This is a genomic window from Pantoea sp. BAV 3049 (assembly GCF_009765445.1).
Taxonomy (GTDB): domain Bacteria; phylum Pseudomonadota; class Gammaproteobacteria; order Enterobacterales; family Enterobacteriaceae; genus Erwinia.
In genome coordinates this window covers 4,723,782-4,781,452 of the sequence record NZ_WHOY01000031.1, presented here as the reverse complement: position 1 = coordinate 4,781,452, position 57,671 = coordinate 4,723,782, and the positions used below count along the sequence as shown (strand labels likewise).

Genomic DNA, 57,671 nt, shown 5'->3' with positions numbered 1-57,671 from the left:
ACCTTATTGGTAGTTCACCATCACTTCGTTACTGAGCACCCGCAGTGCTCGCGGCAGCTTTCCCTTCCCCTGTACGCCATACACAAAATGCAGATTCTCCGCTGCGTTAACGTTAGTCAGCCCGCGCGTACTGCCGCTGGCTCCCTCAAGAACCACACAACGGCTCTGCGCGCAGAGGTGAACAATCAGTCCGGAAGGTGCCGGACCGGTCAGCGTGTAACGCCAGGAGATCTGCGTCATTGCCCCCTGCACCGCTTCCGGTGCGCTGAGTGCCGGAGAGAACGCCTGCATGCCCCGATTCTGTAATCCCGGGCCGGGGCCGCTGGCCTGCCAGGCTCCTCCGGCCATTGCCAGACCGGGCAGACAAAGCAGGAACAGCAGTGCCTGCCTCATCAGTTTCCACCAATAGTTGACGTCATGCGGATTTGACGGTTATCGGTCAGTTCCAGATTAGAGATCACCATCAGCTGCGGCAGGTTGCGACGCAGGAAGCGGGCCAGCAGCGCACGAAGCGGATGGTTAACCAGCAGCACCGGCGGCGCGCCCAGCGACTCCTGATGAGCCAGTGCGCCCTGAGTCTGTGCCAGCAGGCGGTCTGCCAGGCCAGGTTCCAGACCGCCACCACCCTGCAGAGCCTGCAGCAGCAGACGTTCCAGCGTGGTATCCAGCCCGATAACCTGCACTTCGCCGTTGCCAGGGAACCACTGCTGAGTGATCGCACGCCCCAGCGCCACACGCACTACCGCTGTCAGTTCCTGTGGGTCAGTCTGTACGGAAGCGTGTTCCGCCAGCGTTTCGATAATGGTACGCATATCACGGATAGAAACGCGCTCCGACAGCAGGTTCTGCAAGACTTTGTGCAGCGTGGTCAGGGTAATCACGCCGGGGATCAAATCTTCGGTCAGCTTCGGCATCTCCTGGGTCACTCGATCCAGCAGCTGCTGTGCCTCCTGACGACCAAACAAATCGCTGGCGTACTGACCAATCAGGTGGTTGAGGTGAGTAGCCACCACGGTACTGGCTTCCACCACGGTGAAGCCCTGAATTTGTGCCTGCTCTTTCAGCGCGCTGTCGATCCAGATAGCAGCCAGTCCAAAGGCCGGATCAATGGTCGCCTCGCCAGGCAGAGTTCCGGCGGCCGTGCCCGGATTGATCGCCATCCAGCGGCCAGGATAGGCATCCCCGCTGCCAATTTCGACCCCTTTCATCAGAATACGGTAACGGGCAGGCGGCAGATCCATATTGTCACGGATATGCACCACCGGCGGCAGAAAGCCCATCTCCTGGGCGAACTTCTTACGGATGCTGCGGATGCGTCCCAGCAGCTCGCCGTCCTGCATATGATCCACCATCGGGATCAGCCGGTAACCCACTTCCATCCCCAGAGAGTCTTCCAGCTGCACGTCGGTCCAGGAGGCTTCAACGTTCGCCGGCGTTTCAGCGGTTTTCACCAGGCTGCTCTGCGGTTCTGCTTTCGGCTTGCTTTCTTTCCCGCGGATATACCAGGCCAGCCCAAGCAGTGCGGCAGTGAACAGCAGGAACACGAAGTTCGGCATCCCCGGCACCATCCCCAGCATCCCCAGTACGCCAGCGCTCAGCATCATCACGCGCGGGTTTTTGAACAGCTGGGTCACCATCTGCTCGCCAACGTCCTGGTCGGTGCTGACGCGGGTCACGATAACACCGGCCGCGGTAGAGATTACCAGTGCCGGGATCTGCGCCACCAGACCATCACCGATGGTCAACAGGGTGTAGCTTTCTGCCGCGTGGCCGACGTCCATTCCATGCTGAATAACGCCCACCAACAGACCGCCGATCACGTTGATCACCATAATCATGATCCCGGCGATGGCGTCACCGCGAACGAATTTACTCGCACCGTCCATTGAACCGTAGAAGTCAGCTTCCTGAGTCACTTCAGAACGGCGCTTTTTCGCTTCATCTTCGCCAATCAGTCCGGCGTTCAGGTCGGCGTCAATCGCCATCTGTTTACCGGGCATCCCGTCGAGCACGAAACGCGCGCCCACTTCGGCGATACGACCAGCACCCTTGGTAATCACCATAAAGTTAATGATCACCAGGATAATAAACACCACGATACCGATGGCGAAGTTACCGCCGACCAGGAAGTGACCGAAGGCTTCCACCACGTGACCAGCCGCACCGGCACCGGTATGCCCTTCCATCAGAATGATACGGGTTGAGGCGACGTTCAGCGCCAGGCGCAGCAACGTTGAGAACAGCAGAATGGTCGGGAAAGCGGCGAATTCCAGCGTCCGCTGGGTGAACATCGCCACCAGCAGGATCATAATCGACAACGCGATGTTAAAGGTGAACAGCAGATCGAGGATGAAGGCCGGCAGCGGCAGCACCATCATCGACAAAATCATCAGGATCAATACCGGCCCGGCCATTACCTGCCATTGGGTATCTTTAACATTGGGTAACCGTAATAAAGCGGCCAGATTCGCCATCAGTCTTCTTCTCGTAGGCTAAAGTCCAGTGCTTCCGGCACGGGTAAATTAGCAGGTTTTTTCGGAGCCAGGCCGCCCTCAAGCTTCCATCGACGGAGCTGCCAGACCCAGGCCAGGACTTCAGCAACAGCCGCATATAGCGTTCCCGGAATATGCTGGCCAATTTCACTGTGTCGGTACAATGCACGCGCCAGCGGCGGCGCTTCTAAAACAGGGATCCGGTGTTCTTTACCCAGTTCACGAATACGCAGGGCGATTTCACCTGCCCCTTTCGCCACCACTTTCGGCGCGCTCATTTTGCGCTCGTCATACTGCAGGGCGACAGAATAGTGCGTCGGGTTGGTGACAATCACGTCGGCTTTCGGCACATCGGCCATCATGCGGCGGCGTGCTGCGGCTCGCATTTGCTGGCGGATACGCCCTTTAACGTGCGGGTCACCTTCCTGCTGTTTGTATTCATCACGAATGTCCTGGCGGGTCATTCGCAGCCCTTTGAAGTAGCTGTACAACTGCCAGAACACGTCAAAGCCCACCATTGGCATCAGGCCAAACACCACCAGGATGCAGCTCAGGGCGATCATATTGAGTGAGCTGGCCAGCGCGGTGTAAGGTGATTCGCTTATCAGCCTGAGCATATCCGGCCAGTGATGGCGGATATTTAGCCAGGTGACGATACCTACCAGAATCGCTTTCAGTACCGATTTCAGCAATTCGGCCGCCGTCTGCGCCGACACCAGTTTCGCTAATCCCTTCAGCGGGTTCATTTTGCCAAAGTCGACCTTGATCGCTTTGCCACTGATCACCACCCCGCCGAGCAGCATTGGCGCAGCAATCGCCACCAGTACCAGGCCGGCCATCATCGGCAACAGCGCAAACACGGCCTGCATTAACAGATTGCTGATCAGTCGCAGCATCTGGCTGGTGTCGCTCACCACCGAATGATTGAAGTTGAGGCCCTGAGCCAGCAGCGAGCCGACTTTCTGTGCCAGGGATCCGCCACCGATCCACAAAATACTCAGTCCCGCCACCAACATCAGCACGGAGGTCAGTTCGCGCGAACGCGGGATTTGTCCTTCCTCTCGTGCTTTCTCAAGTCGGTGGGGGGTTGCGGCTTCGGTCTTTTCCTCTTCGCTGTCCCCGGCCACGGCAATTAACCTTCAGTACGGAATTTTCAGCTAGCATGACAAATTGGAGCAGGGATAATGCCGCGAGTAAACAGCTAAAAAGGGGGTTATTTAACGGATGGTGAAAAAACAGAGACGGCAAGCCGCCAGGCCGGGGGGAATCCCGGTCTGGCGGCTTGATTATTCGAAGGGCACGTTCTCAAGATGGGCGGAATAAATTCCCCCCTTACTACTGATTGGTTTAGCCTTCCGGCGGCGAATGTATTCACCCGAACAAGTTATGTGCACCGCCAGAATCAGAACCCGAGGCTGTCCAGCAGGTCATCGACCTGATCCTGGTTTGCCACAACGCCAGGCGCGGTACCGTTGATCTGTGGGCCGTTGAGCAGGCTGTCAGCATCCTTTTTCGGACGCACGGGCTGTTCCGGCATGTTCTCCAGCAACACCATCAGCAGCTGGCGCTCAATTTCCTGGATCACATCCATCATGCGTTTGATCACCTGCCCGGTGAGGTCCTGGAAATCCTGTGCCATCATGATTTCCATCAGCTGGGCATTGGTAAAGCCAGTGTGCCCCGGCACGGATTCCAGATAACCACGGGTATCCGAAACCAGAGAGCGGGCATCTGCCAGTTCGATGGGATTTTCAAACCACTCATCCCAGCGCCCTTTCAGCGCCTTCGCTCCATCTTCCATCAGTGTCTGACGTGGCTGCGCAGCCTCCACGCAGTTCAGAGCACGTTCGGCCGCCTGAGCGGTCATTTGCACAACGTAATCCAGGCGATCGCGGGCGTCGGGAATGGCTTCCGCCGCTTCAGCAATGGCCTGATCCAGTCCCAGCTCACGCAGGCTGTCGCGCAGCATCCGCGTCAGCGAACCAATTCGGGAGATAATGTCGTGCGCCGAGGCCGCATCAACACTCGGTTTCGGAAGTTCGCTCATCTCGGCTCCTTACATACCCAGTTTTTCGAAGATCTTACCTAACTTCTCTTCAAGGGTGGCAGCAGTAAAAGGTTTAACGACATAGCCACTGGCACCCGCCTGAGCAGCCGCAATAATGTTCTCTTTCTTCGCTTCTGCCGTCACCATCAGCACCGGTAGCTTGCCCAGCGTGCCGTCGGCACGGATGGTCTGCAGCAGTTCCAGGCCGTCCATGTTGGGCATGTTCCAGTCGGAGATCACGAAGTCGAAGTCCCCCGCGCGTAGCTTGGTCAGTGCATCAACACCGTCTTCTGCTTCTTCAACGTTGTTGAAGCCGAGTTCTTTCAACAGGTTCCGGACGATGCGACGCATGGTGTTAAAGTCGTCGACCACCAGAAACCGCATATTTTTATCAGCCATACTTACTCCTGTTTTTTGTAGCCCCGCGGGACGGGCGCTGCGTTAGATACGTAATGCCTGTCCGGCGCTAATTTTTGCCAGCATGTGCTGACTGATTTGGTGGAGATCCACCACTTCACTGGCTCCCCCGAGGGCGATGGCCTCACGGGGCATGCCAAAGACCACACAGCTCGCTTCGTTCTGCGCGATGGTCCAGGCCCCGGCCTTGTTCATTGCCAGCAGGCCTGCCGCCCCATCGTTGCCCATGCCGGTCAGGATCACCCCAACGGCGTTACGGCCCGCATACTGCGCCACTGATTTGAACAACACGTCCACCGACGGCTTATGGCGGTTCACCGGCGGCCCTTCATTCAGTTTTACCTGGTAGTTAGCCCCGCTTCGGGACAGCTCCAGATGCATTGCGCCAGGGGCGATATAGGCATGGCCAGGTAAGATACGCTCACCATCTTCTGCCTCTTTCACCGTGATCTGGCACAGCTTGTTCAGTCGCTCGGCAAACGAGCGGGTAAAGCCTGGTGGCATATGCTGAGTGATCAGCAGCGCCGGGCTGGTTGCCGGTAGCGGCTGCAGCACATGCCTGATGGCTTCGGTGCCACCGGTTGAGGCGCCTATCGCAATCAGTTTCTCACTACTCAGCAGCGGTCCGGCTTTCAGCATCACCGGTGCAGGCATTGGCCCACGGGCGTGCAGTTTGGCTCTGGAAGCCGCGCGAACCTTATCGGCAATCATCTGGCTATAGGCCAGCATGCCCTCGCGGATGCCCAGAGAAGGTTTGGTGACAAAGTCCACCGCGCCCAGCTCCAGCGCCCGCAGCGTCACTTCCGATCCTTTCCCGGTCAGTGAGGAGACCATCACCACCGGCATCGGACGCAACCGCATCAGTTTTTCCAGAAAATCCAGTCCGTCCATCCGCGGCATTTCAACATCCAGCGTCAGCACATCAGGATTGAATTCTTTAATTAAATCCCTTGCCACCAGTGGATCGGGTGCGGAGGCAACCATTTCCATGTCCGAATGACTGTTGATGATTTCCGTCATCAGCTGACGCATCAGCGCGGAATCGTCAACACATAACACTCTGATTTTGCCCATTATCTATCCTTAGTCAGTCCGTAGACCGTCTGGCCGCGCAGATAAAACTCTTTGCTAATCTGGCTGAAGTTCTCCGAATGCCCGGCAAACAAAATGCCCCCGGGTTTCAGCAGCGGTACAAAACGCCGCAGAATCTTCTCTTGTGTCTCTTTATCAAAATAGATCATCACGTTGCGACAGAAAATCGCATCAAACGGGCCGGGCAGCGCCCAGTCGTTCGCCAGCAGGTTTAGCTGCGCAAAGGCGATCGAGTTCGCCAGCTCCGGACGCACGCGAACCATGCCTGAATGCGGGCCGGTACCGCGGAAGAAAAAGCGCTGCATCTGCTGTGGGGACAGCGTGCGAAGCTCCTCCTGCCGGTATACGCCAGCCAGTGCTTTTTCCAGCACCTGGGTGTCGATGTCCGTGGCGTGAACCTGGTACTTACCCGGTCCGCTACCCAGCGTTTCACTCAGCGTCATGGCAATAGAGTAAGGTTCCTCGCCAGTTGACGCCGCCGCACACCAGACGTTAAAGCTGCCACTGCGACGTTTGGCATGATCTGCCAGAATCGGAAAGTGGTGCGCCTCACGGAAAAATGCCGTCAGGTTGGTGGTCAGTGAGTTAACAAAAGCCTGCCATTCCGGGCTGTTAATATCGTTTTCCAACAGCGCAAGGTAACGACCAAAATCGTCGATGCCCAACATCCGCAACCTGCGTACCAGGCGGTTGTAAACCATTTCCCGCTTGTGATCGGCGAGAACGATACCTGCCCGCTGATAAATCAACTGGCTGATACGCTTAAAATGCGTATCCGATAACGGCAGGCGCTGGACCATCTGGGCCAGTAGCGTTGCGTTTTCGGGCGGTGCTAACAACGTCGATTTTTTCATGTAATACCACCCTGCAAAGTACAGATTAAGGGGTTAAAACAAGGTTATTTTCCCTGTATGCCTGTACGGCGACCTGCTCCGGCTTGTCTGCATCGAGCGAGAACTTCCTCACTGCCCCGGTGAGATGATCGGCCTGTGATTCAAGTGCTTCCGTTGCAGCTGCCGCTTCCTCTACCAGCGCGGCGTTCTGCTGCGTGACCTGGTCCATCTGACTGACTGCGAGGGCAACCTGTTCGATGCCGCTACGCTGCTCTTCAGAGGCAGAGGCAATCTCGCCCATGATGTCGTTCACCCTTGCCACCGAGCGGACAATTTCGTCCATGGTTTCACCGGCTGAGGCCACCTGAGCCGATCCCTGGTCCACACGACTGACCGATTCTTCGATCAGCACTTTAATTTCTTTGGCCGCCTGAGCACTGCGCTGCGCAAGACTGCGGACTTCACCGGCCACCACCGCAAACCCTCTTCCCTGTTCTCCGGCTCGTGCCGCTTCAACTGCGGCGTTCAGTGCCAGGATATTGGTCTGGAACGCGATGCCGTCGATCACGCCGGTAATGTCACCAATCTTCTTCGAACTGCGGGCGATCTCACTCATGGTGTTCACCACGTCGCTGGTAAGCGCACCGCCTTTAAGAGCGGTGGTGGAAGCCTCTCTGGCCAGCTGCGAAGCCTGGCGGGCATTCTCAGCATTACCGGTCACCGTGGCCGTGAGCTGCTCCATGCTGGCTGCCGTTTCCGCCAGCGAGGCTGCCTGTTGCTCGGTGCGCGACGACAAATCATTGTTGCCTGACGCAATCTCCCGGATGCCGGTTTGCATCGCATGGGTGCCATCTCGCACGCTGCTGACCGTGCCCGCCAGAGAAGCCTGCATCGCCTGCAAACTGGCAAACAGCTGGCTCAGTTCGTTGCGCCCCTCAACGGCAATCTCTCCCGCCAGGTTACCCGAGGCGATGCGCTCAAAGTGACCGCGCATCAGGGCCAGCGGCGCGATAACCGCTTTTCTGACCCACCACATACCCGCCATGGTCACCAGCAGTGACAGCACCACGGTGACAATGAAAATAATCTTCGACTGAACGTAAAAACCCTGCCCGGCCTGGCTGGCGTGCTGGCGCAGCTGGTCGATATGCACCATCCACTGGTTGTACTCAGCCTGAAACTTGTCCTGCTTACCCTGTGTCGGAGAGTCCAGAAAATCCTGCAGCTGGAAGTTCTGCAGGTAAACAATCAGATGGGCCAGCTCCTGCGAGTAATTGTCATATTCAACCTTTATCGCTTTCTTCATCTGAGCGCCTTCCGGCGTTACCACCCCGATAGCTTCGAACTGCTTATAAGCATTATCGGCAGCATCCAGATCTTCCTGAGCCTTTGCCATCAAACTTGTTATCTGATCGCGTGGCAGGCTCAGTGCCGCGCGGGTTCCGGCACGACTTAATGTCACGCGGGCGCTCAATAACTCAGCCCAGGTCTGACCGAGCGCGTCGCGCTGGTTGCCGCTGACTTCAACGTCGTGCAGATTACGGGCATCCAGACGAAATGAGTTAAATGACAGACCGTTGCCAACAATCTGCATGATACAAAACAGGCCGAGCAGAAAGATGATGGTGGTAGCAATGCGAAGCCGACTGATCATCAAAGTCTCCAGGTTTTGCCGCCCAATGCGGGCGGCAAAAATAGTGTTAAAAGGTTTCCCAGTTGTCACTGGACACCGGCGCAGCCAGCGTTTTGCGCGGGGCAACAGCAGGTGTCAGCAGGACGTTTTTATTGCTCTTAGTGCTGTTAACGGCCTGGATGACATTTTCTTTACGTACGCGAAACACTGCGACAGCCTGAGACAACCTGCTGGCCTGTTCTTCCAGCGCGGCAGCAGCAGCAGCGGACTCCTCCACCAGCGAGGCGTTCTGCTGAGTCACGCGGTCCATCTCGGTCACGGCAGTGCCTACCTGATCGATGCCGCGGCTCTGTTCGTCAGAAGCCGAGGCGATTTCGCCCATAATGTCGGTCACGCGGGTCACGGCACTGACGATATCCGCCATCGTTTCACCGGCGCTTTCCACCAGCACTGAGCCGGTATCAACTCGCGCCACCGAGTCTTCAATCAGGCCTTTAATCTCTTTTGCCGCCTGGGCACTGCGTTGCGCCAGGTTACGTACTTCCCCGGCCACCACAGCAAATCCGCGGCCCTGTTCACCGGCACGCGCAGCCTCCACGGCGGCGTTCAGGGCGAGGATGTTGGTCTGGAAAGCAATGCCGTCAATCACGCTGGTGATATCAGCAATTTTCTTGGAGCTTCCGGCGATGTCGTTCATGGTTTTCACCACGCCATCCACCACTTTGCCGCCCTTCTGCGCGGTTTCCGAAGCGCTGAGCGCCAGCTGAGAAGCCTGACGTGCGTTCTCGGCGTTCTGCTTCACGGTGGCGGTTAACTGCTCCATGCTGGCAGCGGTCTCTTCCAGCGAGGCTGCCTGCTGCTCGGTACGCGAAGAGAGATCGTTATTCCCGGCCGAGATTTCACTGGCACCGGTATAGATCGCATCTGAGCCATCGCGAACATCGCTGACCGTACGCACCAGGGACTGCTGCATATCGCGCAGGCTTTCTGCCAGTTGGGTCATCTCGTTGCGGCCATCCACCTCAATCGACTGGGTCAGGTCGCCACTGGCGATTTGACGGATATGGTCGATATTGGTTTTCAGCGGACGCAGCAGGATTTTATAGATCCCGCTCCATGCCACAGCGATGACCGTCAGCGAGATCAGCAGCACGCCAAGCAGCGTCCATATAGTTCGCTGCCAGGCATCCTGGTTAGCCTGGATCCCTTTCGCCGTCAGTTGGTTATTGGTTTCCAGCCACTCGTTGTAGATTTTATCGAAGTGGTCCTGATAGCTCTGCGTTGGCTGGGCAACGAAGTCGTTAAACCGGCCGTTTTGCATCATCCCAATCAGCTGAGACAGCGCGTCATGCAGCTGCAGATAACTCGCCTGCAGCGCTTTCACGTTCTCTGCCGTTTTACCGCTTTCCGACAGGTTGGCATTGAACACCGCCAGCGATTTATCCGCCAGATCGAGGTCGCTCTGCGCCTGAGTCAGCAGCTCTTTCACCGTGGCGCCCGAACCTGACTGATTAGCATCCAGCAGATAGCGGATACCGGCCCGGTTCAGCGTGTTGCGGGCCTGAACCAGCGAGATCCACGAGCTCCCCATTGCCTGCTGCAAAACGCGCAGGCGCTGGTTGAAAGCAAAATTCTCTTTATCACTGTGTACCGTCTGGAAAAACAACCCACCGGTACCCAGCTGCAGAACAGCAAATAACACCAGCACGCATACCAGGCCAGTGACAACTTTTACACGCTTGAACATAACTACCTCTGTACAGGGCCAATTGGCTCTGTTATCGGCAGTCTGACCGGGATCTTTATCACAGAATCCGCCTATTGCCGGGCGAAAGAGGATTCTGAAGTGCAACTCATCATCACGGGTGGAAGCGATTCCGGCCCTGCATGCGTGCAGCTCTCATCAGCAGGGGGCGAAGTGATTGGTCCTCTGCCTTTTCTGTACTCAAAAGGTTTCCCAGTTACCCTGGTCTGCAACCGGTGCGGCGGCGGCTTTGCGCATCACTGGCTGAGCCGTCTTACGCACTGCAGGCGCCGCAGGTTTGATCCCCTGTTCTTTGCGCACGCGGAACACGGCAACAGACTGGGTCAGACGGCTGGCCTGCTCTTCCAGCGCGGCGGCAGCGGTGGCGGACTCCTCCACCAGCGAGGCGTTCTGCTGGGTGACGCGGTCCATTTCCGTTACGGCAGTGCCGACCTGGTCGATACCACGGCTCTGTTCATCAGACGCAGAGGCAATTTCGCCCATGATGTCGGTGACGCGGGTGACCGCATTGACGATATCGCTCATGGTTTCACCTGCCGTGCCGACCAGCACTGAACCGCTGTCCACGCGGGACACCGAGTCTTCGATCAGGCTCTTGATCTCTTTCGCCGCCTGGGCGCTGCGCTGGGCAAGATTGCGCACTTCACCGGCGACCACAGCAAACCCACGACCCTGCTCACCGGCACGCGCAGCTTCTACGGCTGCGTTCAGAGCCAGGATATTAGTCTGGAAGGCAATGCCGTCAATCACGCTGGTAATATCGGCAATTTTCTTCGAACTCCCGGCAATATCGCTCATGGTTTTCACCACTCCATCGACCACTTTACCGCCTTTCAGAGCTGTTTCAGAAGCACTGAGTGCCAGCTGGGAAGCCTGGCGGGCGTTCTCGGCGTTCTGCTTCACGGTGGCCGTAAGCTGCTCCATGCTGGCAGCGGTCTCCTCCAGCGAGGCAGCCTGCTGCTCGGTACGGGCTGACAGGTCGTTGTTACCTGCGGCGATTTCACTGGCCCCGGTGTAGATGGCGTCAGAGCCATCGCGCACGTCGCTGACGGTACGCACCAGAGCCTGCTGCATCTCCAGCAGACTGGCTGCCAGCTGGGTCATCTCGTTGCGCCCTTCCACGCTGATGTTGTGCGTCAGATCGCCGCTGGCGATATGGCTGATGTGCGCAATATTCTGCTGGAGCGGTTTGATTAATATGCTGCGCAGGCCGATCCAGCACAGCGCAATCAGGCCAATTACCAGCACCATCACCGCGCCGATCACCCACAACATTTTGCTGTACGCTGCCTGGTTATCCACCACACCCTGCCGGGTGATCACGCCCAGCGCATCACGCCAGCTGGTGTAAGCCTCCTGAACCTCATTCTGCTTCTGCTCAATATTCAGTTTGTCCATCTCATCCAGCTGCTTGCTGTCCATCAGGGCCAGCATTTGCGTCAGAGCTTTACCATAGCTGTCGTAATCTTTTTCCATACGCTCGACAATTTTCGGATCGATCCCTTTGGTATCTGGAATTGCCTGATACAGTGCGAAAGATTTATCCGCAGCGGCCAGCATTTTTTTCGCTGTGCCGTTAATCTCACTCAGCGCAGTACTGCTGCCACTGTCTGATTTTTCAGTCTGCAGCTGCAGCATGCCGCTGCCAAGAGCAATACGGGTTTGGTTCAGAGCCATCAATGCGTCCGTAAAGGCCGACATGTTGTCACTCGAATTTTGGGCAACGGAAAAGCTGTTTTTATCGCCGGTCAGCGCATTGATAAATAATCCCCCTGCCAGCAGCTGCAGTGAACCAAATACCAGCAGCACTAACAGCAGGCTGGTGACGACCTTAATACGTTTGAACATAATGGACCCTTGGTGTGTATAAGTGGCTCAACACTGGATCTATCGGCAGGTTTTAACGGAAACTTTATGTGGCGTGAGTCAGAATTTGTGGATAAATATTTTACTTTAAATATCAATGACGGATGATTATTTCAATACTCCGCAAGGATAAAAAGGCCGATCTCTCGATCGGCCTTAATCGTTTGTCCCTTCTACAACACTTATGCGCTGCGCAGGGTGTCCATCAGCGCCATTTCTTCGCTGTTCAGCAGCTTCTCAATATCCACCAGGATCAGCATACGCTCGCCGAGCGCACCCAGACCGGTCAGATATTCGGTGGACATGGTCACCGCGAATTCCGGAGAAGGACGGATTTGATCGTGCGTCAGTGACAGCACATCCGACACGCCATCCACCACGATACCCACCACACGCGCTTCAAGATTCAGCACGATCACCACCGTGTTGTCGTTATAGTCCACATCCGGCTGAGCAAACTTAATGCGCAGATCGATGATTGGCACGATAACACCGCGCAGGTTAGTGACGCCTTTAATGAATGAAGGCGTGTTAGCGATGCGGGTCACCTGATCGTAACCGCGGATCTCCTGCACCTTAAGAATATCAATACCGTACTCTTCGTCACCCAGTGTGAACACCAGGAACTCCTGCCCTACGGTTTCGCCAGCAAGTTTAGTGACAGTTGCCATTCCAGTCATAGTTCTACCCTTAATCGGTTAAAGTCAGGCTGCGGCTCCGGCCACACGCTTTTCACGGTTGAGCGATTGCAGAGCCGACACATCGACGATCAGCGCCACGCTGCCATCACCGAGGATGGTCGCCGCCGAAATGCCCGGAACTTTGCGATAGTTGCTTTCCAGATTCTTTACCACCACCTGGTGCTGACCAATCAGCTGGTCAACCAGCAGCGCATAACGTTTACCCGCGCTCTGCAGGATCACCACGATGCCCTGAGTGGCTTCGGTTTTTGCACCCTGTACATCAAAGACATTCCACAGCTCGACCAGCGGCAGGTATTCGCCACGGACTTCCAGCACGCGCTCGCCTCCGGCCAGCGGATGCAGGTCATCAGCCAGCGGCTGCAGTGATTCCATCACCGCGTTCAGCGGCAGGATAAACACTTCATCAGCCACGCGGACTGACATGCCGTCGAGGATCGCCAGCGTCAGCGGCAGCAGGATGCGGATAGTGGTGCCTTTGCCCTGTTTAGAGGCAATTTCCACGTGGCCGCCCATCTCCTGGATGTTACGTTTCACCACGTCCATGCCCACGCCACGGCCGGAGACGTCTGTCACCTGCTCGGCCGTGGAGAAGCCCGGGGCAAAGATCAGCATGCCGACCTCTTCGTCGCTCATGGCGTCGCTGACCGGCAAGCCAGAAGAAAGCGCCTTTGCCAGAATGCGTTCGCGGTTCAGTCCGGCACCGTCATCGACCACTTCGATGCAGATATTACCGCCCTGATGTTCCGCAGAAAGCGTCAGGTTGCCCACCGCATCTTTGCCCGCAGCCAGACGTTTGTCCGGTGATTCAATCCCGTGATCCAGGCTGTTACGCACCAGGTGCGTTAATGGGTCCATGATGCGTTCAATCAGGCTCTTGTCGAGTTCCGTTGAGCTGCCCTGCAACGTCAGCTCCACTTCTTTACCGAGCTTGCTGGCAAGGTCGCGTACCAGACGAGGGAAGCGACTAAAGACGTATTCCATCGGCATCATACGAATTGACATCACCGATTCCTGCAGGTCGCGGGCGTTACGCTCCAGCTGTCCCATGCTGTTCAGCAGGTCGCCGTGCGCCACCGGGTCCAGCTCGCCAGAACGCTGAGCCAGCATCGACTGGGTGATCACCAGCTCACCGACCAGGTTGATTAACTGGTCAACTTTTTCCACCGCAACGCGGATGCTGGTAGATTCGCTGGCTTTGGCTGCCGCCGGTTTTTTCACGGCTTCACGCTTCACCGCCGGGGTGATATCGGTGACCGTAGCCAGTTCAGGCTCAGGAGTGGCTGCCACTTCGGCTTTCGCAACCTCTTCCGCCGCCGGAGCCGCGCCAGCATTGAGGAATTTAATCTGCGACTCTTCAATGACAAAGCACAGCACCGCCACGATATCGTCCGGGCTGACAGAGGAGTCCAGCGTCACCTCAACGGAGGTTTCCCCTTTCACCACATCAGAAACCGTGCCCAGGTTCCCCAGCTCTTCCAGCATCAGCGGAATTTCCGTTGCCTTCAGGTCAATCAGCGCCAGGCGCAGGCCACCCGCAGCCACTTCAGCCGCGGCGGGTGGCTCAGCAGCCAGCGTTTTTGGTGGAGCAATCACTTCCCCCCTGGCTTCGAGAGCCAGCTGGCGCAGGGCCTGACAGATGTATTCAAACGTCGCGGCATTCGGCTCCGTGGCGGTTTTATAGGCATCCAGCTGTTCCTGCATAATATCTTTGGTTTCCAAAAACAGGTTGATGATATCGGTGCTCAGCTGCATTTCACCGCGGCGGGCACCGTCGAGGATGTTTTCCAGAATGTGCGTGGTTTCCTGTAAAACAGTGAAACCAAAAGTACCCGCCCCGCCTTTGATCGAGTGGGCCGCGCGGAAGATAGCGTTCATCTGCTCCGCATCTGGTTCCTGCGGGTCTAACCCCAGCAGGTGTTGTTCCATGTCGGCCAGTAACTCATCGGCCTCATCGAAAAACGTCTGATAAAAATCGCTGATATCCATGCTCACGGTATCACCTCTGCTGTGAGTCGCGACCGGTCTGGGCAGCTGGCGCGTCTGGCCGTCCTGAGGAGAATGCCCCCGGAACGTCCTGAGTACCTGCCGTCCCAGCCTTTGGTGGTTGAGGGGCTGGGTTATTGTTGGCACCGGACGGTATCGCCGGTGCCGCTATCTCTTTAAGGCTCGCCGGATCGTCGCCGCTTATCTGCACGGCGTCACTCTCCGAGTTTTCCTTCTCAATCTGCATTTCGGTGTCATGGTTCAACACCAGCAGGCTGATCCGGCGGTTAACGGCATCATTCGCGCCGCGGTTTTTTAACTTCATGGTGTCAGCCATGCCGAGAACCCGCAGCATCTTGCCGCTATCCAGCCCGCCCGTTACCAGCTCACGGCGTGAGGCGTTGGCACGATCGGTTGACAGTTCCCAGTTGCTGTATCCACGGTCACCGTTGGCATACTGGAAATCATCCGTGTGTCCCGCCAGGCTGATTTTGTTCGGAATATCGTTAAGGATCGGCGCAATAGCCCGCAGAATGTCCCGCATGTACGGTTCCACCTCTGCGCTACCGGTCTTAAACATCGGCCGGTTCTGGCTGTCGATAATCTGAATGCGCAGTCCTTCTTCTACCATGTTGATGATCAGGTGCGGACGCAGCGCCTTCAGTCGAGGATCGGCTTCAATCAGTTGATCCAGCTTTTCACGCAGGCGGTTCAGCCGAATGTCATCCAGCTTGCGTTTCTGCGCGTCCATATCGACAACTTTTTGCACTTCACCTTTCTTCTGGGTTGGGTCTTCGCCACCGCCAGGGATTACGCTCACGCTCTCACTGCTGCGAGTGCCTCCGGTCAGAGCCACTCTCAACGGTGTTTTAAAATACTCAGCAATGCTCACCCGCTCCGCCGGTGTGGAGATCGAAATCAGCCACATCACCATGAAGAACGCCATCAATGCAGTCATGAAGTCGGCATAAGCAATCTTCCATGACCCATGCCCACCTTCATGGCCTTTGTGCTTCTTTTTCTTAACCAGAATAATGGGGTGATTGTTATGCTTCATGCGTCTTGATCCGAAGTCTGTTTCGCTGGTGATTTGGCGTTACGGACGTGCTCCTCCAGTTCGGTAAACGACGGTCGGTCAGTTGAGTAAAGTGTCTTACGGCCAAACTCAACGGCGATTTGCGGCGCATACCCATTCAGACTTGAGAGCAACGTCACTTTGATGCACTGCATCATCTTGGTGGTTTCCGCACATTTCTGCCGCAGAACACCGCTCAGAGGTGAAATAAAACCGTACGCCAGCAGGATCCCGAGGAATGTCCCCACCATCGCATGCGCCACCGAAGCACCCAGTTCTGCCGCAGGACGGTCAGCAGCAGCCAGCGTATGCACCACCCCCATTACCGCCGCGACGATACCGAATGCCGGAAGGGAGTCCCCTACCGTTTGCAGCGCCGTTGCTGGCACTTCGCACTCATGCTCGTAAGTTTCAATTTCCTCGTCCATCAGCGCTTCGATCTCAAAGGCGTTCATATTGCCGCTGACCATCAGGCGCAAATAGTCGGTAATAAAGTCCACTAATCTACTATCGGCAAGAATGCGCGGGTAATTAGCGAAAATTTCACTCTCTTTTGGGCTTTCAATATCGCCTTCCAGCGATAACATGCCCTGCTGACGGGATTTCGCCATCAGGCGATACAGCAGAGCCATCAGATCCATATAGAGAGATTTATTATATTTAGCACCACGCATTAACAGTGGCAGGGATTTCATGGTGGCTTTAATTGCTTTACCACTATTCCCCACAATAAATGCGCCAATACCTGCTCCACCAATTATCAGCAGTTCGGAGGGCTGATAAAGCGCCCCCATATGGCCGCCTACCATTGCATAGCCGCCCAACACCGACCCGAGAACCAGGATGTACCCCAAAATAATTAACACAATAAATCCTTACGTCTGCTGACGTGTGGGTGGAAGATGACCAGATTGCGTCAGGTTAGTTGGCCTGCGTGGGCAAAAAAAAAGCAGCGGTTAAATAACCGCTGCTGGATTCATTCCACGTGGCGAACTTAATTAAACGGCTTGTTTAACCTGTTCATCCAGCAGTTGTGAAATGTTATCGGCAGATTCCGGGAGAAGTTTACGTCTTTTTACCGCTCGTGATGGCGGCTGGCACAGGCTGCAGACAAAACTGCCAACAGGCTGATGCGCGTGGTTAATAAAGCTGCCACCGCAGCATTTGCAGTCGGACAGTTCGAGCATTCCGCTCTCAACAAACCGGACTAAGGTCCAGGCACGGGTCAGCGCCAACAGCGGGCCTTCGTCCTGTTGCGGGCACTGCTCAAGGTACAGGCGATAGGCCTTGATCACAGCCTCCACGCCCTTACTCAGCCCGCTTTTGAGTAAAAACTGCCAGGCATTACAGAACATTGAAGCATGAATATTTTGCTCCCATGTCATAAACCAGTCGGTAGAAAATGGCAGCATGCCTTTTGGTGGCGGACTGCCGCGCAGTTCTTTGTAAAGTTTAATTAAACGGCCGCGGCTCAGTTGCGTTTCGCTTTCCAACATTTGCAAACGTGCACCCAGCGAAATTAACTCCATCGCCAGCTGTATATCACGTGCTTCCTGAACAATACTTTTCTCGCTCATTAACTCGCCCTCTTTTTCGGCAACTCGTCGGCTTTCTCCGACACGTTGCGTAATAAACGGCTTGATAACAGAATGCCGGTGTGGATTTGCTGTAAATCGTCCACACGGGATTCCTGCGTTAAGCGGGTAATCGTATTGTGATCGTTAAAGCGGAACTGACAAACCAGCTGATTGGTTTCGGCCAGTTTTACCATTTCAGGTAAGGTTAACTGAGACAGCGCATCAGCCATCGCTTCGTCGATACCCAGACGGAACATAGCAGAAGCTTTTTCCTGGTTAATTAGACGTTGTGCAAGCAATAAATATGACAAGTTGATGTCGTAAATATGTTTGAGTAATTCTGATGTACCCATTTTTTTATCCATCCTGACTGACGCTACTTAAACGTTTGCGGATTACGCCGCTACCTTGGTTGCTGGTTGGTAAATCTAAAGATGGCAAAAAATTTAGTGGCAGAAGCCAAACGTTTGCGAAGCTGATGGCTACCAAAATGGTGGCCTAACAGAAAGTAGTCATTAACTCATTTTGCCAGTTACTGCTCCTGAGTATCTCCTCTTCCCTGACATCATCCTTTCCTGTTTCGGTTCCTGTTTTAGGACTATTCCGAAAACAACGCAACTTTATCCGCTCTAATTTTTGGATACAACGAGAGCCAGGACAAATTTTAGATAAAGTGTGACACAGATCACACTTTTAGGGCAAATTTGACAAAAAAACTCTTCAGGAAAGCTGTTGATTAGTTCACTAACTAACCAAATTGGGCGCTTTATGTTAATTTTTAACCTTTAGCATACATTTTCAAATGAAAACGATTCTTTTTACGCAGATTAAACGGAACGGTGACGTGATTTAGATCAAAATTAGCGTAACTATCCGCATTGACAAAAATAAGCAGCATTAAATGCTGTGTATTGCAGTTATGATACGTGTAAAAAGTAATCACAGAATGTGACTATCGTTAGGCAATACCATCGGTGAAATGTGACATAACGCAGGTTTTTATCAGGAAGTGTTTGTCTTTTGTAAGCCGCGCCAAGCTTGTGTTTAGAGCATGCCAGGAGATGTAACCGACGGTTACATTAGGGATGTGAATGTTTTCACACAGGTTTTGCCCCTGCAGGGTTAGTATCGGCACGGCGTGCTGATTCTTGAGTAAAAAGGCGCATTTTTACCATTTTTTCTTTTAACTGGCCCTTATACCGCTCTTTTTGCCTTCCCAGGATTCCTAAAGTCAAATAAAAAAGGGCGATCTGAGATCGCCCTTTGTTTTAGCTGGCATGCATTATGCTAGCCGCGGATAGGCGGCAACTTTGTTGGCCTCCCCCTGCTCCTTGCTGCGGGCCGGTATCGCCTGCAAATCCTTCAGGTAGGTTTTGCGCCAGTGGGTAATATCGTTTCTGCGCAGCACTGCCATCATGTCGTTATACCGTGAAATACGTTCATTCAGCGGCATGGTTGCCGCCTGATTCAAAGCTGCAGCCACTTCGCCACGATCGTAAGGATTCACAATCAGCGCTGAAGTCAGTTCATTGGCTGCCCCGGCAAAACGTGACAGCACCAGTACGCCAGGGTCCTGAGGGTTCTGAGCGGCAATATACTCCTTCGCCACCAGGTTCATGCCGTCGCGCAGGGGCGTCACCAGACCGATGTCCGTCAGGCGGAAAATTTTCATCAGCAGACGGCGATCGAAGTGCTGGTTCAGGTAATAGAGCGGCGTCCAGCCCAGCGTGCCGTATTTGCCATTAATTCGTCCGGCTTCGGTCTCCAGCTGGTGGCGGATATCCTGATAGGCCTGCACATCCCCGCGGGAAGTTGGCGCAATCTGCGAATAGCGAATCTTCCCGCGATGCTCCGGATAGTTTTCCAGCAGCTCTTCATAAGCCAGAAAACGCTCCGGCAGCCCTTTGGAATAATCCAGCCGCTCGCAGGCAATAATGTTCTTGGCATCCCCGAGATCTTTCTTCATCGCCGCCATCTTCGGTGGCAGCGGGCCTTCCGCCATCTCTTTAATGCTGTCCGGCTCTATCCCGATGGGGTAAACCTCAGTGGTGAAGTGGTTGCCAAAGGCGGTGTGTTGTTTTCCTTTGGTCTGTACCAGCGTCAGCAGCGACAGGCATTCCAGAAAGGCGGTACGGTCGTTTTCCGTCTGGAAGCCCAGCAGATCGTAATCACACAGCATCTCCAGCAGCTCATTGTGCGGCGGCAGTGCGTTAAAGATCTCCGGGGTCGGGAACGGAATATGCAGGAAGAAACCAATGCGGTTATTGACGCCCAGTTCGCGCAGCTCGGCGGCGAACGGCAGCAGATGATAGTCATGGATCCACAGAATATCATCCGGTTCAAGCAGTGGCAGCAGACGTTTCGCCAGCATTTTATTAACGCTGCAGTACCCTTCCCAGGCTTCCCGCTGAAAATTGACCAGATCCAGCCGGTAGTGAAACGCAGGCCAGATCACGGCATTGGAAAATTGCAGGTAATAAAGATCGTAATCGTTCTGGTTCAGCCCAAAAGAGGCGTAGGTGACGCTGTCCTGTTCGAACAGGTTCATCTCTTCGTCATCCTCGCCGATTTCATTGATTTCGCCGTTCCAGCCAAACCACAATCCTCCGGTGGTTTTCAGCGCGTCCATGATACCAACGGTGAGACCGCCTGCGCTGGCTTTCGATCCATCGGGTACAGCGATGCGGTTAGATACGACTACTAAACGACTCATAACCTTTGACTCCTCGACCTTAGATTTTTAGTCTTGATCTAATTGTAATAGTGTTTGTTCCAGCCAGTGGTAAACAGCGTCAACATCCCGCAGGCGATACACTGCGTCAGTCTGGCCCTCTCCCACTTTGACTGTGATACCCTCCATGGCATTGACCGTTTTAAATGCTGCTTCATCGGTCAAATCATCACCAAGAAAAACCGGCGTTCTGCCGGTAAAGGGAGCCTGCTGCATAAATGCGGCAATGGCCGCCCCTTTATTGACACCTTTTGGTTTAATTTCCACCACGCATTTGCCGGGTTGCAGCGTCAGCATCGGGAAGCGTTCGATCGCTGATTCAGCCAGCGCCAGAACGTCCTGCTGAAAGTGTTCCGCGCGGCGATAGTGCAGCGCAAAGGCCATGCCTTTCTTTTCCAGCTGCGTATCCGGCAGGGCGGCCATCGCCTCGCTCAGCAGCGAAGAGAGCGACTCAGCCACATTCTCCGGCAGTGAGAGGCGTTCAATCTGACCAGCAGCATCACGGCGTTCTGCACCATGGACACCAGCCAGAGGAAGGTGTAACGGCGAGACCAGCGCATCCAGCTCGCTGATCGGGCGGCCGGAAACCAGTGCCACGGCACCGTCACTCAGCTCCACCAGCCGCTGTAAATTGCCGAGGGTCTTTTCCGGAATAAAGACTTCATCCGGTCGCGGCTGGATCGCCGCCAGGGTACCGTCAACGTCGAAAAAGAGAGCATAGCGACCAGTCGGAGATAAGGGGGGCACGGACTCGTTCTGGGTATTCACAGTATTCCTCCTGATTAGATGTGTCATAGCGATACGTTCATCAGGCTGTTGCTGCGGCCCAAGTTGCGCGGGCACGGGGGGAGACTGGCGGGACTTATGGTGTCAGATATCATCAGATTACTGGTACTGTTTTTTCCCTGTCAGCACTGCACGGCAGATGCTGCCGGACTCCCCTTATTGCCCGGTACGCAACAACTTCAGCTTTCAGTATAGTCGCTGATCCGCGTTCTGCCAGACCAGCAGCCACAGCAGGCTGTTGCGTAATTGTTAAGAGTGGTAAATAACGGCAGAGAATGATACAGGAAAAAGATGAAAGACATCTGACAACTACAGGAAAATACAGAAAACCAGAAGTCAGGGATGCGAGACGTTGCGCCCCCTGGCAAAAAACCTCAGGCGACTGGCTTCATCCACAGTGAATCGACGTTGACTTCACTCCAGCACGCTGACTCTTCGGGACTGGCAATGCTGTCCCAGCAGTAGCGGTCTGCCAGATCAACAATCTCCGGACAGAGAGACTGATTGGTTACCAGCGAATAAAAGACACAGACTTTAGGCTGCAACAGTGATCCCACGCCAGGTTCTGCCACCACCGCCACCCGTCCCGATGCCAGACGCACGACCGAGCCGACCGGATAGATTCCCACCGCCTTTACAAAGGCATAGAAGATTTTGCGGTCAAAGTGCCCTTCCCAGCTGGCCATATGGTGCATGGCGTTGGCCGGATTCCAGCCCGCCTTATACGGCCGGTTGGAAGTAACCGCATCATACACGTCGCAGACCGCAGCCATCCGCGCCAGCAGCGAAATCTCTTTGCCCTTCAGACCATGCGGATAGCCGCTGCCATTCATTTTTTCATGATGATGCAGCGCCACGTCCAGCAGATCTTCCCTGGCTCCACTTTTCCTCAGCAGCGCCTCTCCAAGCACCGGATGCTGTTTCATGACTTCAAACTCCGGGCCGGTCAGCTTGCCGGGCTTATTGAGGATTGCCAGCGAGATCCCCGCTTTACCCACGTCATGCAGCAGCCCGGCAGTCCCGGCGCGGCGGATCTGCTCCTCGTCCAGCTCCAACTGACGCGCCAGCGAAACCATCAGCGCGCACACCGCCACAGAGTGCAGATAGGTATAGTCATCGTGCGTTTTCAGGCGCACCACGCTGAGCAGTGCCGCCGGATGGCGGCTGATCGATCCGCCGATTTCATCCACCAACGGCAGCGTGCTGACCGTGTCGATGGTTCTGCCCAGCCGTGCATCGCTGAACATATCCATCACCTGCCCTTTGGCATTCAGACAAATTGCCTGGGCCTGCTCAATCTCCTGATACATATCGCCCGATTCTGTGGCCACTTCAGGCAGCTCAGGTTCATCCAGTGCTGCCACGAGTTCCGGCCCGCGCCCTTTATCCAGGTCGATCCAGACTTCTTTAATGTCGTTTTCCACGATGCTGTTAATTTGTTGCTGGGTAGTAAGCAACATAGCGTTGTGAACCAGGGGATCTTTCAGCCAGAAAACCTCCAGCTTGTGGACATACATCCCGGTTCGCAACTCATGGGCCTGAACTTTTATTATCATTCTGACTCTCCCGGGTTTCCTGCCGGTTCCTCCATTCAGCACAGGTATCGGCCTGACCTTTGAAACCTTCAATGGGGGTGACGCTTAAACGCATCATTTACTAAATTTTTACACTTCAGCAATATTGTTGATGGAAATGAGAGCAAATGAGCCCACCCACAGCTATCACTGCCAGGGGCAGTACACGCCGTCAGACCAAAGCCCTCTTTAGCATGCAGATAATGAAATCAGTGAGTGGGAAATGAAGCGCTCTGAATTACTGTCTATTTTCCTGTTGCAGATAATCCGTCAGGAAAAATTGTGCATTCCCTTCTTCAGAAAGTTCTTTATTAAAATAGAGGTTATAACTTTCTGCTTCACCGGGAAGATAAAGTTCACCCCGGTTATTACCCGTAATGATCAGTGCAACATATTTCCTGCCATCAACCATGACGGAATAATCCCGGCGCTTGCCTTTTTTATCCACGTCCATCAGCTGGATTTTATTCTTCAAGGCATGGTCAATTTGCGTTATCTGTACCAGTGCTTTATGTTCATCCGGATGACCATAGCGCAGCGTCCAGACCTGAACCCCCTGTTCCCCACTCCATGCATGGACATTGTCAGCCACCTCTGGGCGGGTTGTCGTTGCTGCTGCGCTGCCCTGCGCGGCACTCAGAACCAGTAAAGCAACGGTGAATATCCTTAACATAACTTCTCCTTTTCATCATTTTCAACTTGCAGATAATGTTGACCGGGCGAAATCCGGCGAGGGTATTTTATTGTTTGCAGGTTTTCGCTGACCACTCTGAAAGAGGTTTTATTATTTCAGGGCACAATATAACAAAGCCATTTTAAAAATAAAGCCGTCTTTTTAAAAATATGGTGTCATGGAAATATTATTATTCTGTCAGGGTGTTATTATTTTCTGTTACGTTTTAATGTTATTAAAACAAATCAGAGAAACGTTTATTTCTGCCGGTGATTCCTGACGGCGTTCTCAGCGCCCATTTTTTCGCGGTTTAGTCAGGGAATTGCTCAGTTCGTACAACCGGTTAACAGTCTTCACTGGCCGTTCAGGCGCTGATGCGGCGAGGGCAAGTACAAGGATTTCGAGGCAAATCATCGGCGTGCCATGCACCGGGATTTTTTCCGCCTCGGCGCTGCGGGGGATCAGGATCACCGTATCAGCAACGTTAACAAACGCCGCGTCCGGCGTACCGGTCAGCAAAATAATGCTGATGCCAAGCCGCTGCGCCTCTTCAACCGTCGTCGTTCCTTCCCGGTGCGCACTGCGCTGTGCCATCATGATCAGCACATCGCCCTTATTCATACCGATTAGCTGTTCGCTCAAAGCCGCCCCGGTACGGTTAAGCACATAGGCGGGCGTGCCGTTTCGGTTGAACAAGCGGGCGGCGTAATCTGCCAGCAGTGACGAGGCACCGATCCCAAAAACCGCCACCCGCTTTGCCGCTTTAAGCAAAGCAGTGGCGTGAGAAATCGCCTCACGGTTAGCGTCAGAGGCCAGCATCTCGCAGCTGATAAGATAGCTTTTCAGCACGAAATCAATGCTGGAGTTGCTGTCCGCCGTCAGCGCACTGACCGTTGTGGCCATTCTCGCCGAGGTGCTGAGCGTTTCATCCAGCCACGCCGCCAGCACATTTTTCAGATCCCGCAGCCCGGAAAACCCCAGCGCCTGAATAGCCCGGATCACCGTGGCATCGGAAGTCTGGGTGTCAGCCGCAATTTCAATCGCCGTTTTATGCAGCACTGCCCCCCGATGCCGATCGATATACTGCGCAACGCTAAACAGGCGGGGTGAAAGCTCATGCTGGCGGGCGCGAAAACGTTCGCCATACAGATCGTGACGCTTGCGGCTGGAAGAGACGGTTGAAGTATTCACATCGGGCCCGGGTAGTTAAATGAGAACAGTTTACATCAGGGCGCTGGCCAGCACGGAAAATATTCGCGCATTCTCAGACTGCGAGACGTTAAAGCGCAGGAAATCTCCGGCGCTCTGCGACTGGCTGAAGGAGTTACCCGGAGCCAGTACCACGCCGTTTTGCAGACAGTGGCGGGACACGCTGACCGCATCGGCCCCCTGCGGTAAACGACACCACAGAAACATGCCTGAGGAGGGAAGCAGCCACGGAGTTATGCCGATTTGCGCAAGCTGCTGAGCTGTTCGCGCTCTCGCCTGTGCCAGCCTGACCCGCACCGACTCCATATGTCGCCGGTAGCCACTGTCAGTCAGCGCAGTCAGCAGCAGCTCAGCGGCCAGCCCTCCTCCCGCAAAGCTGGTAGCGATTTTGAGATCGATCAGGCTTTCAATCCAGTCAGCCCGGGCGGCAATGTAACCGCAGCGCAAAGAGGCGGAGACCGTTTTGGAAAAGCTGCCAATCTGGATCACGCGCAACAGGCCGTCAAAGGCGGCCAGCCTTGGCGCGGGGCTGACCTCAAAATCGGCAAAGATATCATCCTCAACAATCACCAGGTTTGAGGTTTCTGCCAGCTTCAGCACACGGTGAGCCGTCACCGGCGAGAGCACGGCCCCGGTTGGATTATGAATGCCGGAATTGGTGATATACATTCGTGGCGAATGCTCCTGCAGCGCAGAGGCAAAAGCGTCGGTGTCCGGCCCGCTGGGAGTGTAAGGCACGCCCACCACGTTCACCCGGTGCGCCTTCAGCAGAGCGTGGAAGTTAAAATAGCAGGGATCGTCCACCAACACCGTATCACCCGGCTCCAGCAGAAAGCGGCAAATCAGATCGATGGCCTGCGTCCCCGATTCAGTCAGCATCATCTGCGGTGCGGAAGTTTCCACTCCCGCTACCGCCAGCCTGCGCAGCAAAAACTGACGTAGTCCGGGATGGCCTGCCGGGGTGGCATAGTCGGTCAGGGTCGCGCCCGCAGTTCTCGCCACGCTGCGCAATGCCCGCCGGATCCCCTCTTCATACATCCATGATGAAGGCAGCCAGCCACAGCCCGGTTTAAGGCTGCCGGGTTCACTGTCCAGTGACTGCCGGGAGACCCATAAAGGATCGATATCCCGGTCAAGCTGTGGGCCGAGCCGTGCCAGTGCCAGCGGAGCAACCGGGCCGGTAACAAAGAAACCCGCACCAGGCCTGGCGATGATGGCATTCTCCGCCGCCAGCCTTTCATAGGCTTCCACTACGGTGGAAACAGATACCTGCAGCGTACGGGCCTGCGCACGGACGGATGGCAACCGCGTTCCGGGCAGATAAGTGCGACCGGCGATTTTAGTGCGAACTTCTGCCATTACGGCATCAATCCGGGTCAGAGGCTGAACCATCCACTTTCTCCCGAAGTGTACTGCCTTTTATAGCAATACAGTTTCTTTAAATTGTACTGCACTGTAGCTGGTCTGCCGCTGCGGCTCAATGCTTTACTGGTGTCAGGTAAACAGGAGAGAAGAATGAAGAGTACAACCAGTGGCTGGATCAACGGTTTTTTGGGTATCACTATTTTTGCCGGTTCGCTACCAGCCACCCGGGCGGCGGTCAGCGATCTCAACCCGACGTTTCTGACCTGTGCCAGAGCCAGCGTGGCGGCGCTGCTGGCAGCGATCCTGTTGATCGCGCTGCGACAACGCCTGCCAGGCAGAGAAACAGTGTTGCCGCTGTTGGTGACTGCACTGGGCGTGGTGGTGGGCTTCCCGCTGCTGACCTCGCTGGCTTTACAGCATGTTTCCTCTGCCCACTCCATCGTGTTTATCGGCCTGCTACCGTTGTGTACCGCCATTTTCGCCGTGCTGCGCGGTGGCGAGCGGCCCCGTCCGGCTTTCTGGCTGTTCTCACTGGCGGGCAGCACGGTGGTGGCCGGTTATGCCCTGTTCAGCGAAACCTCCGGCTCTTCCATTGGGGATCTGTACATGCTGGTCTCGGTAATTGTCTGCGGGCTGGGCTATGCCGAAGGTGCCCGGCTCTCCCGCAGTCTTGGCGGCTGGCAGGTGATCAGCTGGGCACTGGTGCTGTCACTGCCGGTGATGCTTCCTCTTGCCCTGCTGACGCTACCCGTTTCTTTCAGCAAAGTCAGCACTCCGGCGTGGATCGGCTTTGCCTATGTCTCGGTGTTCAGCATGCTGATTGGTTTTATCTTCTGGTACCGTGGGCTGGCGCTGGGGGGCATTGCTGCCGTCGGCCAGCTCCAGCTGTTTCAGCCCTTTATGGCGCTGGGACTGGCCGCCCTGTTGTTGCATGAAACCGTCAGCTGGATGATGCTGGCGGTGAGTCTGGCTGCTGTTCTCTGCGTTGCCGGGGCGAAAAAATTCGCCGGATAAGCCCTGCGGCTCCGGCCCGTTTCAGCACCGACCTTCAGCGTCATCTATCCTTTAAGGTCTCAGACCGACACAAGAGGGATTGATGACAATGAGCAGCAAAACCAGCGATTTTTTTGTGCAGCGTCTGAAAGAATGGGGCGTGACGCGGATTTACGGCTATCCCGGCGATGGCATCAATGGCGTGCTGGGGGCGATCCAACGCGCCAATAAAGCAGGTGATGGCATTGAATTTATACAGGTGCGTCACGAAGAGATGGCAGCCTTTATGGCAGCAGGTCATGCCAAATTTACCGGTGAGCCTGGGGTCTGTCTGTCCACCGGCGGGCCGGGAGCGACCCATCTGTTGACCGGCCTGTACGATGCCAAAATGGATCACGCGCCGGTGCTGGCGATAGCCGGCCAGGCAGAAAGTACCGCGCGCGGGGCCAGCTATCAGCAGGAAATGAATCTCGATCGGGTCTTTGCCGACGTGGCGAACTTTGTGCAGGAAGCGGCGGCTCCGGCACAAATTCGCCATCTGATCGATCGTGGTATACGTCTGGCTATTGCCCAAAACGGCGTGGCAGTGCTGATTATTCCCAAAGATATTCAGGATGAAGAGTGGCAGCCACCGAAGCATCTGCATGGCTATACCCACTCCGGCCCCGGCTATCAACGACCAAAAGTGGTGCCTTACGAGGTCGATTTGCAGCGCGCCGCCACCGTACTTAATGCCGGTAAGAAAGTGGCTATTCTGATTGGTTCCGGTGCCCGTAACGCGGCGGTGGAGGTAGTACAGGCCGCTAATCTGCTGGCGGCTGGCGTCGCCAAGGCGCTGTTGGGTAAAGATGTGCTGCCCGACGATGCCCCCTTCGTCACGGGTGCCATCGGGCTGCTGGGAACCAAACCTTCCTGGGAACTGATGCAGAACTGCGACACGCTGCTGATGATTGGCAGCGGTTTCCCGTGGACCGAATTCCTGCCGCCGGAAGGCCAGGCGCGAGCCGTTCAGATTGATATCGACCCCGCAATGCTTAACCTGCGCTACCCTTGCGAAGTTGCCCTGCACGGTGATGCGGCGGAAACGTTGCGTGCCCTGCTGCCGCTGCTGGAACAGAAGCAGGATCGTCACTGGCAGGAAGAGATAGCGGTGCAGATCCGTGACTGGTGGGTTTTAATGGAAGAGCGCGCAATGGCCCCGGCTAATCCGGTTAATCCACAGCGCGTGGTGTGGGAAATGTCGCCTCAACTGCCTGATGATGCGATTGTCACCTCAGATTCCGGCTCCTGCGCCAACTGGTTTGCCCGTGATTATCGGGTCAAACAGGGCCAGCGCGCCACTCTCTCCGGCGGCCTTGCCTGTATGGGTGCAGCAGTGCCTTATGCCATCGCTGCGAAGTTCGCCAATCCTGGCAAGCCGGTTATCGCTCTGGTGGGTGATGGTGCAATGCAGATGAATAATATGGCCGAGCTAATTACCATCCAGAAATACTGGCAGCAGTGGGCCGATCCCCGCCTGATTGTCTGTGTGTTCAATAACCAGGATCTCAATCAGGTGACCTGGGAGCAGCGGGTAATGGAAGGAAATGAGCGATTTGAGGCCACCCAGCAGCTCCCCGACGTGCACTATGCGCAGTTTGCCGAATCGCTGGGCCTGCAGGGCATCCGTGTCGATACTCCTGAAGCGCTGGCCGATGCCTGGCGACGGGCGTTACAGGCAGACCGTCCTGTGGTACTGGAAGTGAAAACCGATCCGGAAGTGGCTCCCCTGCCCCCCCATATAACCTTCAGCCAGGCTAAAGCCTTTATGAGTTCCATGGCGAAAGGCGACCGGGGAGCCCTCCAGGCAATCAGCGATACCGCCAGTCAGATGTTCCATAAGAAAAACTGAACGGGAATTCGTTGAACTTTTCAGAAAGATAGCTGACTAACCATTTAGTGATTTTCCACTGCAACGAATTATTCAGCCTCCGTATGGAGGCTTTTTTTTTGGCCGATGGGCGAAGATAGCCTGCGAGGCACCAATCAAAAGTTTCGACGTTACCCCGGTTACACAGGTTTCGAGCCGCCATATCCCTCCAGAGGAAGATAATGCTCTACCGGTCTCGTTTTTGGCAACGGCTGTCAGAGCGTTCCTGTACCGCCATCAGAGCACCAGACCTGGCCAGAGGTATAGCTGCTTTCCGTCGAGGCCATGGCCACATACAGCGGAGCAATTTCAGCGGGCTGTCCCGGACGACCAAGCGGCGCTGAGGCACCAAACTGCTTCACTTTTTCCTGTGGCTGACCGCCGCTGGACTGTAGTGGCGTCCAGTAGGGGCCCGGGGCAACGGCATTAACCCGAATTCCCTCTTTACCCAACTGCTTCGCCAGTGATTTAGTAAACGCGACGATGCTGGCTTTGGTCTGGGCATAGTCCAGCAGAATATCACTCGGATCGTAAGCCTGAACTGAGCTGGTATTAATAATGGCTGCGCCACGCGGCAGATAATCCACAGCGGCTTTGGTTATCCAGAACATTGCATAAACATTGGTTTTAAAAGTCGCATCGAAATCTTCCGTACTTAAAGTGCGGATGGATTCATTAAATTGCTGACGACCAGCGTTATTGACCAGAATATCCAGCCCGCCAAGTTCAGTGGCAGCCTCTTTTACCAGTTGCTGGCAAAAGGCTTCGTCGCGGATATCGCCGGGAAGGGCAATGGCTTTGCACCCTTCCGCCTTAATCAGTGCGATCACTTCTGCGGCATCGGCCTCTTCTTCAGGCAGGTAACCGATCGCAACATCTGCCCCCTCACGGGCATAGGCAATCGCCACCGCACGGCCAATACCAGAGTCGCCCCCGGTGATCAACGCCTTCCGCCCCTGCAAGCGGCCGGAACCGCGATACGATTTTTCACCATGATCGGGAATCGGGATCATTTTACTGGCGAGACCTGGAACAGGCTGCGGCTGTTCGGCAAACGGAGGAGCGGGATAATCGACCGAAAGAAGACTTTTTTTATTTTCAGCTGACATCTTGTTTTTCCTTATGATTATTCACAGTGCTTTAAGCCTGGCACATTTGTGAAGTTTGTCACATCAGTGACGCAGCCAGTTCCCTGCTAACGGTCAACTGCTCTCTGCCGAAATTTATTAGCAGAGTGCAGCCTGCCCGTTCAGACCATGTCTCTCCTGCACCTCCCTTACTACTCAGGGCGGCCCCCTGAAACGCGCCAATATTCTCTTCCCTTTTTCATGCTGTCGTGGCATTTTGGAAATGGTAATTTCCTTATTCATTGAGAAACCATGAGCACATCTTCCCTTCCCCGCAGCGCAAACAAAGAGCGCGGCAGGCCACGAGAGTTTGATACTGAGCTGGCGCTGGACAACGCCATGCTGGTTTTCCGCCAAAAGGGATTTCATGCCGCCTCCGTCGCCGATCTCAGTGGGGCTATGAATCTGACGGCGGGCAGTATCTATAAAGCGTTCAAGGATAAACGCACGCTGTTTCTGCAGGTCTTTGAGCGCTATACCTCAGTGAGAAACGCCGACCTGCAACAACGCCTGGAAAAATACGCCACAGGACGCGAACAGCTGGCAGAACTGCTGCGGTTTTATCTGGAGTCGGCTCAGGATCTGGAAGGCAGGCGCGGCTGTCTGGTGACGGGCAGCGCAACGGAACTGCAGGTGCTGGACGCTGAGCTGGCCGATCTGGTTCAGCGCGCGGTGATGCGCAATAAAAAGTTCCTGATCTCACTGCTGACCCGTGGACAGGAAGATGGCTCAGTATCTGTCAGCCTGAACGTTGAAGCGGCGGCAGGGGTACTGCTGTGTCTCACTTTTGGCCTGCGGGTCGTGGGTAAAATCCAGAACGTCACTGGCCGGGAAGAGACCCTCCGTCTGGCCCTGAAACTGCTGGACTGAGAGCAAACCAGGCCAGCGGAAAGGCCCATTCTGAAGCCGTGAAAATTCAGCCAGCACACAGAAATAGTGCTGGCAATGATAAAAAATCGCCAATTTAGGAAATAAATATTTCCTAAATAATGTGAGTCATCAATAACTGAAATCCACTACTGAGATCCTGTCATGCCATCAAAAAAAGAAGCTATTGCACCCCTCCCTCCCCGTCGGGCTGAAGCCGGGCCTGCCACACATCAGGACCGGACGCTGACCGGTTTCGAACACCGTTACGCCACTGTTGACGGCATCAGAATGCATTACGTGACGGGCGGAAACCCGGACGGCGAAACCGTGGTACTGCTGGCAGGCTTTCCGCAGAGCTGGTACGCCTGGCGCAGCGTGATGCAGCAGCTGGCACCCACTTATCGTATTATCGCGCCCGACTTGCCGGGCCAGGGGGATTCCGATCGCCCGGAAAACGGCTATGACACGAAGTCGCTGGCGGCGAAAGTGCATGGCCTGCTGGCACAGCTCAGCGTCAGCCGCTATTTTCTGGCCGCCCATGACGTCGGGGCCTGGGTTGCCTGGCCCTATGCCTCGCTCTATGGCAGTGAAGTCAGAAAGCTGGTGCTGCTGGATGCCGGTATTCCGGGCGTCACGCTACCGGATGCCCTTCCCGTCACGCCAGATAAAGCCTGGAAAACCTGGCACTTTGCCTTCCATGCCATTCCGGATCTGCCGGAGGCGCTGATTGCTGGCAAAGAGCTTGTCTATCTCGACTGGTTCCTGAAGAGAAAAACCGCCTGTCCGGATGTCTTCTCCGCAGAAGATATGGCTGAGTATCTGCGGATCCTGATGCTGAACGGCGGCTTGCGTGCAGGACTGGCTTATTACCGTGCGGCAGCCCTTTCCGCCTCGCAAAACCGGGAACGGGTGAAGAAAGGAAAACTGGCCATGCCGATCCTCGCCATCAGTGCTGAACAGGGTTCGATCGCCGATATGGCCACACCGCTGCGCCCTTTCGCTGAAGATGTCGCGGGTGTGCTGGTGACGCATTGCGGACACTTCCTGCCTGAAGAGCAGCCGCAGGTCATCGCCCGCGAACTCAGCGGCTTCTTTATCTGATCGCTATTGCGCGCCGGAGCATGCTGGCGCGCCCACCGCAACGCTTACCAGACAAAATTCCCGATCGTTTCATCAGCAGGCCAAACTTCCTGATTAATAGCGTTAAAATTCGTTCAGAATAATACTGTGATTTCTACAGCCACATGGATGAACGATTGCATCCCACAAAAGGCTACCAGGGCTGTTTTTAAACGCAAACGTTGAAATTAGCTACCACACAATAAAGATTGAGACGGATTTCGAACAGACAGATGAGCCTCATCAGTTCAGAGAAAACCGTCTAAAGAGCCACATAATTTGTGGCTCTTTCCCCAGGCCAGCCAGGACATTACGGCCTGCTCCGAATAAAATGCAGGATTTCAGGCAGCGGTCAGGATGATTTTTAAGAAACCCGCAGTCTAAATTCCTCACCACTTCAAACGCTTTCCGGAATATTCCGGCAAGACTCTTGATCGTTACCGCTGACTGACGATACTGTATATAAACACAGTTATTCAAGAGAAACGATTATGCAGTTCATTTCCCCTTCCACCCTGAATAAACTTCTGCCGCTGCCGTTGTTTATCGAACGTGTACCGTGCGGCTTTCCCAGCCCGGCGCAGGACTATGTCGAAGAGCGGCTGGATCTGAACAAATTGATGATCAGACATCCGAGCGCCACCTACTTTGTGAAGGTCAGCGGCGATTCGATGATTGAGGCAGGAATTGGTGACGGCGATCTGCTGGTGGTTGACCGCTCGCTGACGGCGGAACATGGCGATATTGTGATTGCCGCCATCGATGGCGAGTTTACGGTAAAGGAGTTATGCACCCGTCCGTCGCTGCAGCTGAGACCACGTAACAGCAGCTACTCCCCTATCTTGTTTCACAGTGACGAAGCCCTGGAGATTTTTGGCGTGGTCACTTTTACCCTTAAATCAAATAAATAAGTATGTTTGCCCTGGTGGACGTCAACAGCTTTTACACCTCCTGCGAAACGGTGTTTCGCCCCGATCTGCAGGGTAAACCGGTGGTGGTGGTTTCCAATAATGATGGCTGTATCATCTCGCGATCTGCCGAGGCCAAACGGCTTGGCATCAAAATGGCAGGCCCGTACTTCCAACTGAAGGATGAACTCCGTCGCCATAAGGTGCAGGTGTTCAGCTCCAACTACGCGCTGTATGCCGACATGAGCCTGCGGGTGATGACTATCCTTGAAGAGATGGCTCCCAAAGCGGAGATCTACTCGATTGATGAAGCCTTTCTCGACCTGACGGGCGTCGGCAAGTGCGTCAATCTCGAAGCATTTGGCCGCGAAATCCGTCAGCGGTTGCTCAAAGAAACCGGTCTGACCGTCGGGGTTGGCATCGCGCCCACCAAGACGCTGGCCAAGCTGGCCAACCATGCGGCAAAAACCTGGAAAAAAACGGGTGGCGTGGTCGATCTGTCCAGTGTCGATCGCCAGCGCAAACTGCTGGCGCTGGTGCCGGTCAGCGAGGTTTGGGGCGTCGGGCGGCGTATCAGTAAAAAACTGAACCTGATGGGAATTGAAACCGCCCTGCATCTGGCCGAATGCTCCAGCTGGGTGGTCCGCAAGCACTTCAATGTGGTGCTGGAAAGAACATCCCGTGAGCTGCGCGGAGAACCCTGCCTGGCGCTGGAAGAGTTTTCCCCGACCAAACAGCAGATTATCTGCAGCCGCTCCTTTGGCAGCCGCATCACGGAATATGGCGATATGCATCAGGCAATCTGTGCCTACGCCGAACGCGCCGCCGAGAAACTGAGGGAGGAGAAGCAATTCTGCCGCTTTATCAGCGTGTTTGTCCGTACCAGCCCGCATGCCCAGGATGAGATCTTCTATGGCAACCAGTCCTCAGGCCAGCTGCTGACCCCTTCCAACGATACACGGGATATTATCCGCGTGGCGACCGAAGCGCTGGATCGCATCTGGATCGACGGCCATCGCTATATGAAAGCCGGGGTGATGCTGAGTGATTTCTTCAGCCAGGGCGTGGCGCAGTTAGCGCTGTTTGGTGAGCACCAGCCGCGGCCAGACAGTGCCGCGCTGATGCAGGTCGTCGATCGGCTGAACAGCTCCGGCCGGGGCACCGTCTGGTTTGCCGGCCAGGGTATCCAGAAATCCTGGGCGATGAAGCGTGAGATGCTGTCTCCGGCCTGGACCACGCGCGTTGCCGATTTCCCGGTGGTGAAGTGATCCTGAGGCTTCAGCAGCAACAATTACCCCGGGCTTAATTCCGGGTTCAGCCTGCCGGGAACTGCTCCAGCTGGCGGAACAGCCCGAACCAGTCTTCCAGATGCCAGGTGGTGGTAATCCGTCCTTTATCCAGATGATGGAACTCATGAATGGCGAAGCTGACTTTTTTCCCGGTGGCGGCAATGCCCATAAAGTTGCCCAGATGCGTGCCGGTGATTTCCGCACGCACGGCAATACGCCCCGGTAGCTGGATCATCTCGTGGATTTCAATATTCACATCCGGCAGCGCCTCAATAAAACCAAGGAGGATCGGTTTGAACCCGGCTGCACCCGGTCCCTGCCCCGGTGCCAGCGGGATATCCTGCCAGTCAGTGCTGACGGCCTTGTCCAGCAGATCGGGATTTTTATCATTAAAAGCGCGGTACACCGTTTCCACGGCAATACGCTCGGCCAGCAGGCGGTCGGTATCAGAATGGCTCATTATTCAACTCCATCGGGTAAGTGATTGCCTGATAGTAAGCCGCCGCTTATTATCAATCCAACAAATAACCGGTATAGACGATTATACGATTTATGAATTTTCACGGTATCGACCTGAATCTGCTGGTGGCTTTCAACGCGCTGTTCAACGAGCGAAATGTCACACGTGCTGCCAGTCGGGTGGGCGTCAGTCAGCCTGCAATGAGTGCGGCGCTGGCACGCTTGCGCACGTTGTTTGGCGATCCCCTGTTCCAGCGTGGCGCTGAAGGGTTACATCCCACTGCCCGGGCGAATGAACTTGCCGGACCGGTGACCAGTGCATTGCAGCAGCTGGAGTCAGCGCTGATTACCCGCCCCGCCTTTGCGCCCGACACGGTGAGCCAGACCTTCCGCCTGGGGCTGTCTGACTATGCGGCTTATGTGCTGCTGCCGTCGCTGAGCAAAGCGCTGGAGCAGCAGGCTCCGGGCGTTACGCTACAGGTGCTGGCAGTGGCGAACCGCGACAGCGTGATCGATCTGCTGGATGCCGGAAAAATTGATACTGCAATTGGCGTCCCGCCCAGTGCTCAGAACAGCCGGATACTGTCTCGCCCGCTGTTACAGGATCGGTTTGTTACCCTGCTGCGTCACGATCACCCGGCGGCGAAAAGGGAAATGGACATCAACAGCTTTCTGGCGCTGAAGCATATCCTGGTGTCACCGGAAGGAGATGGTTACGGCGTGGTGGATCAGGCGCTGGCGCGGCAGGGATTGCAACGAACCCGCGCGCTGGTGCTGCCGCAGATGTTCGTGGCACCGGAAGTGGTCGCCGCCACGGATATGGCCGCCACGGTAATGGAGCGTGTGGCGCTGAACTGTTCCGCCAGAGATAAATTGCGGCTTTACACACCGCCACTGGAGCTGCCGGTGATCCCCTTCGATCTGATCTGGCATCGGCGCAATGACAACTCAGCCGCTCAGCAGTGGCTCAGAGCGTTAATTGACTCTCTGGCATCCTCGCTATAATGGTAGCTGCCGGTGCGGAAGGCGCGCCGGGTGTAACCACAGAGGTGAAGTTTTGATTAAATACAGCGTGCTGTACCCGAACACTGAAAACGGGGAATTTGACCACGACTATTATCGCGATGTGCATCTGCCGCTGATCAAAGAGAGAATGGGTGATTTTCTGCTGTCGTATTCCATCGACAAAATCATTGCCACACCGGAAGGCACTCAGGCACCCTATATTGCCGCCTGCCACCTGGTTTGCCGTTCCGTTGACGATCTGAAAAAAGGCATGGAAGGCCACGTTGATGAGATCGTGGGTGACGTGGCGAATTTTACCAACCTCAAGTCGGTGAAGTGGATTTCAGAAGTGGTGGAATAAGTTCCATAGCGCGAGGAGTGCCGGACAGTAAAAGGGCGGAATACATTCCGCCCCGGCAAACCGTGTCTCCCTCGCCTGCAGGCGAGCGAATCTATTCAACCCGTCGGGTTACAGCAGTTTCTTCTCAGCGAGGTCCAGCGCAAAGTAGCTGAAGATCAGATCCGCACCAGCACGTTTGATCGCCCCCAGACTTTCCAGCACCACGTCCTGCTCATTGATCGCACCAGCCTGTGCGGCAAACTTGATCATCGCGTACTCACCGCTTACCTGATAAGCCGCCAGCGGCAGTTCGGTGCGCTCACGCACGTCGCGGATAATATCCAGATAAGCACCCGCCGGTTTCACCATCAGCGCATCTGCACCTTCAGCCTGATCGATCAGTGATTCACGAATCGCTTCGCGACGGTTCATCGGGTTCATCTGGTAGGTTTTGCGATCGCCCTTCAGCGACGTTCCGGCTGCTTCACGGAACGGGCCGTAGAAGGAAGAGGCAAATTTGGTGGAGTAAGACATGATGGCGGTATCGGTAAATCCGGCCTCATCCAGCGCATGGCGGATAGCGGCAACCTGACCATCCATTGCCGCAGAAGGCGCAATGAAATCCGCCCCCGCGCGGGCAGCAGCAACGGCCTGTTTACCCAGGTTAGCCAGCGTGGCGTCATTATCCACACCGTGATCATGCAGCACACCGCAATGGCCGTGAGTGGTGTATTCGCAGAAGCAGGTATCCGACATCACGATCATTTCCGGCACGGTATCTTTGCAGATACGGGACATGCGGGACACCAGACCGTTCTCCTGCCAGGTATCGCTGCCATCCGCATCGGTATGGTGAGAGATACCAAAAGTCATTACCGAGCGGATACCCGCTTTAGCAATGCGTTCAATTTCATACGCCAGACGCTTTTCCGGAATACGCATCACGCCAGGCATCGCCTGAATCGCTTTGTACTCATCCAGCCCTTCCTCAACAAAGATCGGCAGTGCAAGGTCGTTAATGCTGAGGGAAGTTTCCTGAAACATTGAGCGGAAAGATGGGGTCTGACGCAGGCGTCGTGGGCGAAGCCCTGGAGAATAACTGGACAAAACAACCTCGGATTAGCAACTGTCGCGGCGATAAACCCGCCACGGGTGACAAAAAAGTGAGTCCGCTAACAGTATACCTCTGCGCGCTTTCTGACAATCTTTGCAGCGCTTACCGCCCGAACAACGGCACAGAATGCGTATCTCTGATGGCATTCCCGTCCTGAAATTGTCTTAAAAAGACGCCTTTTCAACAGGCTACCCGTTTCGCGTCCATACTTAAGGAAACTGAAACAGGAGTAAAAATGGGATTTCTTGGCTGGACCGCCGCCACCGGCGGACTGTTACTGTTAATGTCACTGGCATCAGGCTGGATCAACCGTGGCCCGGTGACGGCATTTGCCCTCTATCTGGTCGCCGGTGTGATCAGCGGTCCCTGGGTGCTGGACCTGCTGCGGGTTGATATCGCGGCGCATGCTGAACTGGCGAAAAATATCACCGAAATAGCCATGGCCGCTTCGCTGTTTATTACCGGTCTGAAGCTGAGGTTGCCGTTAAAAAGCCAGGGCTGGCGCATTGGGCTGCGGCTGGCGTTTCCCGGCATGCTGCTTACCGTGGCGGGCGTGACGGTGGCGGCTCACTTTCTCACCGGTCTTTCCTGGCCGTTCGCTCTGGCATTTGCCGCGATTGTCGCCCCCACCGACCCGGTACTGGCCAGTCTGATCGCTGTGAATGATGCGCGGGACAACGATAACCTGCGCGTTTCGCTCTCAAGTGAAGCGGGAATGAATGATGGCACCGCCCTGCCGCTGCTGATGCTGGCAGTGATGCTGATTGCGGGACATGGCGACTTATCCCTGGAGCAGTTTGGTCAGTGGGCGCTGAAGGATGTGCTCTGGGCCATTGCAGGCGGACTGGGGATTGGATTTGTACTGGGCCGCTTTGTCGGACAGTACGCCACGCATTTGCGCCATACGCATCAGGACGTGGCACCGAATGATTTCCTGGCGCTGGCGCTGATTGCCCTCAGCTATGCTGCAGCACAGGCCCTGGATGCCTCAGGATTTCTCGCCGCCTTTGCTGCCGGAGTGGGACTGCGCCGCGCCGAGATGCGGGTCATTAACCGCCAGCCCGCAGACATCTTTCAGGACATCGAAAACCGGCCGCCGGCAGAGGTTATGGTCAATCCCCATATCCGTCACGAACCGGGTGAAACCAATCCCGCCAGTTCGGCAGGCCTGGTGGTGGGTGACGCACTCTCTTTTGGCGATACGGTGGAACGCTTGTTCGCAGCGGGGATCATCATTGTGCTGGGGGTCACACTGGCTCAGCACTGGGACCCGGGGGGGTTAGTCATGGCGGCCCTGCTTTTCTTACTGATCCGTCCGGCTTCCGTATGGATGGCAACCCTGGGAATAAAAGCTCCACGCCAGCACCGGCTGATTATCGGCTGGCTGGGTATCCGGGGAATTGGCAGTATTAACTATATTGCCTGGGCTTATACTCACGGGCTGGCAGGAGAAGAGGTGACGCAGATGGCCAATATGGCCTTTACGCTGATTGTCGCCAGCGTGGTGGTACACGGCATTTCCGTAACGCCTTTACTCAACTGGCGGCAGGCAAAAATTGCCGCCGCCAGCCGCAAAGATCCCTGAACAGGGATCAGGTCATGCTAAAACCAGAAAGCTTTCTTTTACACCAGGTCAGGCTGGTGTAAAGAGGATGGCAGTACCAGATAATGCTGAACTTCAGATTGTTACGGGTCATCTTACGCACCAGTGAACTGAAAGCCGGTTGATACTCTTTCGGCACGGCCATATCGTGTTTTCTCACCATGGCCAGGCACCCTCCCATCACCGGAGAGTAGTAGTAATCAACCAACTTATTGTCCACCAGGATACCGGAAGCCAGAATAGCCTTCTCGGTCCCCTCCCGGGCAATGAAATAGTTCTTCACCCACGAGAAATCACGGGTCGCCACCGACAGCGACCCCAGGCTGTACCGCTTGAAGTAGTAAGCATTGGCGGTGAGGAACAGACACCGGGCGTGGAGATAAAGATTAAACATAAACGGCGCATCTTCATGATTCTGGATCGGCAGAAAAACGCTGCCGCTGCGGTTAATTAACTCGCGGGAGATCACGCTTGACCACAGCACCCGGTGAGCGGATTCAGTGTCAAGCAACTGCTGCAGTGTTTGGGTTCCTCCCTTAAAAAGCCCCACGGTTGCCCGGCCATGAGCATTTTCATAGGTTCTCTTTTCCACTGGCAGGTCCGGGAACATTTTCGCTGAGAAGCCGAACAGCTCCAGGTCCGGGCAGGCCTGCTTTTCACGAATAAAATCAGCAAACAGCGTCGGACCGACATAATCATCCGCATCCATGAAATAGATGAACTGCCCGGTAGCGATGTCGAGGCCTTTGTTACGGGCGGCACTCACGCCACCGCGGGCATTGCGGATCAACCGGATAAAAGAGTGAGCGGCGCAATAGTCGGCGATCAGCTGGTCAGTTCCATCAGTAGAGCCATCATCAATGATAATGATCTCATCCGGTATCGCAGTTTGCCGAAGCAGTGAATCAATTGCTTCACTCAGATATTCCCGTCCGTTATAGACGGGGATAATGACTGACAGGGTTGGCTTCTCAGCCAGGACGTTGACAGTGCTCATCTTTCACCCCGCAGGTTCAGTCGACGAAAAGTCATGTTTTTGAGAGATTCCCCGACCTTGCTGTGGAACAGGCAGCAAATCATCAGGTTGATAAAGCCGATAATTCCGAGGAACAGCAGGTTCAGCCAGCGGTTAACGTTCCACTCAAAAGGAATGTACAGCGAGACGAAGGCCACCACGGCGGAGACACCCCAAATCAGCATCACGTCGCGGGTCAGCCAGGGAATATGAATTTTCGGGGCAAACTTACGGTGCACAATATAAGCCCAGACCAGCAGATAGAAGATGTTCTGCCCCAGCCAGACCACGCCGGTTCCCAGCGCGCCATAATGCATTGCCGCAAAGATGTTCAGAGGGATCAGCACGATGGCAAAAACGGTAAAGCCTTTCATGTGCAGCGACAGGTTGCCACTGACGTATTGCAGGTTATAAAGCAGACCACAAATAGCCTGAATCCCGCTGCCCAGAGCATAAAGAGTCATCACCAGTGACATCTGTTCGCCAATCAGGGCATTCTGCGTCCATGCCCAGATCAGCTGGGTCGGATACAGAGCAATGGTGATACTCAGCGGTGCCATAAAGATACTGACGGCCTGAGTGGTCCAGCGGTAGAGCTTCAGGGTTTCCTGCTCACCATTCCCGGTGTTGGTTTTCATCCCGGTCATTCTTGGCACGATAGCCTGCATGATCGGGCTGCTCAGCATCACGATGCCGGTGGCAGCCGTTGCCACCACGGTAAAGGAACCGTAGGTTGCCAGCGGCAGCGTTTTGGAAAGCACCAGACGGTCAATCTGCGAAATAAAGGTCCAGATGGCGCTGGAAAAAGCCGCACCCAGCGCAAATTTCAGGAAAGGTTTGATGACGGTGTTAAAGTCCGGCGCTTTGGTTTTGCGACCCGTGCGCGGAACCAACTGGTAAGACTTGAAGATACAGCAGGCGGCTTCAGCCACCGAGATCGCAAGCTGCCAGCCAAAGAAGAAGATCACCGGATTGGAAGCAAAACGAATCACAAACACCGCACCAAAAGTACGCAGCGTAATGACAATCACGTTCAACGCATTCAGCCAGACCTGGTGTTCATAACCGACAATCACGCTGCGGAAAGGCCCGGTACGCCAGCGGATAGCCGCCGTCAGCACCATCACCGCCACGGCAATAATCAGATCCTGGTGAGGAATGGTTTTCGCATGCAGCCAGTGAGAGGCAATGTAAGGCGTGGCAATCCAGCCCAGCACCACCAGTACGGCCGAGGAGATCAGGAAAAACTTGCCCAGCGTGCCAAACAGGGAAGGAAAATAGGGATTCTGTTCTTTATTAGCACGATAACGGGCCGCTTCACGTAACAGAGTGGTGGAGATCCCCACGTCCAGCAGCTGGAGCCATGTCAGCAAAATAGAGAAAAAACCGATCAGGCCATAAATCTCCATTCCCAGTTGATGAATATACAATGGCACGACAAGAATACCGGCCAGAGTGGAATAGAGTTGCCCGACATAATTCGCAACCGCATTACGCTTAATCGACATAATCTCTTCTTATTGTGACTGAGATACCAGGATTTGATAATTCAGACTAACAAATTGTCGCTGGTACGGCATCAGGGAAATAATCTTAAAAAACCATGCAGCGGCCAGCCGCTGGCTTCTTTGATCACCTTCAGCAACAATTTGTTATAAAAGAAAGGCACCCGGCATGCTTACCACAGCCATTCCGGCTGTTATTCAGGGTAAGAAGACCAGGTTTCAAAATTAAAACAGCCAACACTTAAGCAGCGCTAAACATGAGCAGTACCAGACTTAGTGCGAAAAAGCACATTATACAGTTCCGGTTTTCTCAGCAATATCCAGTTAGTCAATGAACCTGCCCGTAAGTCACGACCAAAGTAATGGATGGCATTAAATAAAAAATCAGGCGTCTGAATACCATTATTCTGCGCGATCTGCATCATCGATTTAAAAGACTGAATAAGATACAGCCGCCGTAATTCCTGTGAAGCACGAGAATCTTCAGAGAGTCGCGTTAATTTTTCATAGCCACTGACAAAGGCATCATAACGGCCACGGAAACTGTGTTCGTCTTTCACCGAGACTACCGCTACGGCGGCGGGCGAACGCAGACTGTAATGGCACTTGTCGCTGACCCAGGCCTGGCCGGATCGCAGGAAAACTTCCAGCGTGTAAGCGGAATCCTGACACAGGGGTTTGCAGTGCATAATCTGCCAACTGTCCAGCTTTTGCTTCTGCACAACAAAGTTACAGGTCGCTGAATGACAGACGCCATTCTGCAGCATATCGCTGAACGCCTGCCGGGCCGTCATCAGGCCGTGGCGGCGGTGAACAACATGATCCCGGGCGCTGAAGGACGGGTTTGTCTCATCTGTCCTGGTGTTAAAACAGAACAGCTCAACCTGCGGGTGACTGGCAATGACCCGGGTAAAATCCGCACAAAATCCGTCGCTGACCAGCCCGTCAGGGTCGCAGCAGTACAGCCATTTGCTCTGTGCCAGACCGGTACCATAATCACAAAGATTCTGGGTTTCCCCGGCGGGTCGAGCGGCAATAACGATGCCAGACTGTCCGGAAATTTCACGGAGCGCATCCGCCGTAGCGGTGTCAGACTGGTGATGAACAATAATAATCTCGTCAGGAACGGGAGACTGGCGAAGTAATGCTGCCAAGCAATGGGCGACATTTTTTTCGGCGTTATCGACAGGGATAACGACCGACAGCAGTTTTTGCGTCATAGTCTTCTTCTTCTTAACGAAAAGCATGGGCCATAATAAACAACAATAGCGCCATAATTTCAATGTTCATTCGACTGTTAAGCGTGTATTAGGAATTATACCCGGGCAAAATACCAATTATATTCTTATGTAACCAATTTGTTTTTAATTGCAAATGAAATTAATACCCTCCTGTATATCAACATTATCTTTAACATTAAAATCATTGCAACTTTGAATTATTTGAAGTCTGATTTAAGTATTGTATGGACCGCTTTCCGGTGATAATTTGCGAATAAACCTACCCTAAACGAATCATCAACAACTCACGCCACCAGGATTTTTCTTAGTCAGGCCATTTTACAAGCTGTAACCATCACCTGAGGAAATTCTTAACATCCAACTTCCCTTATGAAGCGATGAAGTTATTAATAAATAAAATAACCCATAACTTACAGTCAGTTTCTCCAGTGCATTTTCATGCCTTTCTCCTTACCCCCATTTTGGGAAAAATATTTTTGCTTACAGAGTTTACCCAATCGTAAAGCGAACGGTATTCGCGTCCTGAGTCTTTCGATTGCAAAGAATCGCCAGCTGCATACAAAGCCGGACAGAAAAAAGGACCATTTCCCCGGTCAGCCATAAAAGGTTACTTTTGCACTTCTGAAGAATGCGCCCTTCCTTCAGACAGCTGCATCCATTTAACATCAGCAATACTTAATGCTAACTCAACCCCGCTTCACCCTCCTTATCAGGCCAGGGATGTCCCGGTGGAACTGTCGTTATCAGTAAAAGAAATTTATTGGTTAATCCGTACTTCACTAATAAAACGCTGAAAAAGCAGACTTGCTCACGATCTCTCTCCGCTGTGAAAGCCTGTCCTGAGATTTATGCTAGCCTGAAAGAGGGCTTACGCTACCGCTGTCAGACAGAAGAGATCATAAAAGAGATGAAAATTTCAGACAGTTTTCGCAGCCATTTTATCCGCGAAATCCTTCTGCCACTTGTCCTGGTGCTGCTAATCACTTTTTCAGCGGCCAGCTTTACTGTCTGGTGGGCGACCTCCAGGAGCAATGCCAGCGCAGAGGCACAACAGCAACAGATAATCAAAACTTCTCTTTCGCAGAGTCTGGAAGAGATGATCATACAGCACCGAAGCCTGTCCTTGTGGGATCCACTGGCCCGCCAGCTGGCACTGACGCCCAAAAATACCGCGTGGCTGAACCAGAATGTGGGTAGCTGGCTTTCCGGAATGTTTGGCCACCAGCTGGTTTATATCCTTGATGCCAACAACCAGCCGGTCTATCGCTGGGAGAATGGTAAGAATGTTTCTGCCACTCAGTTTGCGCATCTGCAGCAACCGGTGATGGCAATGGTGCAGCAGTTGCAGATTCCCAGGCAAAGCGGAAGTCATCACCGTGATCGGGTTGATTTCACGCTTATTGATAATCGTCCGGCCGCGCTGGCGATGGGCACCGTTGACGGTGATAATGGTCAGAGCAGCAGGTTCACGCTCGTCAGCATCAAATATCTGGACAGCAACTACCTTGAGTCTCTTGCCCAACGGAGCCTGCTCAAAGATCTGCGATACGTGGATGGCAACCCGGACCCCAATGGCGCGAACTGGTTACTCACCAATAAAGAGGGAAAGCCACTCGGTCATCTCTCCTGGCGTCCTGATGCGCCTGGCACGCAAATGCTGCATGTCATCGGCCCACTGGTGCTGGTGGTTGTACTGATCATTACGATGATTTGCGTGGTGATGATCCGCCGGTTGTGGTTGTCCTCGCTGAAATTATCCCAGTCGCTGTTGCAGCTCAGTGCCAGCGAGGCACAGGCGCAGCATCTGGCTTTTCATGATGTGCTGACCGGCCTGCCAAATCGCGCACTGGTCGAAGACCGTCTGACCCAGCTCCTGAGCAAACTGATACGTAATGATGAACAGGTGGCCCTGCTTTTACTCGATCTGGACCGATTCAAACTGGTTAATGATACCTACGGCCATCATGCGGGTGATGATTTAATCATTGAGGTGGGCCACCGGCTCAGCCATCTGGTCAGAGAAAAAGACAGCGTGGGTCGTCTGGGTGGCGATGAATTTGTGGTGATTATCGACGGCGTTCACTCACCGCGAGATATCCAGCAGTTGTGTGAAAAAATCATCGAATCCCTCGGCCGCTCCTTCACTTTACTGGGCAGTGAAACCTGGATTGGCGTCAGCATCGGCGTGGCGCTCGCCCCGCAGGATGCTACCGATCGTTCCGAGATAATGCGCAAAGCGGATATTGCCCTGTATGAGGCCAAGAGCCAGGGCCGGGGACAGTATCGCGTCTTTGAACAGGTGATGGATGAATCCGTTAAAACCCGCCAGCAGGTGGCCGCTGATTTGCGTCTGGCCCTGCAAACCAAACGCGACCTGGCGGTGTACTACCAGCCGCTGATGGACATTTCAGGACAAAAGGTGGTGGGACTGGAGGCACTGATGCGCTGGAACCATCCCGTCCGCGGTCCTGTCCCGCCCACAGAGTTTATCCCGCTGGCCGAGGAGATGGGGCTGATTATTCAGATTGGCGAATGGGTGCTGCGTGAAGCCTGCCGGGTGTCGCTGGCCTGGCCAGAACTGACCATTGCGGTAAACGTCTCTCCGCTGCAGTTTCGGGCGAGCGGTTTTGTTGAGCGAATCAAAGCTATTGTCAAAAAGGAGAAAACGCTGCCCTCCCGCATTGAACTGGAAATCACCGAAGGTGTACTGATCGAAGACGAAAAAGAGGCACAGGAGATTATCAAAGAATTGCGTCAGGCGGGCTTCCGTATTGCGCTGGATGACTTCGGCACCGGATACTCCAGCCTGAACTACCTGAGCCACTTCCCGGTAGATAAAATCAAGATTGACCGTTCTTTCACCCAGTCGCTGGGCATGACCGAAAACTCTGTTGCAATCATCGAGTCGGTGGTGAAGCTGGGCCAGGCTATGGGGCTGACGGTAACGGCCGAAGGAGTGGAAACCAGCAGCCAGATGTCGGCGCTGGCCGAAGCAGGATGTAATCAACTGCAGGGTTATCTGTTCTCTCAGGCGGTGCCCGAATCACAGATTGTCGGACTGCTGGCACCCCGTAAGGCGGGATAAACACTGGCGGGCGGAGTGCATTCCGCCCCCCTCCATCCGGCTTCAGCCGTTCTCAGGAAAAATAGTGGCCTGTAACCGGGGCTGCTTCACGCTGCGGTTAACCAGCAACCAACACAGCGCGGTGAACACCCAGCCGATAATCCACGAAATATCGTTGCCCTCAAACAGCCAGACCAGCGAGCCGCTGTAAAAGCCGTTAGAGATAAACGGCAGCTGGATCAGCACGCCCACAACATAAGTGCCGATACCCGCCATGTTCCAGCGCTTGTAGCGGCCCTGCGGATTGGAGAGCGCCGGAATATCCACGTGCCCGCGGGAGATAAAATAGTAATCCATCAGGTTCATGGCGCTCCAGGGCACAAAGAACGCCAGCAGGAACAGCAAAAACTGGGTAAAGGACTTGAGAAAAGAGGGCTCGCTGAGCATCGCAATAGCACAGCTAATCGCCACCATGCTGACGATAAAGGTAATCCTTCCCGCCGCAGTGATCGCAGCCGTCTTTCTGAACCCGCACACAATGGTGGTCAGCGACATAAAGCTGCCATAGGCATTGAGCGTGGTGAAAGTAATTTTGCCGAAGCAGATAGCAAAATAGAGCACCAGCGCCATTGACCCGGTCGATCCCAGCCCGACGATATAACCGACTTCATTGCCGGAGAAAGCCTTGCCCGCCAGGGCTGCGGCAATCACCCCCAGAGTCATTGAAAGCTGCGTGCCCAGCGCCGTTCCGGCAAATACCGCCAGGAAGGTTTTTTTTGCGGAAACATTACGCGGTAAATAGCGCGAATAGTCAGAAACATAGGGGCAAAACGCAATCTGCCAGGAGGACGACAGCGACATCGCCAGCAGGAACATCGACAAAGAAAAATGGTTGTTGCTCAGCAACGCGCCGACATCATTTTCCAGCAACAGACGGAAAAACAGGTAGATAAAAGTCAACACGCCGACCACGCTGGCGACTTTTCCAAGACCGTGGATTAACCGGTAACCCAGCGTGGCCACCACGATAATAATGACCCCAAAAGCAACAATCCCTGCCCGGTCGCTGATACTGGCTAAATGCGCCAGCGCCTGCCCGGCCAGCACGGTGCCGCTGGCAGAAAAACCAACATACATGACACAGACCAGGATTAGCGGGATCACCGCACCGTACACGCCAAACTGTGTCCGGCAGGTAATCATCTGCGGCAGACCCAGGCGGGGTCCCTGCACCGCATGCAGTGCCATAATCCCTGCCCCGAGGATCTGTCCGACCAGCAGGCCAATCAGCGACCAGACCACATCGCCGCCCAGTACCACGGACAGCGCTCCGGTTACTATGGCGGTAATTTGCAGATTGCCGCCAAACCACAGCGTGAACTGGCTGAAAACCGTGCCATGGCGCTCTGATTCGGGGATGTAATCGATACTGCGGCTTTCAATAAGGCCGGATGCTGCACGCTTGCTGTCGTGCGGAGCAGAGGATGCTGACGCCATAATTCACTCCTGAGCTGAGAGGAAGCCACCGATCCATGGGAACGTCATGGAACCGGGTGACGTGATGGTGTGCCCGGGTTGTGCTTTATTGTATATACAACCCTATGGCAGCGTGCCATATTCACAGCGGGTCAGCAAGAATCTCGCTCATAAGAAAAATCAATATGTTAAAGGGATCACGGCGTGAAACAGCCCGGCGCAACCGGATAGCGCACACAGTCCGCCTTGACCGCTTTTTCCTGATGAGGCGTTCCCAGTGGCGCCCAGCCATAATCCACCAGCTGTGCGCGGTAGACCTGATTAGTAATATAGCGATCGCGCGGCATCGAACGGCCAAACCAGGGGCTGACGTATTCCCAGACGATCTCACCGGAAGGCGTCACCTGGAACAGACGGCCATGCTGGCCTTCATCAATCAAGGTGTTGCCATTCGGCAGGCGCTGGGCGCTGCTGATAAAGGCGCTGTAGAAGCTCCAGATGGCCTGACCAGATTTCTCCCCGTCATATTCCCAGACAATCTGCTTACTGACCGGATTCACCTCGATAATTCTGGAGGCTGAGAAAAATCCCTGACGGCTTGGCGGGAAGCCCGCATTGCCCTGATTATCAAACATCAGCAGATTACCTGCGCCGGGAAGCCCTTTCGGAATGATATGCAGATCGTGTGCGCCAATCGTTTGATCCAGCGGACGGGGAAGAGGTTTACCCAACTGTAAAGCCGGGTACTCCGGCCCGATACGCCAGACCACTTTGCCTGTGTGCCGGTCAATAATCACCGCAACGTTAGCATTGCGCGAATTAAGCATGATGTTGTCTGGCGCGAAGCGTTTATCGCCGCCATCAAACCAGCGGTCAGGACCAACCGGTGAAGCGGTATTAAAATGCAGGAAATCCGGATCGCTGGAGTCTTTAATCATCTGGATCTGCTCTGCTGTAAAGCCGAACTGTTCCAGGTTATCGCCCGCTGACCAGTGCCATACCACCCGGCCCTGCGGTGACACTTCGTCAATGCTGTTATCGATGATCGGGTAGTCAAATCCCGGCAACTTGCGCAGTTGCGCATCCAGTATCAGAGTATTGCCATTATCCAACCGCCGCATTTCATGATGCTGATGCACAGGACTCTGCTGACTCCCCCACTGCCAGACCACTTTACCCTGCCAGTCCACTTCCGCCACCGAGGCGTTAAGCATGCCATTGCCTGGGTTTGCCACCGGAGAGGTCTTTTGCAAACGTTCCTTCTGTACCAGTATGTGGCCGTGCTGCCCTCTGGCCTGGTCAGGCTGTAGCGGCCACGGCGGGAAGCTCTCAAAGTCCCAGCGGTGGACTTCATTACCATTCATATCAATCAGGTGGGTCTTATTATCATTACCCGGCAACAGTACAAAACCGTTCCAGGCCTTCTGCGGATCGTAATAAGTTGTGCCGGTAGGGTAACTGGTGGGAAGAGCAACAGCAGAACTGCAGGCAAAGAGTAAAGCCGTAGCCAGCAACGTTCGGACAGCGGGACGCATCAACCTCATAGAGGGCTCCTGGGCAAATGCCTGAAAGGCAAAAGTGAAAACCCAAGTTTAGACGCAGACTTTCCGCTCTGCCGTCAGAGGGACACCAATAACTTCACATAGCCAATCCGCAGAGCCAGTGGGCGTTACTCCAGCAGCTTAATCAAGTCATTGACTGAGGTGCGTCAGTGTAGCCAACGCACCTGCAGTCTGAACAATGAAAAGGAAATCAGAAGAAGCCCAGCGGCTGGACACTGTAGCTCACCAGCAGGTTTTTAGTCTGCTGATAGTGATCGAGCATCATCTTGTGGGTTTCGCGACCGATGCCTGATTTTTTATAACCACCAAATGCGGCATGCGCCGGATAGAGGTGATAGCAATTGGTCCAGACGCGCCCGGCCTTGATCGCCCGGCCAACACGATAGGCCCGGTTGATATCTCTGGTCCAGACGCCAGCCCCCAGCCCGTAGATTGAATCGTTGGCAATCGCGACAGCCTCAGCCTCATCTTTAAAGGTGGTGATCCCCACCACCGGCCCAAAGATCTCCTCCTGGAAAACCCGCATGCTGTTATTGCCCTTCAGTAAAGTCGGCTGAATGTAGTAGCCGGTCGACAGGTCACCTTCCAGTTTCTCAATCCCGCCACCGGTCAGCACTTCTGCCCCCTCTTTTCGGGCAATATCCAGATAGGAGAGGATCTTATCGAACTGCTGCTGCGAAGCCTGCGCGCCCACCATGGTGTCAGTATCCATCGGATCACCGCGTGTGATGCTTTTCACTCGTTTCAGCACGGCTTCCATGAATGGCGCATAAATCGATTCCTGAACCAGCGCCCGGGAGGGACAGGTACAAACCTCGCCCTGATTAAGGAAGCCCAGCACCACACCTTCCGCCGCTTTTTCGATAAAGGAAGGCTCGGCCTGCATAATGTCTTCAAAGAAAATGTTCGGTGATTTGCCGCCCAGCTCGACGGTGGAAGGGATCAGATTTTTCGCCGCCAGCTCAAGGATATGGCCGCCGGTTGCCGTAGAGCCGGTAAAGGCCACCTTGGCGATACGCGGATGACCGGCCAGCGCTTCACCGGCTTCACGGCCATAGCCATGGACCACATTCAGCACGCCTTTGGGCAGTAAATCGGCAATTAATTCCACAAACAGCGTGATCGACAGCGGCGTCTGTTCAGCCGGTTTAAGCACCACGCAGTTGCCTGCTCCGAGTGCCGGAGCCAGTTTCCAGGCGGCCATCAGCAGCGGGAAGTTCCACGGAATAATCTGCGCCACCACGCCGAGCGGTTCGTGGAAGTGATAGGCAGCGGTAAATTCATCAATTTCGGCCGCCGAACCTTCCTGCGCACGCAGGCAACCGGCAAAGTAACGGAAGTGATCGACGGCCAGCGGCAGGTCGGCAGCCAGTGTTTCACGCACCGGTTTGCCGTTATCCCAGGTTTCATTGACTGCAATAAATTCCAGATTCTCTTCCAGGCGATCGGCAATTTTCAGCAGGGTCAGCGAACGGGACTGCACTGAGGTTTTTCCCCAGGCATCAGCAGCGGCGTGGGCGGCATCAATCGCCTTCTCAACATCATCCTTGTCGGAGCGGGGAAATTCGCCAATGACGGAGCCGTTAACAGGCGAGGAATTGGTGAAATACTTCCCGTTAACCGGCGGAACGAACTCACCATTAATAAAGTTGCCGTAGTGCGACTTCAGGGTGATCAGGGATTCTGTCGTGCCCGGATAAGCGTAACGCATCATCGTTCTCCTGTGGAGTGAATTGCCGAAGCAATTTAACAACAAAATAACCGATGGTTAACATTGTTGACTCTCAGAGAATGTCAGAACGCTGGAGCGGAAACTGTGATTGCTGCCAGAAATCCTGCAACAGCTGGCGCGGCCAGACGGGTTCCTCCTGATGGGTCAGCAGGCTGCTGACTTCGGGTTTATTCTGCAGACAGGCCGTCATGATGGTGCCGGTGAACTCAGGATGAAACTGAACCGACAGCGCATGCGGGCTGTAACGGATAATCTGGCAGTGATCCAGCGCGGAAGAGGCAAGCACCTGCGCACCCGGCGGCGGCTGCAGCACTGACTGGCGATGTGAAAGCCATGCGGAAAAGTGTTCCGGCAGCTGGCTGAGCAGCGGATCTTGCTGGCAGGCGGTAGCGGTTTCCAACTGTTGTAATCCCCGTTCCCACCCCCGGGGATTATCATCCACCAGCCCACCCAGCGCGTAGGCCATCAGCTGGTGACCATAGCAGACGCCAAGAAGAGGCAACTGGTGATCCATCGCGCTACGGATCCAGGCCGCTGTGCGTTCACTCCACCCGGCATGGTCGGTCACCATCGCCCAGGAGCCGCTGAGAATGGCCGCAGCTATCGAGGCCGGTTCGGGCAGGTCTTCACCCAGATCGGGACGTACCACAATATAGTCTCCGGCCTGCAGGCCGAGCGCCGCGACAAACCAGTGCTGTTGTTCGCCAATCTGTGACATCACCGCAGCAGGCGGTGTTTCAAGCTGAATAATCGCTAACGGTAGAGAACTCATAATGGGCCAGGCCGTCCTTATCGGTCGCCCGCTGGCTGCAGACGTCTGTGACTTATCATGGCATGCCATCCGGACCCTGTCACATCACATTTTGTTGCGTTATTCCGTAAATAGTCATAAGCCCGTCGCGAAATAATTCCCGCCGCCGCGCTCAAAAATCCGGAAATTCGTGCCATGATGACCGGGTGGTTAAATGAACGAAAGGACAGCCTTGTGGCTTTGCGTCATTTTTTTCTGATTCTGCTGGTCGTGACTCTCTGGGCATTTAATAACGTGGCGATTAAGTGGGGATTGCTTGATCTTCCGCCGCTGTTTCTCACCATGATGCGCTTTGTGGTGGTAGCCGCGATCCTGGTCCCCTTCACCAGAATCACCCGTGAGCAACTGCGTTATCTGCTACCGCTGGCGTTCACTTTTGGTTTCCTGCACTTCTCTCTGCTGTTTGTCGGGCTGAAATTTACCGATGCCGGGACCGGTGCCATTGTGGTCCAGCTCGGCACGCCGATTGCCATGCTGCTGGCGATGGCGATCCTGAAAGAAAAGCTGACGCTGGTGCAGATCGCTGGCATTGTCACCTCGCTCACTGGCGTGGTGGTGCTGGCGGGCAGTCCGACTATTCCGGCCTGGTGGGTGCTGTGCCTGTTGCTGTGCAGCGCGGTGGGTTGGGCAGTCAGTAATATGATCGTCAAAAAATCTCCGGCGATTAAGCCTCTGACCATGACCGGCTGGCTCTCTTTTCTGGCGATCCCGATTGTCGGTCTGGCCTCCTTTATTCTGGAGGCCGATCAGCTGAACAGCCTGGTTCACTCCAGCTGGCGGGGCTGGTTCGGCATCTTTTACAGCGCCATCTTCTCCTCAATTGTGGCCTACTCATTGTGGTATTCCCTGCTGCGCAGTTACAACGTTAACCTGATTATGCCTTACTCGCTGCTGACGCCGGTGCTGTCGGTAATCCTGGGCGTGGTGGTGCTTGGTGACGGCATGAACAGCTTTAAAATTATCGGCGCGCTGCTGGTGATTGCCGGGACGGCGATTGCGGTAATTAACCTGCGAAACCTGCGGATGCACGCCCGCCTGCCAAAGTTCCGACGCCTGCGCTAGTGCCAGGCAAAACCCGGGTTTCATTGCTAAAGTGATCGGAGAAAGGAGGAAGGCAATGGACATCGGGTTAACCACACTGCTCTGGCAACAACTCTGGCAGGGGCTGCGTAACACCGCCACGCCAGTACCGACCGTCAACTTAACAGGCGATAAGCGTCTCTGCTCCGCTTATCCGGTGAGCGAACTGGCGGCGACCAGCACCGCACTGGCCATGCAGGCTACTGCAGCCTTAATTGATTCCCCTCATCAACTGACCGTGGATGCGCGTCTGGCTTCGCGCTGGTTTCAGCACAGTTTCCGCCCGATAAATCGCGATGCGCCTGCACTGTGGGATGCGTTTGCCGGTGACTATGCCACCCGCGAGGGGTGGATCAGACTGCATACCAATGCACCGCACCACCGTCTGGCGATGGAAAAAGTGCTGGGACAGCATCCCAGCCGTCAGGCGCTGGCCAGCGTCGTCAGCCAGTGGCAGGCGAACGGGCTGGAAGAGGCCATCGTTGCTGCCGGAGGCTGTGCAGCCGAAATGCGCAGCGTTGCCGCGTGGCAGCAGCATCGCCAGGGGCAGAGCGTCAGCAGAGAAGCGCTGATCGCGCAGACTTTGCAGCCGGAAGCCCCCGCGCCAGACTGGCAGTTGCCCGCAGCACGCCCCATGCTCGGTGTGAAAGTGCTTGATCTGACCAGGATTATTGCCGGGCCGGTCGCCACACGCTTTCTGGCCGGGCTTGGCGCAGAAGTGTTACGCATCGACCCGCCAGGCTGGGAAGAACCCACCCTGGCAGAGGAAGTGACGCTGGGGAAACGCTGTGCGAGGATCGACCTGAAAACAGCGGCCGGACGGGAAACGTTTGAGGCATTATTGCGACAGGCAGATGTCATCGTTCACGGCTATCGGGCCGATGCGCTGAGTAAACTGGGTTATGACAGCGAAACGCGGCAAAAGCTCGCCCCGGGGCTGATCGATGTCAGTCTGAATGCCTGGGGCTGGACCGGTCCCTGGCGTAACCGCCGGGGCTTTGACAGCCTGGTGCAGATGGAGTGCGGCATTGCCGATACCGGACGCCTCTGGAAGAGGAGCGATGCCCCTTCCCCGTTGCCGGTGCAGGCGTTGGATCACGCAACGGGTTATCTGATGGCTGCCGCCGCGCTGGAAGGAATGCGTCAGCGTCGGTTAAATCACACCGGGTTCACGGCACGTCTGTCACTGGCCCGTACCGCCTGTCTGCTGACGGATAATCCTTATGCGGACACAGAGCAACCTGGCGGCCTGGGTCCGGCCCGGCGTCATGATGAAAACGTCGAAACCGAAATGACCCACTGGGGCATCGGTAGCCGCCTGCGTTCTCCCCTCTGGCTGCCCGGCACGCCGCTGATCTGGTCGCGCCCGGCCTCACCGCTCGGCTCCAGTTCAGCCTGCTGGCTGAAGTGACCTTTGTAATTCGAACAGTCCCCCGGCTGACATGAAAATGTGCCGGACGGGCCTACCTCACATGATCGAATTTATCTGGCCCAATTGTGCATCACCCGCGCAGGATCAGTTGTCCCCTTCCTCTTCCAGCTCGTCACGCATTGCCTGGATCGCTTCACGACTCAGCGCTGCCAGCGTGCGGTAGAACGCCGTGCTGGCATGGGCTTCCACTTTGCCCAGGAACTGGCCGCACCAGGGCATCAGGTAGTCATCAAACAGAGAGATCTGCGCCTGAGACTCGTCGGCATCTGACTGATCTTCCAGCCAGGACGAGGCCAGCAGCAGCGCGCCAAAATGGTCGGCTGGCGCATCAGTCATCGGCATATCCCGGCTTTGCAGGAAGGCACGAACTTCGCTCTCCTGCGGACCGTTATCCCAGTGAGAGCCGTAAGGAGGAACCTTGCAATCACTGCCAACAAACAGCGCGTTGTAATCGGCGGCCAGCGCCTGTGGATCGCTGTTCTGCTGCAAACGCTGCAACAGCTCATCCTGCTCCAGCGGCCAGTGCTGCTGCAGTTTGCCTTCACGCAGCAGCGTAAAAAGCGGCACCAGCAGCGGATCCTGAGGCTGGCGATTATAGAGCGAGCCAAGGATACGGCAGATGATCGAAAATTCATTCATGACGGGGTGTCCATTCAGAGGTTAAGCGTGACAGGGTCACATATCAGCAAATTCAGCAATTTTTTTGCCCGTGCGCAGCTCCAGAAAGTCGAGCAGGCGACGTGGCGTAACATTTAAGATGCGATCTTCCGGGAAATCAACTTCCTTCGCAATCCGCAGGCAGTGCTCAAAGTTACCGAGCGTAAACGCAGTATGCGAATCTGAACCAAATGAGAGCCGCCCTCCCGCATCGCGAACCGCAGCCACTATCGCCCGGCAGTTCGGTTCACTTCCCGGGCGGGAATGGGTAAAGGAGGAGTTGTTCAGCTCCAGCGCCACATCGTATTTTGCCGCTGCGGCTGCAATGGCCAGGATATCAACAGGATATTTAGGATTACCCGGATGGCTGATGATATGCACGTTACCGCTGGCCATCGCTGCAATCATCGCTTCGGTATTCGTCGCCTTATCACGCGGCGCAAATACCGGCTCGTGAAAGCCTGCCACCACAATATCCATCGCCTCCATCATCGGCCCGGTGCAATCGATATCACCGTCGGTATTTTTAATATTGGCTTCAATGCCGCGCAAAATACCCACACCTTCAACCAGTCGCGGCCAGATACGCATATTAACGAAGTGCCAGTAATGTGGCGCATCGGCCATATCCGGACCGTGATCGGTAATCGCCAGCAGCTTCACGCCGCAGGTTTGCGCCTGCTGAACGTAATCTCGCAGCGTGCTATAAGCGTGCGTACTGGCAACGGTATGCATATGAAGGTCGACGGGGTACATAAAATTCTCCTGATTGCGGTAAGGCAAGAATAGCATTCCTGCCCCGGATTGACTTAATAACCACGCTCCACGTCCACGCGGCCGGAAGGCATCGCGCCCGATTCACGCTGGTCAATGGATCTGGCAATGTAATCCATAGCTTCCTCCGGCAAGGTTACAGCGGCATTATGCGGCGTGATGGCGACAGCCGGGTGCCCCCAGAAAGGATGATCCTGCGGCAACGGTTCCTGCACAAAAACATCCAGCGCGGCGGCTTTGATCTCACCCGCCTCGATAGCCGCCAGCAGATCGGCTTCCACCAGATGAGGACCACGTGCAAGATTAAGCAGGAAAGCGCCCGGTTTGAGTTGGCTCAGTAGCTGACGGTTGAGGATGCCCGTGGTCTGTGGCGTGTTGGGTAACAGATTGATCAATACCTGAGTGCCGGAAAGAAACTCGCTTAACTGCTGCTGGCCGTGGAAGCTGGTGACGCCAGGCAGATCTTTGGGGGAACGGCTCCAGCAGCGAACAGGAAAGCCCCAGAATTTCAGGCTTTCTGCCACGCTGCTGCCCAGCACACCTGCGCCAAGAATGCCGATGCTGAACGCTTCACGGGAGTAATTACTCAGATGCTGCCATAAAGTCTCACGCTTCTGCTGCTGATAATCCGTAAAGCGGCGGAACCAGCCGAGCACGTGATAAACCGCGTATTCCTGCATCTGGCGACTCATGCCAGTGTCTTCCAGACGGAACAGCGGCACGCCGGCTGGCAGCAATTCCGGGTAGCGGCGCAGCTGGTCGAGAATATCATCCACGCCTGCACCAAGCGCGAAGACCCCTTTCAGTCCGGTGCGCCCTTGTAACATCTCGACCGGAGGCTGACGGACCAGCGCATAATCAGCATGGGCATTATCACCGGAAGTCCATATACGGAGGCGAGCCTGTGGCAGGCGCAGCTGCAAGCCAGCGAGCCATTTTTCTGCGTCAAAGGAAGGGTGATAGTAAATGATGTCCATGTTTGCTCTCCTGTTTTTGCTTCAGGCTCGGGGAAAAAAGCGCTACTGGCAAGCAAAAATTGTTGGGATACTAATAGTACCCCAATAAATTATTAGCGGAGTTGCGGTTGCTGAATCAGCTTGCGCAGCAGCGGTATCAGCATCAGCAGGGTCAAACCAACTACGGCGCTGCCCCAGCCCAGCAGGCTGAAGATATGGCTGTAACCCGGGTTGGTCAGCGCTGCAGTGCTGCCGCTGTTTTCTGGCATCAGCCCGGAAACGTAACCCGCCAGCACCGAGGCTATGCCGGTGACCATCATCCAGCAACCCATCATGATGCCCTGATAACGTGCCGGAGCCAGTTTGCCGATCATCGCGTAACCAATCGGCGAGAGCAGCAGCTCTGCAATACTTTGCAGAACATAGCTGATCACAATCCACTTAAAGGCCACCATACCATCACCCCCCGCCAACATGATCCCCAGCGGCAGCACCAGCATACCAAGCCCGATAAAGAATAATGACGAAGCGAACTGCAAAGGAATATCTATACGCCAGCCGCGTTCACGCAGGTTGCGGAACAGCAAAGCCAGCAGCGGTCCGCCAATCACAATCACCAGCGTGTTGATATTCTGCACCCACTGCGGTGCGATACGGATCCCCCAGACGTTGAGGATAATGTTGTGTTCGGTGAACAACATCAGGCCCATCGGTGCCAGCTGATACAGCGTCCAGAACACCAGCGAACCCAGCGCGAGGATCAGATAAGCCACCATGCGGCGCTGCTCTTCACGTGGGCGATGGCGCAGAGTGGTGATCCCCAGCAGCACAAAAATGACCGCGCCCAGCCCAATCACAAACGTGCCGGTGAAATCAGCATGGGTCAGCATGATGCGGATAACCGGCACCAGCACCACCAGAATAGCCAGACCGGCCAGCATCCTCATCCGGAACTGATTTTTGCTGACGTGCAGCAGCGGTGTGTCGATATCAGCGAGGATTTTCCAGCGCAGCAGCGAGATAACGATAGCAACCGCATTGCCCAGTGTGGCAAACAGGAACAGAGCCTGGTAATGCTCAGTGAGCTGGAAGTAACCCGCGCCGGTAAAACCGATAAAGAAGCCCAGGTTCATTCCGGCGTAGTTCCACAGAAACGCGCTCTCACGGCGGTTATCTTCCGGGGTAAAGCGCTGGGTCAGCATCATATTGATGCAGGTGACGTTAAGGCCGCTGCCGGTCAGGAACATCGCCAGTCCCCAGTAAAGGCCTTCGGCACTCTGGCCCGACAGCACCCAACATCCGGCAACCTGCAGGATCATACCCAGCACGAAGAGGTTACGGTTGCTGAGATATCGCCCACCCAGGTAGCCACCAAACAGGTGCAGGCCGTAGTTAAACGCGCCGAAAACCCCCATCATCGCATTGGCCTGCCCTTCGCTGAAGCCCAGCCGTTTGGTGGCGTAAAGCACCAGCGTTGAATAGAGCACGGCAAAACCGAGCGTGGCGAATATTTGGATAAAGAACAGCGCACTCGTTCCGCCGGAAGCGGTGGCCATATTTTTTGTCGGGGTGTTCACACCGGACCTCATGATTTTCCTGCCATCTGAAGTGCATTATTATGCATGCTGAGGCTCAAAATGCGCCCCCTGCAAATGCTTTTGGTGCCGCTGAACGATGCTTTTGCCGATTTAAACAGCAATCTGCTGTAAAACTGGCTAAATGGGCGGAAAAGTAGAGAAAGAGTGTTGACCGCCGCAGGACTTTTCCCTACATTAGCGCCCGTCAGCGACACAGTTGCGACAACAATA

At 55.1% G+C, this 57,671-nt stretch carries 49 protein-coding genes; 12 read left to right on the top strand and 37 right to left on the bottom strand.

Annotated features, from left to right (window positions below):
- Positions 1–3: 3 nt before the first annotated feature.
- From GSQ70_RS23730 to GSQ70_RS23625, 22 genes are all read right to left on the bottom strand, one after another.
- A complete protein-coding gene (locus GSQ70_RS23730; RefSeq protein WP_158784812.1) occupies positions 4–393 on the bottom strand; it encodes a flagellar protein FlhE in 390 nt (129 codons plus the stop codon).
- Positions 393–2,474: a flagellar biosynthesis protein FlhA gene (gene flhA, locus GSQ70_RS23725; RefSeq protein ID WP_158784811.1), complete on the bottom strand. Its 2,082-nt coding sequence runs from the start codon at positions 2,472–2,474 to the stop codon at positions 393–395. Before flhA ends, GSQ70_RS23730 begins: the two co-directional genes overlap by 1 nt.
- A complete protein-coding gene (gene flhB / locus GSQ70_RS23720; RefSeq protein ID WP_158784810.1) occupies positions 2,474–3,619 on the bottom strand; it encodes a flagellar biosynthesis protein FlhB in 1,146 nt (381 codons plus the stop codon). The genes flhA and flhB overlap by 1 nt, the downstream gene beginning before the upstream one ends.
- Positions 3,620–3,894: 275 nt before the next feature.
- Positions 3,895–4,539: a protein phosphatase CheZ gene (gene cheZ / locus GSQ70_RS23715; protein ID WP_158784809.1), complete on the bottom strand. Its 645-nt coding sequence runs from the start codon at positions 4,537–4,539 to the stop codon at positions 3,895–3,897.
- A 9-nt stretch (positions 4,540–4,548) separates the two neighbouring features.
- Positions 4,549–4,938 (bottom strand): chemotaxis response regulator CheY, encoded by a 390-nt coding sequence (gene cheY / locus GSQ70_RS23710; protein ID WP_158784808.1) that lies wholly within the window; start codon positions 4,936–4,938, stop codon positions 4,549–4,551.
- A 42-nt stretch (positions 4,939–4,980) separates the two neighbouring features.
- Positions 4,981–6,030 carry a chemotaxis response regulator protein-glutamate methylesterase gene (locus GSQ70_RS23705; RefSeq protein WP_158784807.1) on the bottom strand — a complete coding sequence of 350 codons (1,050 nt, stop codon included), beginning with the start codon at positions 6,028–6,030 and terminating at the stop codon, positions 4,981–4,983.
- Positions 6,030–6,902: a protein-glutamate O-methyltransferase CheR gene (gene cheR, locus GSQ70_RS23700; RefSeq protein ID WP_158784806.1), complete on the bottom strand. Its 873-nt coding sequence runs from the start codon at positions 6,900–6,902 to the stop codon at positions 6,030–6,032. The genes GSQ70_RS23705 and cheR overlap by 1 nt, the downstream gene beginning before the upstream one ends.
- 25 nt (positions 6,903–6,927) lie before the next feature.
- Positions 6,928–8,535, bottom strand: coding sequence for a methyl-accepting chemotaxis protein (locus GSQ70_RS23695; protein WP_158784805.1), 1,608 nt, complete (start codon positions 8,533–8,535; stop codon positions 6,928–6,930).
- Between the two features lie 46 nt (positions 8,536–8,581).
- Positions 8,582–10,261, bottom strand: a complete 1,680-nt coding sequence (locus GSQ70_RS23690; RefSeq protein WP_158784804.1) for a methyl-accepting chemotaxis protein — start codon at positions 10,259–10,261, stop codon at positions 8,582–8,584.
- Positions 10,262–10,459: 198 nt separating this feature from the next.
- Positions 10,460–12,127, bottom strand: coding sequence for a methyl-accepting chemotaxis protein (locus GSQ70_RS23685; RefSeq protein ID WP_158784803.1), 1,668 nt, complete (start codon positions 12,125–12,127; stop codon positions 10,460–10,462).
- A gap of 200 nt (positions 12,128–12,327) precedes the next feature.
- Complete coding sequence (gene cheW, locus GSQ70_RS23680) at positions 12,328–12,825, bottom strand: chemotaxis protein CheW (protein ID WP_158784802.1); 498 nt, start codon at positions 12,823–12,825, stop codon at positions 12,328–12,330.
- Positions 12,826–12,849: 24 nt separating this feature from the next.
- Positions 12,850–14,835, bottom strand: coding sequence for a chemotaxis protein CheA (gene cheA / locus GSQ70_RS23675; RefSeq protein ID WP_199257352.1), 1,986 nt, complete (start codon positions 14,833–14,835; stop codon positions 12,850–12,852).
- 10 nt (positions 14,836–14,845) lie between these two features.
- On the bottom strand, positions 14,846–15,889 hold the full coding sequence (gene motB / locus GSQ70_RS23670) for a flagellar motor protein MotB (RefSeq protein ID WP_158784800.1): 1,044 nt from the start codon (positions 15,887–15,889) through the stop codon (positions 14,846–14,848).
- Positions 15,886–16,773, bottom strand: coding sequence for a flagellar motor stator protein MotA (gene motA / locus GSQ70_RS23665; RefSeq protein ID WP_158784799.1), 888 nt, complete (start codon positions 16,771–16,773; stop codon positions 15,886–15,888). Before motA ends, motB begins: the two co-directional genes overlap by 4 nt.
- 132 nt (positions 16,774–16,905) lie before the next feature.
- Positions 16,906–17,484: a flagellar transcriptional regulator FlhC gene (flhC, locus tag GSQ70_RS23660; RefSeq protein WP_158784798.1), complete on the bottom strand. Its 579-nt coding sequence runs from the start codon at positions 17,482–17,484 to the stop codon at positions 16,906–16,908.
- Complete coding sequence (gene flhD, locus GSQ70_RS23655) at positions 17,484–17,837, bottom strand: flagellar transcriptional regulator FlhD (RefSeq protein ID WP_158784797.1); 354 nt, start codon at positions 17,835–17,837, stop codon at positions 17,484–17,486. Before flhD ends, flhC begins: the two co-directional genes overlap by 1 nt.
- A 929-nt stretch (positions 17,838–18,766) precedes the next feature.
- Complete coding sequence (otsA, locus tag GSQ70_RS23650) at positions 18,767–20,197, bottom strand: alpha,alpha-trehalose-phosphate synthase (protein WP_158784796.1); 1,431 nt, start codon at positions 20,195–20,197, stop codon at positions 18,767–18,769.
- A gap of 27 nt (positions 20,198–20,224) precedes the next feature.
- The gene (gene otsB / locus GSQ70_RS23645) at positions 20,225–21,010 is read right to left on the bottom strand and encodes a trehalose-phosphatase (RefSeq protein ID WP_158784795.1); all 786 of its coding nucleotides are present in this window, start codon (positions 21,008–21,010) and stop codon (positions 20,225–20,227) included.
- 365 nt (positions 21,011–21,375) lie between these two features.
- Complete coding sequence (locus GSQ70_RS23640) at positions 21,376–22,557, bottom strand: HD-GYP domain-containing protein (RefSeq protein ID WP_158784794.1); 1,182 nt, start codon at positions 22,555–22,557, stop codon at positions 21,376–21,378.
- A 256-nt stretch (positions 22,558–22,813) separates the two neighbouring features.
- Positions 22,814–23,248, bottom strand: coding sequence for a hypothetical protein (locus tag GSQ70_RS23635; RefSeq protein ID WP_158784793.1), 435 nt, complete (start codon positions 23,246–23,248; stop codon positions 22,814–22,816).
- 288 nt (positions 23,249–23,536) lie between these two features.
- A complete protein-coding gene (locus GSQ70_RS23630; RefSeq protein WP_158784792.1) occupies positions 23,537–24,439 on the bottom strand; it encodes a MurR/RpiR family transcriptional regulator in 903 nt (300 codons plus the stop codon).
- 30 nt (positions 24,440–24,469) lie between these two features.
- A complete protein-coding gene (locus tag GSQ70_RS23625; protein WP_158784791.1) occupies positions 24,470–25,849 on the bottom strand; it encodes a PLP-dependent aminotransferase family protein in 1,380 nt (459 codons plus the stop codon).
- 96 nt (positions 25,850–25,945) lie between these two features.
- Here GSQ70_RS23625 and GSQ70_RS23620 point away from each other — a divergent pair, with 96 nt between their 5' ends.
- Positions 25,946–26,836 carry a DMT family transporter gene (locus GSQ70_RS23620; RefSeq protein ID WP_370521124.1) on the top strand — a complete coding sequence of 297 codons (891 nt, stop codon included), beginning with the start codon at positions 25,946–25,948 and terminating at the stop codon, positions 26,834–26,836.
- A gap of 88 nt (positions 26,837–26,924) precedes the next feature.
- A complete protein-coding gene (locus GSQ70_RS23615) occupies positions 26,925–28,706 on the top strand; it encodes a thiamine pyrophosphate-requiring protein (protein ID WP_158784789.1) in 1,782 nt (593 codons plus the stop codon).
- A gap of 233 nt (positions 28,707–28,939) precedes the next feature.
- Here the strand turns inward: GSQ70_RS23615 and GSQ70_RS23610 are convergent, their stop codons facing one another.
- Positions 28,940–29,833 carry an SDR family oxidoreductase gene (locus tag GSQ70_RS23610; protein WP_158784788.1) on the bottom strand — a complete coding sequence of 298 codons (894 nt, stop codon included), beginning with the start codon at positions 29,831–29,833 and terminating at the stop codon, positions 28,940–28,942.
- A 270-nt stretch (positions 29,834–30,103) separates the two neighbouring features.
- Between GSQ70_RS23610 and GSQ70_RS23605 the strand changes: the two genes are divergently transcribed.
- The 4 genes from GSQ70_RS23605 (at position 30,104) to umuC (ending at position 34,016) form a co-directional block, all read left to right on the top strand.
- Positions 30,104–30,721, top strand: a complete 618-nt coding sequence (locus tag GSQ70_RS23605; protein WP_158784787.1) for a TetR/AcrR family transcriptional regulator — start codon at positions 30,104–30,106, stop codon at positions 30,719–30,721.
- A 162-nt stretch (positions 30,722–30,883) separates the two neighbouring features.
- Positions 30,884–31,822: an alpha/beta fold hydrolase gene (locus GSQ70_RS23600; protein ID WP_158784786.1), complete on the top strand. Its 939-nt coding sequence runs from the start codon at positions 30,884–30,886 to the stop codon at positions 31,820–31,822.
- Between the two features lie 509 nt (positions 31,823–32,331).
- Complete coding sequence (gene umuD, locus GSQ70_RS23595) at positions 32,332–32,751, top strand: translesion error-prone DNA polymerase V autoproteolytic subunit (RefSeq protein ID WP_158784785.1); 420 nt, start codon at positions 32,332–32,334, stop codon at positions 32,749–32,751.
- Positions 32,752–32,753: 2 nt separating this feature from the next.
- Positions 32,754–34,016, top strand: coding sequence for a translesion error-prone DNA polymerase V subunit UmuC (gene umuC, locus GSQ70_RS23590; RefSeq protein WP_158784784.1), 1,263 nt, complete (start codon positions 32,754–32,756; stop codon positions 34,014–34,016).
- A gap of 46 nt (positions 34,017–34,062) precedes the next feature.
- Here umuC and GSQ70_RS23585 read toward each other — a convergent pair whose 3' ends face one another.
- Complete coding sequence (locus tag GSQ70_RS23585; RefSeq protein ID WP_158784783.1) at positions 34,063–34,497, bottom strand: ester cyclase; 435 nt, start codon at positions 34,495–34,497, stop codon at positions 34,063–34,065.
- 92 nt (positions 34,498–34,589) lie between these two features.
- Between GSQ70_RS23585 and GSQ70_RS23580 the strand changes: the two genes are divergently transcribed.
- Both GSQ70_RS23580 and GSQ70_RS23575 read left to right on the top strand, forming a co-directional pair.
- Positions 34,590–35,501 (top strand): LysR family transcriptional regulator, encoded by a 912-nt coding sequence (locus GSQ70_RS23580; RefSeq protein WP_158784782.1) that lies wholly within the window; start codon positions 34,590–34,592, stop codon positions 35,499–35,501.
- Between the two features lie 52 nt (positions 35,502–35,553).
- On the top strand, positions 35,554–35,862 hold the full coding sequence (locus GSQ70_RS23575; RefSeq protein ID WP_158784781.1) for an EthD family reductase: 309 nt from the start codon (positions 35,554–35,556) through the stop codon (positions 35,860–35,862).
- 108 nt (positions 35,863–35,970) lie between these two features.
- On the opposite strand, the gene hemB is transcribed toward GSQ70_RS23575, so the two are convergent.
- Positions 35,971–36,948: a porphobilinogen synthase gene (hemB, locus tag GSQ70_RS23570; RefSeq protein WP_158784780.1), complete on the bottom strand. Its 978-nt coding sequence runs from the start codon at positions 36,946–36,948 to the stop codon at positions 35,971–35,973.
- Between the two features lie 242 nt (positions 36,949–37,190).
- Between hemB and GSQ70_RS23565 the strand changes: the two genes are divergently transcribed.
- Entirely contained in the window at positions 37,191–38,540 is a 1,350-nt protein-coding gene (locus GSQ70_RS23565; protein WP_158784779.1) for a sodium:proton antiporter, read from the top strand.
- 7 nt (positions 38,541–38,547) lie between these two features.
- Here the strand turns inward: GSQ70_RS23565 and GSQ70_RS23560 are convergent, their stop codons facing one another.
- From GSQ70_RS23560 to GSQ70_RS23550, 3 genes are all read right to left on the bottom strand, one after another.
- Entirely contained in the window at positions 38,548–39,555 is a 1,008-nt protein-coding gene (locus tag GSQ70_RS23560; RefSeq protein ID WP_158784778.1) for a glycosyltransferase, read from the bottom strand.
- Positions 39,552–41,081, bottom strand: coding sequence for a lipopolysaccharide biosynthesis protein (locus tag GSQ70_RS23555; protein WP_158784777.1), 1,530 nt, complete (start codon positions 41,079–41,081; stop codon positions 39,552–39,554). Before GSQ70_RS23555 ends, GSQ70_RS23560 begins: the two co-directional genes overlap by 4 nt.
- Positions 41,082–41,329: 248 nt before the next feature.
- Positions 41,330–42,298: a glycosyltransferase gene (locus GSQ70_RS23550; RefSeq protein ID WP_158784776.1), complete on the bottom strand. Its 969-nt coding sequence runs from the start codon at positions 42,296–42,298 to the stop codon at positions 41,330–41,332.
- A gap of 928 nt (positions 42,299–43,226) precedes the next feature.
- Here GSQ70_RS23550 and GSQ70_RS23545 point away from each other — a divergent pair.
- Entirely contained in the window at positions 43,227–45,404 is a 2,178-nt protein-coding gene (locus GSQ70_RS23545; protein WP_158784775.1) for an EAL domain-containing protein, read from the top strand.
- Between the two features lie 42 nt (positions 45,405–45,446).
- Here GSQ70_RS23545 and GSQ70_RS23540 read toward each other — a convergent pair whose 3' ends face one another.
- From GSQ70_RS23540 to GSQ70_RS23525, 4 genes are all read right to left on the bottom strand, one after another.
- Positions 45,447–46,880 carry a cytosine permease gene (locus tag GSQ70_RS23540; RefSeq protein WP_158784774.1) on the bottom strand — a complete coding sequence of 478 codons (1,434 nt, stop codon included), beginning with the start codon at positions 46,878–46,880 and terminating at the stop codon, positions 45,447–45,449.
- Between the two features lie 176 nt (positions 46,881–47,056).
- Positions 47,057–48,403: an aryl-sulfate sulfotransferase gene (locus tag GSQ70_RS23535; RefSeq protein WP_158784773.1), complete on the bottom strand. Its 1,347-nt coding sequence runs from the start codon at positions 48,401–48,403 to the stop codon at positions 47,057–47,059.
- Positions 48,404–48,611: 208 nt separating this feature from the next.
- The gene (locus GSQ70_RS23530) at positions 48,612–50,132 is read right to left on the bottom strand and encodes an aldehyde dehydrogenase family protein (protein WP_158785453.1); all 1,521 of its coding nucleotides are present in this window, start codon (positions 50,130–50,132) and stop codon (positions 48,612–48,614) included.
- A 73-nt stretch (positions 50,133–50,205) separates the two neighbouring features.
- Positions 50,206–50,925 (bottom strand): glutamine amidotransferase, encoded by a 720-nt coding sequence (locus tag GSQ70_RS23525; RefSeq protein ID WP_158784772.1) that lies wholly within the window; start codon positions 50,923–50,925, stop codon positions 50,206–50,208.
- Positions 50,926–51,138: 213 nt separating this feature from the next.
- Here GSQ70_RS23525 and GSQ70_RS23520 point away from each other — a divergent pair, with 213 nt between their 5' ends.
- Both GSQ70_RS23520 and GSQ70_RS23515 read left to right on the top strand, forming a co-directional pair.
- Entirely contained in the window at positions 51,139–52,026 is an 888-nt protein-coding gene (locus GSQ70_RS23520; RefSeq protein ID WP_158784771.1) for a DMT family transporter, read from the top strand.
- Positions 52,027–52,081: 55 nt separating this feature from the next.
- Positions 52,082–53,455: a CoA transferase gene (locus GSQ70_RS23515; RefSeq protein WP_158784770.1), complete on the top strand. Its 1,374-nt coding sequence runs from the start codon at positions 52,082–52,084 to the stop codon at positions 53,453–53,455.
- A gap of 105 nt (positions 53,456–53,560) precedes the next feature.
- On the opposite strand, the gene GSQ70_RS23510 is transcribed toward GSQ70_RS23515, so the two are convergent.
- The 5 genes from GSQ70_RS23510 to GSQ70_RS26185 form a co-directional block, all read right to left on the bottom strand.
- On the bottom strand, positions 53,561–54,115 hold the full coding sequence (locus GSQ70_RS23510; protein WP_158784769.1) for a molecular chaperone: 555 nt from the start codon (positions 54,113–54,115) through the stop codon (positions 53,561–53,563).
- 36 nt (positions 54,116–54,151) lie between these two features.
- Positions 54,152–54,889, bottom strand: a complete 738-nt coding sequence (locus tag GSQ70_RS23505) for a phosphatase (protein ID WP_158784768.1) — start codon at positions 54,887–54,889, stop codon at positions 54,152–54,154.
- Positions 54,890–54,942: 53 nt separating this feature from the next.
- A complete protein-coding gene (gene ghrA / locus GSQ70_RS23500) occupies positions 54,943–55,884 on the bottom strand; it encodes a glyoxylate/hydroxypyruvate reductase GhrA (RefSeq protein ID WP_158784767.1) in 942 nt (313 codons plus the stop codon).
- Positions 55,885–55,976: 92 nt separating this feature from the next.
- A complete protein-coding gene (locus GSQ70_RS23495; RefSeq protein WP_158785452.1) occupies positions 55,977–57,419 on the bottom strand; it encodes a peptide MFS transporter in 1,443 nt (480 codons plus the stop codon).
- A 29-nt stretch (positions 57,420–57,448) separates the two neighbouring features.
- On the bottom strand, positions 57,449–57,671 hold a 223-nt coding region (locus tag GSQ70_RS26185; protein WP_233268475.1), incomplete at its 5' end, for a hypothetical protein.

Bases quoted from the DNA above. Each gene is read 5' to 3' on its own strand.
- GSQ70_RS23730 (WP_158784812.1), bottom strand. From the start codon at position 393: ATGAGGCAGGCACTGCTGTTCCTGCTTTGTCTGCCCGGTCTGGCAATG.
- flhA (WP_158784811.1), bottom strand. From the start codon at position 2,474: ATGGCGAATCTGGCCGCTTTATTACGGTTACCCAATGTTAAAGATACC.
- cheZ (WP_158784809.1), bottom strand. From the start codon at position 4,539: ATGAGCGAACTTCCGAAACCGAGTGTTGATGCGGCCTCGGCGCACGAC.
- cheY (WP_158784808.1), bottom strand. From the start codon at position 4,938: ATGGCTGATAAAAATATGCGGTTTCTGGTGGTCGACGACTTTAACACC.
- GSQ70_RS23705 (WP_158784807.1), bottom strand. From the start codon at position 6,030: ATGGGCAAAATCAGAGTGTTATGTGTTGACGATTCCGCGCTGATGCGT.
- cheR (WP_158784806.1), bottom strand. From the start codon at position 6,902: ATGAAAAAATCGACGTTGTTAGCACCGCCCGAAAACGCAACGCTACTG.
- GSQ70_RS23695 (WP_158784805.1), bottom strand. From the start codon at position 8,535: ATGATCAGTCGGCTTCGCATTGCTACCACCATCATCTTTCTGCTCGGC.
- GSQ70_RS23690 (WP_158784804.1), bottom strand. From the start codon at position 10,261: ATGTTCAAGCGTGTAAAAGTTGTCACTGGCCTGGTATGCGTGCTGGTG.
- GSQ70_RS23685 (WP_158784803.1), bottom strand. From the start codon at position 12,127: ATGTTCAAACGTATTAAGGTCGTCACCAGCCTGCTGTTAGTGCTGCTG.
- cheW (WP_158784802.1), bottom strand. From the start codon at position 12,825: ATGACTGGAATGGCAACTGTCACTAAACTTGCTGGCGAAACCGTAGGG.
- cheA (WP_199257352.1), bottom strand. From the start codon at position 14,835: ATGGATATCAGCGATTTTTATCAGACGTTTTTCGATGAGGCCGATGAG.
- motB (WP_158784800.1), bottom strand. From the start codon at position 15,889: ATGAAGCATAACAATCACCCCATTATTCTGGTTAAGAAAAAGAAGCAC.
- flhC (WP_158784798.1), bottom strand. From the start codon at position 17,484: ATGAGCGAGAAAAGTATTGTTCAGGAAGCACGTGATATACAGCTGGCG.
- flhD (WP_158784797.1), bottom strand. From the start codon at position 17,837: ATGGGTACATCAGAATTACTCAAACATATTTACGACATCAACTTGTCA.
- otsA (WP_158784796.1), bottom strand. From the start codon at position 20,197: ATGAGTCGTTTAGTAGTCGTATCTAACCGCATCGCTGTACCCGATGGA.
- otsB (WP_158784795.1), bottom strand. From the start codon at position 21,010: ATGACACATCTAATCAGGAGGAATACTGTGAATACCCAGAACGAGTCC.
- GSQ70_RS23640 (WP_158784794.1), bottom strand. From the start codon at position 22,557: ATGATAATAAAAGTTCAGGCCCATGAGTTGCGAACCGGGATGTATGTC.
- GSQ70_RS23635 (WP_158784793.1), bottom strand. From the start codon at position 23,248: ATGTTAAGGATATTCACCGTTGCTTTACTGGTTCTGAGTGCCGCGCAG.
- GSQ70_RS23625 (WP_158784791.1), bottom strand. From the start codon at position 25,849: ATGGTTCAGCCTCTGACCCGGATTGATGCCGTAATGGCAGAAGTTCGC.
- GSQ70_RS23615 (WP_158784789.1), top strand. From the start codon at position 26,925: ATGAGCAGCAAAACCAGCGATTTTTTTGTGCAGCGTCTGAAAGAATGG.
- GSQ70_RS23610 (WP_158784788.1), bottom strand. From the start codon at position 29,833: ATGTCAGCTGAAAATAAAAAAAGTCTTCTTTCGGTCGATTATCCCGCT.
- GSQ70_RS23605 (WP_158784787.1), top strand. From the start codon at position 30,104: ATGAGCACATCTTCCCTTCCCCGCAGCGCAAACAAAGAGCGCGGCAGG.
- GSQ70_RS23600 (WP_158784786.1), top strand. From the start codon at position 30,884: ATGCCATCAAAAAAAGAAGCTATTGCACCCCTCCCTCCCCGTCGGGCT.
- umuD (WP_158784785.1), top strand. From the start codon at position 32,332: ATGCAGTTCATTTCCCCTTCCACCCTGAATAAACTTCTGCCGCTGCCG.
- umuC (WP_158784784.1), top strand. From the start codon at position 32,754: ATGTTTGCCCTGGTGGACGTCAACAGCTTTTACACCTCCTGCGAAACG.
- GSQ70_RS23585 (WP_158784783.1), bottom strand. From the start codon at position 34,497: ATGAGCCATTCTGATACCGACCGCCTGCTGGCCGAGCGTATTGCCGTG.
- GSQ70_RS23580 (WP_158784782.1), top strand. From the start codon at position 34,590: ATGAATTTTCACGGTATCGACCTGAATCTGCTGGTGGCTTTCAACGCG.
- GSQ70_RS23565 (WP_158784779.1), top strand. From the start codon at position 37,191: ATGGGATTTCTTGGCTGGACCGCCGCCACCGGCGGACTGTTACTGTTA.
- GSQ70_RS23560 (WP_158784778.1), bottom strand. From the start codon at position 39,555: ATGAGCACTGTCAACGTCCTGGCTGAGAAGCCAACCCTGTCAGTCATT.
- GSQ70_RS23555 (WP_158784777.1), bottom strand. From the start codon at position 41,081: ATGTCGATTAAGCGTAATGCGGTTGCGAATTATGTCGGGCAACTCTAT.
- GSQ70_RS23550 (WP_158784776.1), bottom strand. From the start codon at position 42,298: ATGACGCAAAAACTGCTGTCGGTCGTTATCCCTGTCGATAACGCCGAA.
- GSQ70_RS23545 (WP_158784775.1), top strand. From the start codon at position 43,227: ATGAAAATTTCAGACAGTTTTCGCAGCCATTTTATCCGCGAAATCCTT.
- GSQ70_RS23540 (WP_158784774.1), bottom strand. From the start codon at position 46,880: ATGGCGTCAGCATCCTCTGCTCCGCACGACAGCAAGCGTGCAGCATCC.
- GSQ70_RS23535 (WP_158784773.1), bottom strand. From the start codon at position 48,403: ATGAGGTTGATGCGTCCCGCTGTCCGAACGTTGCTGGCTACGGCTTTA.
- GSQ70_RS23530 (WP_158785453.1), bottom strand. From the start codon at position 50,132: ATGCGTTACGCTTATCCGGGCACGACAGAATCCCTGATCACCCTGAAG.
- GSQ70_RS23525 (WP_158784772.1), bottom strand. From the start codon at position 50,925: ATGAGTTCTCTACCGTTAGCGATTATTCAGCTTGAAACACCGCCTGCT.
- GSQ70_RS23515 (WP_158784770.1), top strand. From the start codon at position 52,082: ATGGACATCGGGTTAACCACACTGCTCTGGCAACAACTCTGGCAGGGG.
- GSQ70_RS23510 (WP_158784769.1), bottom strand. From the start codon at position 54,115: ATGAATGAATTTTCGATCATCTGCCGTATCCTTGGCTCGCTCTATAAT.
- GSQ70_RS23505 (WP_158784768.1), bottom strand. From the start codon at position 54,889: ATGTACCCCGTCGACCTTCATATGCATACCGTTGCCAGTACGCACGCT.
- ghrA (WP_158784767.1), bottom strand. From the start codon at position 55,884: ATGGACATCATTTACTATCACCCTTCCTTTGACGCAGAAAAATGGCTC.
- GSQ70_RS23495 (WP_158785452.1), bottom strand. From the start codon at position 57,419: ATGGCCACCGCTTCCGGCGGAACGAGTGCGCTGTTCTTTATCCAAATA.